The following is a 47800-nucleotide window of genomic DNA, read 5'->3' as shown; positions in this document are numbered from 1 at the left end:
GTGCCCGGGCTCGGGCTTCGCCGCGGCCTCGCCGGGCACAAGCCCGAGCCCCAACCCGAGCCCGAGCCTGAGCCCCAACCGGAGCCCGAGCCTGAACCCGAGAAGCCGTCGCTCGAGCCTGAGAGCAAGGCCAACGAGGGCATCGACCACGACGACCTGCTCGATCCGTGGCAGTAGAGACTCAGACGAAGGGGCTCTTGAACACGGGTCGCTTGGGCTTGTTGATGCCCATCTGCGCGTAGCTCTGGCGCAGGTAGACGACGGCGAGGGCGCCCGCGTCGACGGCCTCGCCGGCCCGCAGGGCGCTCACGGCCGCGCGCCACAGGCCGCGCGCCGTCGGCCCCGGGGTCACGGTGCTGCGCTCGCGCAGCGCGCTCGGGAGCTGCTCGGCGTAGGGTCCACAGCCGGGCCCGAGCGCGCGAAGATCGTCGGTCGGCGCCCAGGCCTCGACGAGCTCGGCGAGCTCGGTCACGCGCTCGTCGGTCTGGGCCTCGATCGTCTCGCCGACCTCGAACACGGCCCCGTAGACCTGCTCGCGCCGGGCGTCGAGCAGCGCGAGCACGCGGCCCTCGTGGTCGGCCGAGGCCGCGAGCGCGGCCAGGGTCGAGACCGGGACGATCGGCACGCCGAGGCCGATAGCGAGGCCCTTGGCCGTCGCGACCGCGACGCGCGATCCCGTGAAGGTGCCGGGCCCGCGCCCGCACGCGATCAAGCGAAGCTGCGCGGCGTCGATCCCAACCTCGTCGAGCGCACGACGAAGCCGGAGGCCGAGCCCGGCCGAGGTCTGGTTGGCCCGGTCTTCACGCGCGTCTTCGACGATCAGCTCGTCACTGGCGCCCCCGACCCGGCCGAGGGCCACGCAGGTCCGCGGGGCCGAGGTGTCGAGGCAGAGCATCCACTGTGGTGGTTCGCGCGCGTCCATGATTAGTCCATCCAAAAGCGCATGACGTCGTTGCGCAGCGCGATCAGCATCAGGAGCAAGACGACGACCAGGCCGATCGCGCTGGCGATCTCGCGCGCGCGCTGACCGAGGGGCTTGCGCCGGATCGCCTCGATCGTGAAGAACAGCAGGTGGCCGCCGTCGAGGATCGGGATCGGCAGCAGGTTCACGAACGCGAGGTTCAAGCTGATCAGCGCCATCAGCATGAGGAACTCGGTCGGGCCCTGCTCGGCCGCGGTCCCGGCGAACGCGAAGATGCCGACGACCGAGCTGAGGTCCTCGACGCCGCGCTGCAGCGTGATCATCTGGCGCAGCGCCGTCCACATCATCTCGAGCATGTAGACGGTCTCGCCCCACGACGCCCGCGTCGCGTAGGTGAAGCGTCCGCGGATCGGCTCGAGGTCGGGCGCGCGGCTGATGCCGTAGGGCTCGGCGCCGAGGTACAAGAAGGTGAACTTCGTCTTGTAGATGTCCTTGCGCGTGCGGATGTCTTGCTTGACGGTGAGCTCGCGCGGCTCGCCCCCGAGCGACTGGACCCGGAGCGTGACGGGCTTGTCTTGGGCACGATCGAGGATGTTGGCGACCGACTCCCACCGGGTCACGGCCTGGCCGTCGACCTCGAGCACGCGGTCGCCGGGCAGCAACCCGGCGCGCGCCGCGGGGGAGTCGTGGTCGACCGCGCGCACGAAGGTGTTGGCCGGCAACAGCCCCGTCGGCGAGCTCTCGCCCGGGCCCGCGCTCGGCCGCGCGCGGGTGTCTTGACGCGGCAACAGCTGGGCGTGGTTGCTCTCGAACCACAGCAGGGTCCCGAGCTGGAACGCGGTCGGGTTGGGCCGCAGGTAGGTCAGCCGGACCAGCGAGTCTGGCGGCTTGGCGATCAGGGTCTGGAGCTCCTCGACGGTCCGCACGGGCTCGCCGTCGATCGAGGTGATCACGTCCCCGGTCCGGAGCCCGCCCTCGTAGGCCGGCGAGCTCGGGTCGATGATGCCGATCTGCGGGGCATAAAAATGGGCGTAGACCCCGAGCAGCCCGCGGGGCTCGGGCACGCCGAGCGGGTTCTCGACGAAGGTCCGGCGCGGGGTCACGAAGCGCTCGACTCGCTTGCCCTGCTTCTCGATCTCGATGCGCAGCTCGACGTCGGGCGAGGCCGCGACCTTGGTCTGCATCTCCTTCCATGAGCGGACGTCGTCACCGTCGATCTCGACGATGCGATCTCCGGGCTCGAGGCCGGCGAGGGCCGCAGCCGAGCCGTCGAGCACGGTGCCGATGACCGGCGGCGGCTGGAGGGCGTGGGTCAAAAAGAAGAAAAAATACAGCAGGACCGGAACGACGAGGTTGGCGAAGGGCCCGGCGGCGAGGACGAAGTAGCGCGCCCACAGCGGCTTGTTGGACAGCGCTCGGTCACGATCCTGGTCCGGGACGTCCTCGTGCGGGTTTTGCCCGAGCAAGGTCACGTAGCCCCCTAGAGGGATCGGGGCCAGGCAGTACTCGGTCTCGCCGATCGTCCGGCGCAGCAGCGGCGGACCAAAGCCGATCGAGAACCGGCCGACTTTCACGTCGACGAGCTTGGCGGCGAGCAGGTGGCCAAGCTCGTGGATGAAGATCAGCGGGCCGATCAGGAGAATGAAGGCGAGGATCTTGGTCATCGGAACCGCGGAGACTGCGCAGGTGACCGGCGCAGGGATTGGTCAGACCTTCATAGTCGAAGGGTCGGCCGCGGGCCAAGGTGTGTCCAGGAGGTGCGCTCTGGCACCAGGAGCGAGGGATCCGCATGACCTGAGCAGTAGCGAGGACGGGTCCGCACGCGCTAGCATCCGACCCTTGGCGCGTTCAAAACAGCCAGGCCCGGCGCGGCTGACAGCGGCGGAGCTCGATGACCTCGAAGAGGAGATCGAGCTGCTCAAGGTCGCCTATGAGCGTTACTTCAACGGCGTCGATCGGGTCCCGCCGCGGCGCGAGCACGACCGCGTGAAGCTCCACCTGCGCAACATCCAGCGCTTGCGCGGCGGGTCCACGGTCATCCGCTTCCGCTCACAGAACCTCAAGGCGCGCCTGGTCACCTACGAGCACTACTGGACCCGGATCCTCCGGCAGATCGAAAAGGGCACGTTCAAGCGGGTGCTCGCCGAGGCCAAGCGCCGCGAGTACGATCTCCAAAAGAAGCGGGCCGAGGAGGACGGGGTGCCAGCGGCCCAGAGCGGGGTTCGAGTGATGGTCGATCGCGAAGCCGGGCAGAGCGGCATCCGGCCCAAGCTCGACGACGCGAGCGCCGCCGCGCGAGCGGTCTCGGCCCGGAGGCCCCCGTCGACGGGCGTCGACGCGAAGGAGGCGCGAGACCTGTTCAAGCAATTTGTCGCCGCCAAGCGGGCCGCTGGCGAGTCGGTCAACGGCCTCACCTATGGTCGGCTCATCGACAAGCTGGCGCGCGAGGTGCCCAAACTCAAAGAAAAACATGGCGATGGGATTCGGTTCGAGGTAGCGACCGTGGGCGGAAAAGTCCGTCTGCGCGCTCGCAAGCGACGCTCGGGCCAAGGGGCGTCCTGAGACGCCCCTCTGAATCCACCTCCACCCACCCCCGTCTGAGCCACCCGACACCCGGAAGACAGCCCTATGAAGCCCCCCGAATTGACCTCGGCCTTGTTCTTGACCCTGCCCATGATCTCCTTGCTGGCGCTCGCTGGCTGCGCCAAGAACCAGAGCGACGAGACCGAAAACCCCGACGCGGCCGCCGACGGCGAGAGCACGGCCGACGGAGCCGACGGAGCCGCCACCCAGAGCCGGGCCCGCGGCTCCACGGTGACCCGCAGCGCCGGGCGCCTCACCAAGGCCCGCCTGGTCACGTCAAAGAAGCCGCCTCGCGCGGTCGTCGACATCCCCGAGGGCGAGGAAGAGAGCGGGCCCAACGGTCTGTTCGCCGAGGCCTACTCCCTCACCGCCGTCGACGCCCTGCCAGATTTCACCAGCCTCGACGCCCCCGTCGAGTCGTTCGAGGTCGCCAACCTCGACATCGACGAGGACGACGTCAGCAACGGCTTCCCCGGCGCCACAGACCTCAGCGAGAACTACGCGCTGCGCTTCTCCGGGTCGCTCAACATCCTCGAGGAGGCCGAGTACGAGCTGTGCCTGCACAGCGACGACGGCTCGCAGCTGCTGCTCGAAGACACGCTCGTCGTCGACAACGACGGCGTCCACGACAGCCCCGTCGAGGCCTGCGAGCTCGTCTACCTCGCGCCCGGCGAGTACGCCCTGGAGGTCCGCTACTTCCAGGCCACGGGCCCGCTCCTGGCCATGCACTTCGCCTGGGCGATCAACGGCGGCGAGAAGGTCATCGTCCCGAGCGAGGTGCTGTTCAAGCCCGACTCTGCGGGCGTCTGAGCGGCGAGCGCTCAGTCCAGACACGAGAGATAGACGAGCTGCGGCGCGACCTGGTCGCGCCGCAGTAGCAATTGGCCGACACCGCTGATCTCGAAGTCGACGAGGTCGTCGAGCTCGAGGACGGTGCGCTCGGTCCAAAATGGCCACGCGCCAATGTCTGCGAGGGGCGCTGCGTGCAGGCCACCGCCCTCAACATCGATCATCGCGGCCTGATCGGGCAGCTGGACCAGCTGGCCGCGACCCCCGAGGGGGAGGAGCTCGGGATCCCGGAGCTGGACGTAGAACTCGCCGATCGTGTCGAAGCGCATCAGCGCGGCGTCGTCTTCGAGCAGCTCATTGCGGATGTGGAGCTGGGTCGAGTAGGGGTCCTGCCCGAGCGAGACTGGGCCGAGCGCGAGCGGGAGGCTGTGAATCCAGACCTCGCGAAAGGTCACGAGCCGCGCGCTGGGTCCGTTGCTGGTCATGCGCATGTCGAGCAGCGAGACGTCCGAGCTCATGACCGTGCCCGACAGCCCGAGCCCGCCCGTGAACGCGCGAACCTGGGTGAAGCCGACGGGGATCCGGGCGGCGTCAGGCAGCAGCGTGGACGTGCCGGGGCCGATCGCGGACAGGGAGTAGGCGAAGATCTCCGCGCACGCGGCCGGATCGTCGTAGGGCGCGCAGGGGTCGAAGCTCAGCTGCCAGCTGGTCAGGAAGTCGAGGGTCTCGCGCTCGAGCGCGAGCAGGTGGAGGTCGAGGGCTGGGGTGTCGCTGCAGTTGGGCAGCGCGAGGAGGTAGGGCTGACCTTCGATCACCAGCAGCGTGCGGCTGTGCTCGCTCGGGCACGCGCCGCCGTCGTCGTCATGAATCGGGAAATTGCCGAGCATGCCGTTGGTCGCGATCAACCCGAGCTCGGGCACGATCCGGCGCAGGACCACGACCTGACCCGAGCGGCTCAGGGCCCAGACCTCGCCGGGTTCAGAGCCGGCCCGCAGCTGGACGAGCTCGGGATCGGGCGACGACATCCCGAGCTCGATCCGCGCCGTCGGAGCCTCGCTCGCGCTGGCCGGGACGCGGACGAGCGCGAGCGCGGGGAGATCGAACTCGTTGATGAAGGTGATCATGCCCCAGCCCCCGGCCGAGCCCGGGCCGTCGCTGACGAAGCGGTGGAGGGGCCCGCCGAGCTCGAGGGTCTCGTGGATCACGCGGACACACTCGTCGCTCGGCTCGGCGATCGCGTCGAGGTCGAGGGGCGCGCGGGCGTCGTCGCAGCCGGCGATCAGCAGCGCGCAGGCCAGCAGCTGCCGGCTCCTCACCCCAGGACCTCTTCGATGATCTCTGCGCTGACCTCGGCGAGCAGCTCGAGGGCGTCGGCGTCGATGTTGAGCGCGGGCATCCAGTAGATCGTGTCGTGGAGCGGGCGCAGGAGCACGCCGCGAGCGAGGGCGGCCTCGCGCAGCGCGAGGCCGAGGCGACCGTCGGCGGGGCCGCGCGCGCGGTCGACGGTCAGCGCCGCGACGAGGCCGGCCTGGCGGCTCTCGATCACCTGCGGCTGGCGCTCGGCGACCCGCCGCCGCAGCGCGCTCATCTGCTCGATCCGCTCGGGCAGGCCCGCGAGCGTGCGCTCGGACTCGAACACGTCGAGGCTCGCGAGCCCGGCCGCGCAGGTGATCGGGTTGCCCGTGAAGGTGTGGCTGTGGGCGAAGCTGCGGCTCGGATCGCCCTTGAAGTCGTCCTCGAAGCCGGCCCGGATCAGGGTCGCGGCGAGGGGCAGGACCCCGCCCGACAGGCCCTTGCTGAGGCAGAGCAGATCGGGCGCGCGCTCGGCCCACGCGCTGGCGAAGAGCTCACCCGTGCGCCCGAACCCGACGGCGATCTCATCGGCGATCACGTGGATGTCGAGGCGGCGACAGGTGTCGACGAGGCGGCGGTAGAACCCGACGCCGTACATGTTCATGCGGCTGGCGCACTGGATCAGCGGCTCGACGACGAGCGCGCTGAGCTCGTGGGCGTGGGCCTCGAGCAGGGCCACGGCGCGATCGGCTTCGGGGGTGTCGGCGCCGAGCTCGGCCCGCGCGCCGCTCGGATCCAGATCGGCGTGGGCGTGATCGGGGACGCTCGGGACCGGGAGGTAGAGCGCGTCGTGGAGCAGGGCCGAGAAGGGCTCGCGCCAGTCGGCGCTGCCGCAGACCGAGAGCGCGCCGAGGGTCTCGCCGTGATAGCTGCGCTCGAGCGCGGCGAAGCGCCGACGCCCAGCCTCACCCCGGAGCACGCGGCTTTGGTAGCTGAGCTTGAGCGCGACCTCGACCGACGCCGAGCCGCAGTCGCTGTAGAACACCTTGCCGTAGCGGACGTGGGCGTCGGCGGGCGCGAGCGCGAGCAGCCGCTCGGCCAGCTCGACGGCCGGGGCGTGGGTGAAGCCCGCGAACATCACGTGGTCGAGCTGCGCGACCTGGCGCTGGATCGCCGCGACGATCTGGGGGTGGCCGTGGCCGTGGATCGAGGTCCACCACGAGCCGATGCCGTCGAGGATCTTGCGGCCGGACTCGTCGGTCAGCCACACGCCCCGGGCCGAGCGGATCGGCAGCGGCGGCGTGCGCTCGAGATCACCGAAGTGGGTCGCAGGGTGCCACAGCACCGCTTGGTCACGACGGCTCAGGGAGCTCACGGTTGGGCACGCTACCACGCCCGGCGGCGGAGCTCAGCGCGGCCCGTCGTCGCCTGGCTCGACGTCGTCGGGCTCGAACCCGCCGTCGTCGAACACGAGCGGGGCGCTGTCCTCGGACGGCGCGGGGGTCATCAGCGTCGGCTCGCTGGTTCCGGGCTCGGGCTCGGGCTCGGGCTCGGGCTCGTCACCGACGAGGCGCCGCAGGGCATGGACGAGGGGCAGGTTGTCGTCGGCGTCGCGCCAGCGCTCGACGACCTGGCGACGCTTGTCGGCCGCGGGCGCGGCCGCGAGCTGCTCGTCGTCGACCTGCGCGTCGACGAGGATCGCCCACGGATCGCCTGGCGCGACGGCCACGAGGTCCTCGGCGAGGCGCCGGGCGAGCTCGGGGTCGGGGCCCGCGTCGCCGCCGCTGAAGCACAGCGCGGCGTAGACGTCGAGCTGGCGCAGGTAGGTCTCGAAGGGCGGCAAGGTGTGGGTCACGACGCTCGCGTTGACGCCCCGGGCGAGACACTCGCCGCGGTTGATCGCCGCTTGCTGACTGATGATCGCGCGCTCGAGCGTGCTCATGGCCCGCTGATCGGCGCCGTCGTGGTGCGCCGCGAGCCACATGTTGTGGGTCAGCCCGGGCCCGACCGCGCCGCAGCGCTCGGGCGCGGTCTCGAATTCGAAGCGGTAGGCGTACCCGCACCAGGTGTCGAGCAGCTGCTGGCGCAGCGGGCTGCCGCCGGCGCTGGTCGCGTAGCGATCGATGATCGCGGCGGCGTCGCGGAGGCGCCCGGCGTCGAGCAGCAAGCGCACCCGCGGGCGCGGGTCGTAGTCGGCGACCTTCGCGGCCCACTCGGCGGCGCGGTCGAGCTCGCCGGTCAGGGCGTAGAACTGTGACGCCCGCGCGAGCACGATCGGGGCGTCGCCGCGCTCGGTCAGGAGGTCGTCGAGGAGGTTGCGGGCCTCGTCGAAGCGCCCGAGCGCGACCCGCAGCTCGAAGCGCGCGAGCTGCCAGCGGATCGCCAGCGCCGGGCCCTCGTGGAACTCGCGCGGCTCGTCGAGGCGACGGAGCACGTCCTCGGCCTGACGAAGCAGGGTCGGGCCCGGATCGCGGGCGGCCTCGATCCGGTGGACCAGGGACTCGCTGACCGCCAGCGGGAGCCAGGCCTCGGGCAGCTCGCTGGTCTGGCTCGGATCCAGCAGCGTCCACAGCTCGGGCGAGAGGCTGTAGCTCGCCGAGCACGCCCCCATCGCGAGGTCGCGCCAGCTCTCGCTGCCTTGCCACTGGTCGCCCTCGCTGTCCGAGGCGTAGCCGGCGGCCCGGCAGTGGACCCAGCGCTCGGCCTCGTCGCCGATCGTGTGCTCGAGGGTCGCGCGCCAGAACACTACGGCCGCCGAGGTGGGCGCGCGGAGCTCGAGCCGCTCGAGCTGCCGGACCGCGGACGCGTAGTCGCCGACGTCGAAGCTGCGCACGAAGGCGTCGACGTCGGCGGCGGCGATCGAGTCGGGCAGGCCCATGTCACGATAGCGGCGCTCTTCGGCCCCGCGCAGGGCGAAGCTCGCGACGCCGAGCGCGACCAGGACCAAGACCGCGGCGCTCAGCCAGCGCCAGCGCTTGGCCAGGGGCGAGACGAGGTTGGCCGCGGCGTCGGCCGAGATCGGGCGCTGCTCGGGATCCGCCGACATGCAGCGCGAGACCAGCAGCGCGAGGTTCCACGGCGTGTCCTTGCGCAGCTGTCGGACCGGCGTGGGCTTCTCTTCCTTGAGCTTGACCAGGAAGGCCTTGGCGTTGGGCGCCTCGATCGGCAGGCGCCCGCTGAGCATCTGGTAGAGCATCACGCCGAAGGAGTAGAGATCGCTCTGGACCGTGGCCGGGGCGCCCTCCCACAGCTCCGGGGCCATGTACGCCGGGCTGCCGAAGATCGTGCCCGCCTCGGTCCGGACCAGGGATCGGGCCTCGGCGGGGTTGGGCCGGATCCCCGGGGTCGGCGCGTCGAAGCCCGCGACGCCGAAGTCCATGACGATCGCCCCGCGGTGGGTCAGCATCACGTTGGCGGGCTTGAGGTCGCGATGGACGATGCCCGCGTCGTGGGCCGCCGCGAGGCCCGAGAGGATCTCGTAGCTGATCTCTCGGATCTCGCGCAGGGTCATCGGCGGATCGCCGAGATCCTCGAGCTCGGTCTCGCGCTCGCCGGGCTGGCGGCTGGCGTCGATCAGCTCTTCGAGGGTCTGGCCCTGGAGGAATTCCATCGAGAAGTAGGGCAGCCCGTCGGTCTCTCCGGTGTCGTAGATGCGCACGACGTTGGGGTGGGTGACCGAGTGGGCCAGCGCGACCTCTCGCAAGAAGCGGCGCACGGTCGCGCGGCTCTTGGCCATGTCACCGCGCAGGACCTTGAGCGCGACATGCTTCTTGAGCAGGCGATCGCTGGCGAGGAACACCTCGCCCATCGAGCCGCTGCCGAGTCGGCGCTCGAGCGTGTAGCGATCGTTGATGACCGCGCCCTCTTCCCACACGCCGACCTTGGTTGGCGCGCGATGCTGGCTGCGGCCGTCGGCGATCGACTCTGCGGCGGCGGCGACGTCTGCGCGGGGCGGCTTGCGGCCGGCCGGGGTGCTGAGCTCGGCGGTCTGATCGGGCGGGAACACGCGCCCATTGATGTTAGCAGGACCGTCGCAAAGCTCCGATCGCCGATCTGGCCGCCACCTTGCCCGCGAGCTGGCGGGTGAGATCGGCGGCCCCGGCGAGCGGATGGCGCCCGGGGTTTGCACGGGGGAATGCACCCTGTTGAAGGCGCGGGTTGCCCCGGGAGTCAAACGCCGCCAGAACCGCTATCGTAGCTCGCGTCCCGCCCGCGTGTTCGCGCTGCGCGGCGACGCCACCACCCCGGAGGTCCCATGCCTGTCTCGATGTTCCGCCTCGCCCGTCGTTCCTGTGTCCTTGGACTCCTCGCGGGCTTCACGAGCGCCGTCGGTCTCGGCTGCGTGTTCTATGTCGAGGATACCCAGTGCGGACCCAATGCCTACGACTACCGCGGCGCGTGCTACTGCGAAGAGGGCTACGATGGCGACGACCCCGCTGGGTCTGGTTGCGCGCCGGTCATGAGCGTTCGTGTGACCGACGACTGCGACGACGGCGACGACGTCGGCTGGAAGCTGTTCTCGGATAATCGTGACTGGACGTGGCCGTCGGGCACGGCGGTCTACGTGACCCCCGGCCTCGGCTACGATGGGCTCGAGACCATTATCTGTGACATCGACGAGTGGGTTTGTTTCGGCGCCGAGACCGATGGTGGGTTGGTCTACGGCGTCGGGCTCGACAACAGCGAGCCCTGTGACGACTGTTGCTACCCCTGCGAGAGCCGCGAGCTCGACCTCGGCTATCTGACCTGCAACTGATCACTTCGAGGATCGGGTCCGCGATCACTTCCGCGATCGGGATCTGCTCGCGCACGGACTGCGCCACGTGGTCCTGCGCGTACATAAACAGGATGTCGCGCTTGGCAGCCCCCCGATCTGGTGGCATAGTCCGCCCGCCGTCGCCACGGATGTGCACGGAGATTTGACCACACATGTTGGAGATCGCTCGACTACTCGAGAACGCCTTGGCGAACAATCGCTCGGGGCTGCGCAAGGCGGCCAAGCAGACGCTGGCCAAGGCACCGTTGACCACGACCGTGCGCGAGCTGCTCGCAAGCGAGGCTGGCGACGCGATGCGCGAGCTGACCTTGACCGACCTCGAGGAGGCGCTGATCGCTGCCGGAGCTGGGGCCAAGGTCGGCGCCAATGGGGCTGGTGGAGTCGGCGCCGGGGTCCGTCGGATCGCGCCCAAGCCCGCGACCTCTGCCGATAGCCAGAGCCGCGAAGAATTCATGTACCGCCGCATCCTGGAGGTGCTGTCGGACACGCCCGCGCTGACGATCGGCCAGCTCGCCAAGCGCATCGAGGTCGACACCACCGAGCTGCGCGGCTACCTGTCGTGGATGCGTCGGGTCGGCAAGGTCTCGAGCACTGGCCGGGCCCGCGCGACCCGCTACTCGCTCCCCGACGGCGTCGTCGCCGAGGGCTAGCACCCCGGGCTGCTAGCGCTCGGCGACTTGCCCGCTCGTGGCGCTTGCGGGATGCTGTCGGGACTGTGCCGGGACCGACATCGGATGCCGACTTGCTCGAGCAGGTCGCCGCGCTCAAGCACGACCTCGGCAAGTACGTGGCGTGGACCTCGGCGAACCTCGATGACGCGCTGTGGGACGGCCCCGTCGCCGACGAGCTGCTCGCCGCCTTGCGTGCCGACCTGCTCGAGACCCGCAAGCACGGCGAGCGGCGCGAGGCCGCCTGGGAGGTCTGGCGCGCGCACCACGATCAGCTCCCGCGCCCGCTCGAGCCCGAGCTCGAGGCCGTCGCCTGCGCCGTCGAGCTGCTCGAGGGCGTGGGTTCGGCGCTGACCCAGGGCGATCGTGAGACCATCGCGCGCGAGCGGACCAAGATCCGCTCGGCCCAGCAGAGCATCCGCTCGCAGCTGCGAAACCTCCATCGTCGCCTGTTGCGGGAGCGCTGATGTCGTCGATCCTGATCATCGACGACGAGGACAAGTACCTGGACCTGTGCCGGCGCTTCATGCCCGAGCACGAGTTCCTCGGGCCCGCGCGCAACCACCGGGAAGCGATGCAGATCCTGGCGCGTCTGCACCGGAGCATCGATCTCGTGCTGCTCGACGTGCACTTCGACATCCCCGACGACGACCTCTTGCCCGAGGACAAGTCGGGCTTGCTGGCCAAGGGGGATCCGCGCCGGACCTTTGAGCGCCTGCGTCGCTCGCAGGGCCTCCACATCCTCGATCGCCTCCGCCGCCGCTACCCCGATCTGCCGGTCATCGTGATGACCGCGCTCGACGATCTGCCGCTCGAGGCCGACGCCGAGCGGCTCCACGCCGAGGACTACACCTACCTCCTCGACGACGAGTACCTCGACGCGCGCGCGCTCAAGGTCCAGGTCGAGGGCATCCTCGTTCGCGCCGAGCGCAGCGCCGAGGACGACGGGCCCTTCTACTGGGGCACGGCCGTGGCGATGGCCGACCTTCGCCGACGCCTGGCGATCCTCGCCCGCGGTCAGCTGCCGATCATCATCCAGGGCGAGACCGGGACCGGCAAGAGCCTGCTCGCCCGCGAGTACATCCACCCTCACTCCCAGCGGACCGGCGCGTTCATGGCCGTCGACCTCTCGACGATCCCCGCGGAGCTGATGGCCGCGCACCTGTTTGGCGTGGTCAAGGGCGCGTACACGGGCGCGAGCAGCTCGCGCGAGGGCGTGCTGGCCCGGGCCCACGGCGGCACGCTCTTCCTCGACGAGATCGGCAACCTCTCGCTCGAGCTGCAAAAGTCGCTGCTGCTGGTCCTGCAAGAGGGCGGCTACCGCCCGGTCGGCTCGGTCGAGGAGCGCACCGCCGACGTCAAGCTGGTCGTCGCGACCAACGAGAACCTGGCCCAGATGGTCCGCAGCGGTCGGTTCCGCGAGGATCTGTTCATGCGCCTCAACCCGGCGACGGCCGTGACCTTGCCGAGCCTGCGCCAGCGTCGCGACGATTTTCAGCACCTGCTCGAGTTCTTCCTCGAGCGCGTGTGCCAAAGCGGCTACAACCGCGATCTGCTCGTGCAGTACGCCGAGCAGCGCGAGCTGTGGGTCCCGGCCGAGGACGAGCGCATGCGCGTGACCTTTGGCCGCAAGATCCCGAGCAAGCCCGACCCCCGGCGCATCCACCTGCTGCTGCATCAAAACAGCTACAACCTGCTCGAAGACTTCAACTGGCCCGGGAACTTCCGCCAGTTCGAGATGGTGCTCTCGAACCTCGTCACCTTCACGCTCGTCGAGCTCGTCGATCGCGTCGATCAGATCGAGCCCGAGGCCGGCGACCACGACGCGCGGCCCGACGTGATCGTGATCCAGCCCCGGACGATCCGCGACCTGCTCCGACCCTTCGCCGAGGCCGAGGCCGAGCTCGGGGACACCGGGTCCGAGGCCAGCGATGACCTCAGCGTCGACGGCGACGCCCTCGCCCTGCGCCTGCGGGTCGCCCCGGCCGAGTCGCTCAACGCGATCAGCTGCGAGGTCGAGCGCCAGTACCTCGCGCGCCTCTATCACCACTTCTCCGGCGATCTGTCCCGGGTCGCCGAATTCCTGCTCGGCGAGCCCGAGGCCGGGCGCAAGGTCCAGCTGCGCATGAACCAGCTCGGCATCAAGCTGCGCGAGCTCAAGCGCTCGCGCGCCGCGAACTGAGGTCGGCCGTGAACCACGTCGACGAGCGCGCGCGCAGGTGGGGGAGGGGCGTCGGCTCTGCGCTCGCGTTGTGGGTCCTGACGGTCATGGCCGTCACCGCGGTCGACGCCGCGCCGCCCCGCGACACCCTGCCGCCGCCCGAGACGACCGGTGGCGAGCTCCCCGGCGTCGACGACAGCGAGAGCGGCGATCCCGAGGTCGAGGTCGACCCGCTCACGCTCGAGCAGCAGCGCGAGGTCGAGTTCGCCGATCACCTCGGTCGCGCGAAGCGGGCGATGCAGCAGCGCCGCTGGTCCGAGGCGATCGACGAGTACTCGGCCGCGCTCGACATCCACGACGGCGATCCCGAGGCCCTGCGTGGCCGCGCCCACGTCCACAAGCGGGCCAACCCCCCGGGCCGCTGCCCGCGCCTGGCGATCGAGGATCTCACCCTGCTCGAGGTCTACGATCCCCGGGGCCTGTGGCTGTCCGAGCGCGAGAACGCGGTCGCGTGGATGGGCGAGTGCGAGAACGTCTACGCCAAGGAGCGCCTCGACATCGCCGAGGAGCTCGCCGGGCTCGACGTCGGCGCGCTCGGTCGCCCCGACGACATCCGCGTGACCGCGGCGCAGCTGCACGCGGCCGAGGCCGAGGTCGCGCGCGTCGAGCAGCAGCAGCATCGCCACCTCGCCGCCGCCGTCGCCCACCTCGACGCCTACCGCCAGGAGTGCCGGGCGCGCGAGGCCGTACCCAAGCTCGCGGCGCTCGAGCTCGAGGGCGCGCTCCATCGCCGGCTCGAGCAGCCGCAGGAGGCGGTCGCCGTCTACGAGCGGATCCTGGTCTTGCACCCCGACGAGCTCGAGGCCGCACGCGACGCCAAAAAGTGGATCGATGAGCTCCAGATCCAGCTCGCGGTCGCCGAGATCCAGGAGCTGCAAGGCGGCCGGCCGACGCCCGCGGCCGAGGCCGCCTACGACCGAGGCTTACGAGCCCTGCGTCGCCGCGATCTGGCCACCGCGCGCAGCGAGCTCGAGATCGCCGTCGGCGACTCGCCCTGGTACCCCCGCGCTCACTACTACCTCGGCGAGGTCTACGCGCGCAGCGAAGACTTCCCCGCCGCGATCGAGTCGTTCAAGCGGGCGATCGCGATGGAGCGCTACGACTACGCCACCCACATGGCGTTGGGCCTGCTCTACAAGAAGGAATTCTCCGGCGCCGAGGACGAGCAGGCGCGCACCCACCTCGACATGGCGCTGCGCCTGCGCCCGGATCTGCACGTGCTGCGCTTTCACCTCGGCGAGCTCTACGCCCGGTCCGACAAGGAGCAGGCGATCGAGCACTTCCGCGACTACCTCGAGTTCGCCGACGCCGACGAGCCCAAGCGCGAGGCCGCGCGCGAGGCGATCGCCGCGCTCCAGCGCGAGGTCGAGGAGGACGTGCCCTTCGTCCCGCCGCCGCTGCCCTCCGACGTCGGCCGCCTCGACCCCGAGCTCCACCGCCTGATCAGCGAGGCCTATGTGCTCGGCGCCGAGCACGGTGAGTGGGACCGGGCCGAGACCTTGCTCCTGCGCGCGCGCGAAAAATTTCCGCGCGAGACGGCGCTGCTCAACATGCTCGCCCAGGTCGTCTACGTCCAGGACGGTCGCCAGGGCCAGGCGCGGGTCTACTGGGACGAGAGCCTCGCGGTCGATCCCAACCAGATGGAGGTTCACGAGCGCCTCGGCCTGATGCTCGCCGACTCGAAAGAGGGCCGCTCGCACCTGCGGACCGCGGCCGAGCTCGGCTCGGTCATCGCTCGCTATCGCGTCGCCAAGCTGCTGTGGGACAACCTCGAGCTGTGGGCCGCGAGCGAGCAGCTCGACATCTACCTGCGCGAGGCCGGGCCCTACGACGTCTACTGGGACGCGGCCCAGGAGCTCCGCGGTCACATGGACGCGGTCTTCCTCAAGATCTACCTGGCGATGGGCGTGGGCTCGCTGATCTTGCTGTCGATCCCGCTGGCCCTGATCTGGCGGCGGGTCCGGGGCGCGTCACTGCCCCAGCTGCTGGAGCGCTCGCCGACCTGCTTCCCCGAGGTCGCCCGGATCCTGAGCCTGATCCGGCACGAGATCCTCAAGCACAACACCGCGTTCTTGTCGGACGTCGGCCGCGCGCTCGAGCTCGACGAGCCCGACGCCGAGGCCCGCGCGACCCTGCTCGCGCGGCGTCTGTTCGGTGACGACGTCGAGCCCGAACACGACCCGCACCGCGGCGAGCGGCGCGGGATCCACGGTCGCTTTCTCGGCTACGTCGCCGAGCTCGAGCAGGTCGCTCGCGCCCACGGCGTCACCCTCAACCTCAGGCGCAAAGATCCAACCTTCAAGGCCATGCTCCGGGCCTTCGATGACGTCGCGGCCAAGGCCAAGTGGCTCCGGCACCCCGGCGGCTTGCGGGCCAGCAAGAAGCTCGAGCTGGCCAAGGTCCTGCTCCGGGCCGGCGACGTGCTCGGGCGCCGGGCCTTCGACCGCCTCAGCGAGGTGATCCAGCGCCTGTGCATCGCGCGGGTCGACCCCGAGTTCATCGCCTCGGTCTACGAGCAGGTCGCAACCGAGGACAAGTTCGCGACCGTCCAGATCGCGCCGCTGTCGATCGAGGGGCAGGGCGAGCAGGTCCGCATCTTTCGCACCGACCTCCACGACATCCTCGCCAACGTGCTGCGCAACTCGCTGATGTCCTCGGCCATGTACGCCCAGCCGCCGATCGGCCTCGGGGTCGAGCTCGCAACCGAGATCGACGACATCACCGGGCTCTCGACCCTCGCGATCCGGATCAAGGACCACTCGCCCGAGCGGCTGACCAGCGAGATGCTGCGCGGGCGCTACGTCGAGCGCGGCATGGGCATCACCGCCGATCTGCTCTCGCGCTACGACGGCTCGATCGCCGTCGAGCCCGAGGCCGGGTGGGAGAAGGCCGTGGTCCTGCGCTTCTTCGCGCTCGACGAGGACGAAGATGAGGACGCGGCCACCGACGCGCCGGCCCGGGCCGACGAGGTCGGCGTCGGGCCAGCGACCGCGAGCCCGCTGGGAGCCTGACGAGGACCGTGATGGACAGCCAACAACGTCAAATTCGCGTGCTCGTCGTCGAAGACGGCGACGAATACATCACCAACCTCACGACCTTCGTGGCCGAGGGCATCGAGTACCGTCAGGCCAAGAGCGGCGGCCGGGCGTGCGAGATGATCGCCGCCGACGAGCCCGACGTGGTGTTCCTCGACATGCGCTTCGATCGGACGCCGATCGAGGAGCTGCTCGGCGACATGGTCCAGCTGACCGGGCGCTTCAACGGCGACATTCGCCGGGCGCGGCGCTTTCAGCAGGACAACCAGGGCCTGTTCATCCTCCGGGCGCTGCGCGACGCGGGCTGCCGCCGACCGGCGATCTTGTCTTACGACTTCGGCGCCGAGGACAAGCGCTTCCGGGCCCTCTCGGCCAGGGACCCCGGCCTCTACTACTGCCCCGACTACGCCGACGCCAAGACGATCCGCGAGACGATCCTGCGCGCGGTCGGGGCCGGCTGAGGGGGCTGCGGCCGGGCCACTGGCGATGGCCTCGCCCGCGACTTGGATCTACTGTGCGCTCGTGACCGCGTCGAACGTCGAGCCCGATCCCCACCCCGCGATCCGCGTGTGCATGATGCCCGCGGACACCAACGCCCACGGGACAATCTTTGGCGGCAAGATCCTCAGCCTCATCGATCAGGCCGGGGCGATCGGCGCCCACCGGCTCGGGATCGGCCGGGTCGTCACGGTCGCGATGCGCGAAGTCGTGTTCTCGCAGCCGGTCCGCGTCGGTGACATCGTCAGCTGTTACGCCGAGATCCTTCGGGTCGGCCGGACTTCGGTCACGGTCTGCGTGCGGGTCGTCGCCCATCGGCCGACCGACACCAAGCGCAGCGTCGAGGTCACCAAGGCCGAGGTCGTGTACGTGGCGATCGACGACGCCGGCCGCCCGGTCCCGATCGAGGCGTCGTCCGCGTCGTCGTCCTCGCTGTGACGACGAGCTCGCCGCCAGCTCGAGCCGCCAGCCAGCTTGACCCGGCGCTTCGCTCCGTTGCAGGGTTGGGCTGACGGAGATCCCCATGTCCAAGCTCTCGTACCTCGTCCTCGCCCTGTCCCTCGTGTCTTTCAACGCCGGCTGTGCCGAGCAAAAGGGTAGGAAGAAGGACGACAAGGCCGACAAGGGCGACAGGAAGGGCGACAGGAAGGGCGACAGGAAGGGCGCCGAGAAGGGCGCCGAGAAGGACGCCAAGAAGGACTAGCGTCGGTCGTGCGGCTGCCGCTGCGACACCCGCCGCTGCGCCGCGACGCGGTCTTGCGTCGGTGCCGTCACCTCGAGCTCTTGGCCGAGGCCGCGCGCGGGCTCCCGCTCGGGCCCGCGGCCGAGGCCCTGGTCGAGGCCCGCGGGCGCGGGCGCCACGGCAACGCGCTGCAGTGGCACTTCGGCCTCGACGCCCACGATTCGGTCCCCGTGCCCGACTGGGAGGGCCGCATCGAGATCAAGCTGATCAGCGTGTGGCAGCGCGCTGACGGGCGGCTCAAGTGTGATCGCATCAAGGTCTGCGAGGCCTCGGTCAACCCGTGGGCCAAGCTCGCCAACGTGCTGTTCGTGTTCGCCGATCGGCTCAGCCGCGTGGTCCTGGGCCACCGCTTCTTTCACCTCGCGGGCCCGAGCCGCACCCAGCTCGAGCGCGCCTGGGGCCTCGATCCCCACTTTGATCGTCCGGCCCTGATGATCGAGTCGCGCGACCGGGCCGAGGGCATGTCTCCGGCCTACTACCTCGCGGCCTGGTGGCTGGCGCAGGAGGGCCTGCTGCCGCCCGATCCCGTCGAGCTCGGCTATCGCTTCGACCCGAGCTGGTGGCGGTCGGTGCGGGCCGAGCATCGCGGGCGAGATCCCCTCGTCACCCTCGCCCGGACTGAACACGGTCAGCTGACACCCTGTCCTCGATGTCGCGGTCGACTTCGCGTCGATCTCGACCGGGTGTTCGAGCACGGCTGGGCTCCGGCGATCCACACCATGCCGCACGGTGAGGCCTGTGCCTTGCGCGGGCACGTGGTCATCGATCCGCGACGTCTGCCCGAGCCGGCCTGCGCGACGGATCAAGAGCAGTTCGAGGGCGTCGAGGGCCGGACGAGCGCGGCTCGACTCTGGCGCCTGGCCGATCGCGTGCCCGAGCCCGAGGACCACGCGCACTGAGGGCTTAAACACAGAGCCCAGGACGGGGACCAAACCGTCCTGGGCAAAATATCAGCACCGACCTATGGAAATTCGAGGCGCGGTTAGCGCGAAGCTAGATCAAGAAGTTAGATCAAGCAGAGCAGTTGGAGGCCAAAGAAGTAAGCGAAGGCGGCTAAGTGAAGGCGGCTAAGTGAAGGCGGCAAGCAAGTCAGCGGAGTAAGTTAGGTGTCTCGGGCGGCGGTAAAGCTCAGGTCAAATGGGTCAAGTTCAAGTGAAGTCGTAAGCTAGGCCTTCGAGGTTAGGTAAGGTCTCAGGCCAAGGAGCGTAAGAGCAAGCTGAGTAGGTCAGGTCAGGTCAAGTCAGGTCAGGGAAGGAAAAGGTCAAGTAGGTCAAGGACAGAGAGTCAGTAAGTCAGGCCGTACTCTCGAGACGCTCAACCCCTTGTGCATCATATGGGCCATCTCTCTAAGTGCTTGAAAATACTCATGAGCGATCGATCGCGCGGGCTTGGCTCCGTCGAGGCTTGGCCTAGGTATGACGCGGATGTCCGACAAAGCGGCGGACGGCGCGGGCGCACTCTGACATCCATGTCGCGGTCAGGGGTCCCGAGAGAGTTGCGGGTGTTGCGCATGTCCCATCCTGACCCAATGTGTCCGGTCTTCGGGTGAGAACATCGTTTAATGAGTTCTCAGTCGACTTCTCGGCAGGCGGGGCGCGCGTCCACTCACATGGGTGCCCAGTGTAGGCCCGGCCGCGTCCGTGATAGATGCGCGCGGCCAGCCTCCCGGGTAGCAATTGCTGCGTACGGGTTTGCGCGGTTGGGAAGGAAAGCGGTGGCAACGACACCTCCAGCGGACAAGACGCCAGTGCTCTCGGTCATCAAGTTTGGCGGTGAGGTCGTCGGGCGCGCCGAGCAGCTCGCCCATGTCCTGACTGACGTCGCGGCGCTGGTCGAAGAAGGCTGGCGCTTCGTGCTGTGCCACGGCGGGGGTCCCCAGGCGAGCGCCCTCGGTCGCGCCCTGGGTATCGAAGCTAAAAAGATCGCGGGTCAGCGGGTGACGGACGAGCGGACCTTGCGAGTGGTCTCGCAGGCGATCGCGGGCGAGGTCGGCTGTGCCGTGGTCGCCGGGGCCTGGGCGTCGGGCCTGGCCGCGGTCGGGCTCTCGGCCGGGGTTGTCCACGCCCGTCGTCGGCCGCCAGTCCCAGTTGGCGAGGACGGCGAGCTCGTGGACTACGGCCTGGTCGGAGACGTCACCAGGGTCGATCTGCGCGCGATCGAGGCCTGTTGGTCGGCCGGGCTGACCCCGGTGCTCTCACCGATCGGGGTCGGGTCGGAGGCCAAAGAGCCGCTGCTGTTCAACGTCAACGCCGACACCGTCGCGGCGGCGCTGGCCGCCGCGCTCGGGGCTGATCACCTGTTTGCGTTCACCTCGGTCCCGGGCGTCCTGCGCGATCGCGCCGATCCGAGCACGCGGATCCCGAGGCTGAGCGCCGCCGAGGCCCGAGCTGCGATCGCCGAGGGCACGATCCGCGGGGGCATGATCCCCAAGGTCGAGGAGGCGCTCGCGGCACTCGCGGGGGCCCGCGCGGCGCATATCCTCGCGCCCGAGCCCGGCGCCCTGGCGGACGAGGCCAGCGCGCCCGGCAGCCGGGGGACGGTTCTCATCGCCCCCGAGACCCGAGGCCGCACCCCCGCTGCGACGCGGGGGGCTGAGCCGTCCGCGGCCGGGCGTGATAAAGTCGAGGGCCCAGTGCAAGGAGACCCTCCTCTAGAGCCGACTTCGGCGGTCGCTCCGCAGTTGCTGGACTCGGCGCAAGACAGGCGATGACTGACGCGGACACGCTGTCGCTCCTCGTCTTCGTGCTGTGCCTCGGCGGGAGCATGTTCTTCTCGGGTAGCGAGACGGCGATCACCAGCTACGGTGATCGCCGAGCGCGCCGAGCCAAGGAAGAGGGGGGCCGCGAGGGCAAGCTGCTCGCCTGGTGGGTCGACCGCCCGGTGATGGTGCTGTCGACGATCCTGCTCGGCAACAACATCACCAACACCTTGATGGGCGCGACCGCGACGGCGCTGGCGATCCGCCACCTCGAGGGGACGGCGCGGGCCTCGTGGGCCGTCCCGCTCGCGGTCGTCATCACCACCGGGTTCTTGCTCTTGTTCGGCGAGATCGTGCCCAAGGCGCTCGGCAAGCTCTACAGCCGCCGGGTCACGCTCCCGGTGCTCACGGTCCTCAACGCCCTCGCGTGGCTCAGCTACCCGCTCGTGTGGTCGCTGTCGAAGGTGACTCGGCTGATCATCCGCAGGGTCTCGGACTCCGACGAGGACAGCGGCCACCGCGTGACCTCGGGCGAGATCGGCTACCTCGTCAAGGTCGCCGAGCGTGAAGGCACGATCCCGGCCGAGCAGGCCGAGCTCCTCCAGCAGGTGTTTCGCTTCGAAGAGAAGATCGTCCGCGACATCATGGTCCCCCTCGATCGTGTGGTTGGGGTCGACCTCGACTGGGAGGTCGAGAAGATCAAGCGGGTCGCCCACGCGACCGGCCACAGCCGGCTTCCGGTCTACGCGGGCAACCTCGACAACGTCCGTGGGATCCTCCACATCAAGCAGATCGTCGGGCTCGACGACGCGCCGCCGAGCAGCGAGAGCAGCAACTTCGAGCGGATCGAGAAGCTGCTGCGCCCGCCCTTCTTCGTCAGCGAGAGCCTGCTGATCCACGATCTGCTCCGCCGCTTCAAGGAGCAGCGCGTCCACCTCGCGATCGTCGTCGACGACGCGGGTGACACGGTCGGGGTCGTGACCCTCGAGGACGTGATCGAGCAGCTCGTCGGTCAGATCTTCGACGAGTCCGACCGCGCGCCGCTGTTTGCTCCGCTCGACAGCGGCGTCAAGTACCTCGACGGGCAGGCCAGCCTCCACACGGCCGAAGAGGCGCTCAACGTCGACTTCGAGGACATCGACGGGGTCGACAGCGTCGGCGATCTGCTCACGCGCCTCGCTGGGCAGATGCCGATCGCCGGGTCCGTGTTCGTGTGGGAGGGCGTGCGCTTCAAGATCCTGGCCGCCGACGCGACCCGGATCATCCGCGTCAGCGCCGAGCGTGTCGAGATCGAAGACGACGACAAAGAGAACTGAAGCCGCTGGGGCCTCGCGTCGAGGCGTGGCGTGGATCAGGACTTGGAGGTCGTCGTCCGCTTGGACCTGGTCTTCGTGATCTCGACGAGGGGCGGGACCCGGCTGGGCTGGTGGAGCAGGTCCGCGACGCTGACCTTCCCGAGCGACTCCTCCATCGCGGCGTAGCTCTGATCCAGCGCCTGATGCAGCGGACACAGGCTCGTGTGGGTCGACAGGCCCAGCGGGCAGTCGTGGATCCGCGGAATTGGCTCGACCGCGTTGACCACGTCGAGGATGCTGATTTCAGCAGGATCGTGGCTGAGCGTGTAGCCGCCGCCCGGACCGGGCCGCGAGTGCACGAGCCCCGCCGCGACCAGATCTTGAAGCACCTTGTGCAGGTATCGCCGGGGTACCCGGATGCAACTCGCCAGCCGCGCGGCCGGCTCGGTCTTCCCAGGTTCCCGCGCGAGCCACACCGTCGCTCGCAACGCATATTCCGCCGTTTTGGAGAGCATCTCTTGCGCCTTCGAAATCCTACACCTCGGAGTTGACATTTCCAGGGTCCTCCAATAGTACATGTGGACATGCAGGATTAGGCCTGCCGCACAAATGGGCCCTAGCGGCCGAAGGAGGGCGTTTTATGCAGTACAAAGGACTGTGGTTGGGGTTTATCCTGGTCGTCGTCGCATCGTTTGCGGTGCTCGGCTACTACGGCGTCGAGATCTACCGCCAGGCGCCGCCGGTCCCGGACCGGGTCGTCACCACCGACGGTGAGGTCCTGTTCACCGGCCAGGACATCAAGGACGGCCAGAACGTCTGGCAGTCGACCGGCGGTCAGCAGCTCGGCAGTATCTGGGGACACGGTGCCTACGTGGCCCCGGACTGGTCCGCCGACTGGCTCCACCGCGAGGGTCTGTTCTTGCTCCACGAGTGGGCCCGCGAGGGCTACGGCCGGCCCTTCGCCGAGCTCGAGCCGGATCAGCAAAACCTGCTCGAAGAGCGGCTCGAGCGCGAGCTGCGGGCCAACACCTTCGACCCGGACGCCGACCAGATCGTCGTGTCCGAGGCGCGCGCCCGGGCGATCGACGCCCTCTCACGCTACTACACGGCGATCTTCGGCGACGCGCAGGAGTTCCCGGCCGACCTTCAATTCCTCGCTGACGGCGGCATGTCTCCGCCCGAGCTCCGCGACGCCTATGCGATCGCAACCAATACGGTCAGCGACGTCGAGCGCCAGCGGCAGCTCCAGACCTTCTTTTTCTGGGCCGCGTGGGCCTGCACGACCGAGCGCCCCGGCGCCCCGGCGGGCGAGGGCGTCCTCGGCCGGACCGTCGAGCGCCCGACCTACACCAACAACTGGCCCGCGGAGCCGCTCATCGACAACGAGCCGAGCGCCCCGATCGTGGTCTGGTCGCTGTTGAGCGTGGTGTTGCTGATCGCGGGCATCGGCGGGCTCGTCTGGTATCACGCCGCCGCGCGGGGCCGCGAGGGCGACGATGCCCACGAGCCTCCGGCTCGCGACCCCTTGCTCTCGCTGTCGCCCACGCCCTCGATGCGCGCCACCTTCAAGTATTTTTGGGTCGTCACCGCGCTGTTCGTCGCGCAGGTCGGGCTCGGGGCCGTAACCGCGCACTATGGCGTCGAGGGCGAGGCCTTCTATGGCATCCCGCTCGCAAAGTGGCTGCCCTACGCCGTGACCCGGACCTGGCACACGCAGCTCGGCATCTTCTGGATCGCGACGGCCTGGCTCGCTACGGGCCTGTACATCGCCCCGGCGGTCTCCGGCTTCGAGCCCAGGGGCCAGCGCCTCGGCGTCAACCTCTTGTTCGTGTGCCTGCTGATCATCGTCGTCGGCTCGATGTTCGGGACCTGGTACGGCACCCGCCAGCAGATGGGCCTCGAGGCCAACTTCTGGTTCGGTCACCAGGGCTACGAGTACGTCGATCTCGGCCGCTTTTGGCAGCTGTTCCTGCTCGTCGGTCTGTTCTTGTGGCTGGGCCTGGTCCTGCGCGCGATCTGGCCGGCGTTTCGCCAGCCTGGCGAGCACAAGAGCTTGCTCGGCATGTTCCTGATCGCCTCCGCGGCCATCGGCCTGTTCTACGGCGCCGGGATCATGTGGGGCCGCCAGACCAACCTCGCGATCGCCGAGTACTGGCGCTGGTGGGTGGTGCACCTGTGGGTCGAGGGCTTCTTCGAGGTCTTCGCCACGGTGGTGATCGCGTTCTTGTTCACGCGGATGGGCTTGCTGCGGACCACGACGGCGACCGCTGCGGTGCTGTTCTCGGGCACCGTCTTCCTCACCGGCGGCATCCTCGGCACCTTTCATCACCTCTACTTTACGGGCACGCCGACGCCGGTCCTCGCGCTCGGGGCGACCTTCAGCGCCCTCGAGGTCGTGCCCCTGGTGCTGATCGGCTTCGAGGCCTACGAGAACATGAGCCTCACCAAGGCGCGGCCGTGGATCGCCGCCTACAAGTGGCCGATCTACTTCTTCGTCGCGGTCGCGTTTTGGAACCTCGTCGGCGCGGGTGTGTTCGGCTTCCTCATCAACCCGCCGATTGCCCTCTACTACATGCAGGGCCTCAATACGACGCCCGTGCACGGACACACGGCGCTGTTCGGCGTCTACGGCATGCTCGGCATCGGGCTCATGCTGTTTTGCCTCAAGGGCTTCGCGGCCCGGAGGCCCTGGAACACCAAGGCCCTGGCCGTCGCGTTCTGGTCGCTCAACATCGGCCTGGCGTTGATGGTCCTGCTCTCGCTCTTGCCGATCGGCCTCCTCCAGACCTGGGCGAGCGTCGAGCACGGCCTGTGGTACGCCCGCTCGGCCGAGTTCATGCAGACGAGCCACATGGAGGTGCTGCGTTGGCTGCGAGTCGTCGGCGACACGGTCTTCGCGGTCGGCATCCTCGCCCTCGGCTGGTTCGTGCTCGGCCTGAAGATCGGCAGGCCCAACGACGCAGCGGACGCCGAGTAGGACCGCCGTCCACGACGAGTGGCGCTCGCGCTGGCTGCCGAACCCGGCGGTCAGCGCGAGCGCTTTGAGAGCTCGGCTGCGGACGCGAGCTCAGACCGTGGGCAGGTCGTTGGTCAGGATGTGGCGATGGACGAGCTCGGCCCGCTCACCGAGCGAGGGACAGTTGGGGTTGGCCTTGTGCCGGGTCATCCGCTCGAGCGAGCGCGCGGACTCCAAGAAGGTCGCGACCACGGCCTGGCGGCGGCCGAACAGCGGGGTCGCGGCCTTGGCCAGGGTCTCGAGCTCGGACTCGGGCAGCTCGCCGTCGCGCAGGAGTTCGGGGTGGTGGTCGAGGAAGCGCGAGGCGATCTCGATCGTGCCGACCCGGGTGTACTCGCCGGTGTCCCAGTCGATGCGGCTGTAGGTCCAGTCGACCCCGCTCAGCGCGCGGATCTCGGCCTCGTCGCTGTGGGCTTCACCGACGCCGTGGAGATCGGGGGAGGGCAGGGCGTCGATGACCGAGCGCGGGATCTCGAGGGCCTTGGCGAGCTGGTAGACCTCGCCCTTGGCGAGCATGGCGATCGGGTTGGTGTCGACCTCGCCGTCGCCGCCCTTTTGGTAGAAGCGCAGCCAGCGATCCTCGCACTCGTTGCCGGTCCCGTGGCGGATGCCGCCGCCGCTGAGGCGGTTGAAGCCGCGCCCGACCGGGGCCCGAACGCAGGAGCGGATCGAGCCGAGGATCGTCGGATCCTTGCGAACGCGGGCGTCGATCTCGTCGGCGTCGTGGCCCACGGCGATCAGCGCGGCGCGCATCCCGTCGATGAGCTGGTCGAAGCTCTCGCTCAGGTCGATCTCGACCAGCGGCACGCCGCAGGCGTGGGCGGCCTCGCGCGCGCGGGCCCGCGAGTCGTCCGACGAGTGGATCGAGGAGTAGACCGTGGTGACCTTGTCGGGGCCGAGCGCGCGCGCGAGCAAGCCGAGGACCACGGCCGAGTCGACGCCGCCGCTCAGATCGAGCTCGGCGCGCTTGGTGCCGACCTGGTCGTGAAACCGGCGAATGGCGGATACGCGCTCTTCGACGAGCGCGGAGGGATCGAGGACGGGCATGGGGGGATCTCGCTTTCTCCTGGAGTCGGCCGACTCGGCGCTCCATTAGTGTTTAGGTTACACTAAGTCCGGGGCGGAGGGGAGCGCTCCCAGTCTGAATGGTAGCGCCGCCAACTCACGTCCCACGCAAATTCTTTTGACCCCCCCTGGGGGCTATTTTAGACCCCCCTGGGCACTTTCGACTTTGCCACGCACGGCCGCTGCGCGGCCGGTCGTTCGGTCGCTGCGCTCCCTCTCTCGGTGGGCTGGTATGAGCTTCGCCATGGCCTCCGTGGCCCCCTAGAAGGGGGCTATTTTAGACCCCCCTGGGCACTACTTTAGACCCCCCTGGGGACTTTAGACTTTGCCACGCACGGCCGCTGCGCGGCCGGTCGTTCGGTCGCTGCGCTCCCTCTCTCGGTGGGCTGGTATGAGCTTCGCCATGGGCTCCGTGGCCCCCTAGAAGGGGGCTCGTGTGTTTAGACCCCCCTGGGCACCTTCGACTTTGCCACGCACGGCCGCTGCGCGGCCGGTCGTTCGGTCGCTGCGCTCCCTCTCTCGGTGGGCTGGTATGAGCTTCGCCATGGGCTCCGTGGCCCCCTAGAAGGGGGCTCGTGTGTTTTGACCCCCCTGGGCACCTTCGACTTTGCCACGCACGGCCGCTGCGCGGCCGGTCGTTCGGTCGCTGCGCTCCCTCTCTCGGTGGGCTGGTATGAGCTTCGCCATGGCCTCCGTGGCCCCCTGGAAGGGGGCTCGTGTGTTTAGACCCCCCTGGGCACCTTCGACTTTGCCACGCACGGCCGCTGCGCTCCCTCTCTCGGTGGGCTGGTATGAGCTTCGCCATGGGCTCCGTGGCCCCCTAGAAGGGGGCTCGTGTGTTTAGACCCCCCTGGGGACTTTCGACTTTGCCACGCACGGCCGGTCGTTCGCTCTCATGTGTTGGGCTCGCCTGTCAGTCATCGCGGGGGACCTCCTCGATCTCCCAGCGCTCGAAGACCGCGGGCTGGTGCTCGATCTCGGCCACGAAGCGGCTCGGGCGCAGGAGCTTGGAGGGGCCGTCCCGGCCCTCCTCGATGGTCGGATAGAGCATGTAGAGCTCGTCGGCGGCGCGGGTGGCCGCGACGTAGAACAGGCGCCGCTCCTCCTCGAGCTCGCTCGCGCTGCGCAGCGACTGCGCGGTTGGAAACCGGCCCTCGGCCAGCCACAGCACGAACACGATCGGCCACTCGAGGCCCTTGGCCTGGTGGATCGTCGATAGGACCAGCTTGTCGTCGGGCTCCTCGCCAACGACGACGTTCTCGGCCGTCATGCCCTGGACCAGGGCGAGCTCGCTGAGGAACTCGCCGGCCTCGGGCCAGCGCTCGGCAAAGGTTGCGAGGTTGTCGAGGTCTTCCTTGCGGGCGTCGGCGTTGGTGAAGGTGCGGTCGGCGTAGTCGCGGTAGTGGTCGGCGACGATCAGGCGAATCGCGCGGCCGGGGCTGCGCTCGGCGCCGTCGCTGAGCTTCTCGAACAGCCCGGCGAGCTTGGCGAGGGCGTCCTTGGCCCGCCCGCGGGCGTGCTCGGCCTCGCGCGCGAGCAGCTCGGGGATGGTCGCCCCCGCGGGCGCCTGGGTCGCCGCGCCGGCGGCGGATAAGTCTGGCTGGTCTGGCTGGCCGTGGGCGTCGAGCTCGCCGGACAGGACCCCGGCGACGCGCTCGGCGGTGCGGTTGCCGACGCCGGGCCACAGCCGGAGCAAGCGCAGCCACGCGAGGGCGTCGCGGGGGTTCTCGCGCGCGCGCAGGTAGGCGACGACGTCCTTGATGTGGGCCTGCTCGAAGAAGCGCAGGCCCGAGCGCACGGCGAAGGGGATCCCGCGCCGGGTGAGCTCGACCTGAAGCTCGAGGGAGTGGGCGTGGTTGCGGTACAGGACCGCCATCTTGCGCAGGGGCAGGTTCTGGTCGTGGTGGAGCTCGAGCACGCGCTGGGCCACGAGCTCGGCCTGCTGCATGGTGTCGCGCAGGGGGATCAGCGCGGGCAGCATGCCCGGCGGGCGCACGGCCTGGAGCTGCTTGGGATGCTGGAGCCGGTTGACGGCGATCGAGCGGTTGGCGAGGGCGAGGATCTCTGGCGTCGAGCGATAGTTGATCGTCAGCGGCAGGACCTGGGCGTCGCGGTGGCGAATGCGAAAGTCGTGGATCTGGGCGAAGTCGGCCCCGCGAAACGAGTAGATCGACTGGGCGTCGTCGCCGACGCAGGTCAGGCTCTGGTGGACCTGGGCCATCTCGTCGATCAGCGCGCCCTGGAGGGCGTTGATGTCCTGGTACTCGTCGACGAGCAGGTGCTGCCAGCCGCTGCGCAGGCGCTCGGCGATCTCGCGGTGCTTGGGGTTGCGCAGGAGCTCGAGCCACAGCGCGAGGAGGTCGTCGAAGTCGACGCAGTTGAGCCTGCGCTTGCGCTCGGCGAAGTTGGCCACGACCTCCTTGATCGGCTCGAGCATGTCGAGGAACTTGAGGAAGCGGCGCTCGACGACCGAGCCGACCGTGGCCAGCATCCCCGTCGCCTGCGAGGCGATCTTGATCAGGATCTTGGCGTTGGGGAAGCGCTTGGTCGTCAGGACCGGCATCCCGAGCTCCTGGATGACCGAGGTCATGAGGTCGCGGGCGTCCTCGGGATCGAGGATGCCAAAGTCGCTGCCGAGCCCGAGGGCCTCGCCGTGGCGGCGCAAGATCCGGTTGCCGACGTGGTGGAAGGTCCCGGCCGCGCTCCGGCGCATGTCGATCCCGAGCAGGTTCTCGACCCGGCTGACCATCTCGCGCGCGGCCCGGTTGGTGAAGGTCACGAGCATGATGCGCTCGGGCGGGCAGCCCCCGGCGACGAGCCGCGCGACCCGGTAGGTCAGCGTCCGGGTCTTGCCGGTCCCGGCCCCGGCCAAAACCAGGATCTTGGCCGCGGGCGCCTCGACGACCGCGCGCTGCTGCGGGTTGAGCTCGCGCGTGAGGTCGAACTTCGGCTTGGGCGGCGAGGCGCTCTTGAGGACGTACTTGACCACCGTCGACGTGTGCTCGCTAGAGGTTGTTGGTCAGAAACTCGAAGATCCGGCGCTCCATGTACACGCGATCCTCGAGCTTGCGCGGCATGTGCCGCTCGTCGGGGTAGAGTTGGAGCTCGTAGACCTTGCCGGCGCCGATCAGCGCGTTGATCAGCCGCGCCGTGTGGCGGAAGTGGACGTTCTCGTCGATCAGCCCGTGGACGAGCAGGAGCTTGCCCTCGATGGCGTCGACGTGGGCCATCACGCTCGAGCGCGCGTAGCCCTCGGGGTTCTCCTGCGGCAGGCCCATGTAGCGCTCGGTGTAGTGGGTGTCGTAGCCGTCCCAGTGGGTCACCGGCGCGCCCGCGATGCCGACCGCGAAGGTCTTCGGCGCGCGGGCCAGGGCCATCGCGGCCATGTAGCCGCCGTAGCTCCAGCCGTAGATCGCCACGCGCTCGGGATCGCTCAGGCCCTGGGCGACCAGCCACTCGACGCCCGCGACCTGATCTTCGATCTCGACCTTGCCCATGTCGTGGCGCAGCGCGCCCTCGAACGCGAGCCCGCGCCGGGCCGCGCCGCGGTTGTCGAGCTTGAACACCAGGTAGCCGTGATCGCGGAGGTACTGCGCGCGCAGATCCACGGTCGCGCCCCACGATCGGTTGACGCGCTGGGCGTGGGGGCCGCCGTAGACGCTGATCACGGTCGGGTAGGGGCCCGGGCCGTGGACCGCGGGATCGGGCTGGTAGAGCGCGCCGTAGAGGGTGGTCTGGCCGTCGGCGGCGTCGAGCTCGACGAATTTGGGGGGCGCGAGCGCGAGCTTGGCGACCCGGGGGTCGACGTCCTCGGGGCTCGCCGGGTGCAGGGTCCGCAAGCGCGCGCCGTCGTCGAGCCGGTGGAGGGTGACGGTCGGCGGCGACTCGGGGCTCGAGTGCACGTCGACGTAGAAGCGGTGGTCACGGTCGATCGCGAGCCCGTGCATGCCCGGGGCCTCGGTCAGCTTGCGCAGGCCCTGGCCGTCGAAGCCGACCTCGTAGTAGTGGCGCTCGCGGGGGTCGTCCTTGGTCGCCGAGAACCACAGCTTCTGGCCGGCCTCGTCGATCTCGCTGATGCCCTCGACCATCCACTCGCCGGAGGTCAGCTGGGCGAGCTTGTGGCCGTCGGCGGCGTGGAGCGACAGGTGCATGAAGCCGGAGCTCTCCGAGGCCCAGATGAACCCGCCGACTTGCTCGGGGTGGGCCGCGGCCGTGGCCTCGTCGAGCTCGAGGGGCTTGAACATGTTGTGGAGGTTGATCCAGACGTCCGAGCGCTCTTGGATCAGGGTCTTGGCCGGGCCCTTGGCGCCCTCGAAGCACAGGAGGCGAAGCTCCTGCTGGCGGCGATCTTCGACCTGGACACACAGCGATCCGTCGGGCTTCCAGTCGACCCGGGCCAGGTAGATGTCGCGGGCGGGGTCTTGGGTCCAGGGGCCCCCGCGCTCGGTCCACTCGGGGACGTCGAGCTCGAGCCAGCGCACGGGCCCGCCCCGGCTCGGGACCACGCCCAGGCGAACCCGCGCGTTGTCGGCCCCCGCGAAGGGATAGCCGTGGTCTTCCTGGGCCGCGTCGCCGACCTCGTCCTTGCCTTGATGGACGATGCGGTAGCCCGGGATGTGGGTCTCGTCGACCTCGACGAAGGCCAGGGCCGAGCCATCGGGCGCCCACCAGTAGCCGCTGTGGCGGCCCATCTCTTCGGCCGCGATGTACTCGGGGAGGCCGCGGGTCTTGCCGGGCTCGACGCCCTTGGTCAGCTGCCTCGGCTCGCTGTCGGCCTGGTCGGGATCGGCGTCGACCACCCACAGCTCCGCGCCGCGCACGAACGCGACCTGGCGGCCGTCGGGTGACAGGGTCGGGTTGAGGGCCGGGCGCGGGTCGGCCTCGGTCTTGGCCACGACCCGACGCAGCTGGCCGTCGACACCATCTTGGACCCAGACCTCGCCGGTCAGCGGGATCAGCAGGCGATCGGCGAAGCGCGCCCACGCGTAGCTCGTCACGCCCAGCGCGCGCATGCGCTTGCGCTCGCGGGCGAGCTTCTCTTCAGGCGAGAGCTTGTCTTCGCTCACGCCTCCGTCGGGCGGCTCGACGACCCGGCGCAGCTCGCCGGACTCGGCCTCGGCCAGCTCGAGCGCGAACAGCTCGCGGCTGAGGCTGTCGTCGGCGCTGTCGAGCCAGGTCAGCCATCGGCCGTCGGGCGAGAAGCGCAGGGCGCCCGGGGTCGCGGTGCCAGGCAGCGGGTAAGTTGCGATGTCCTCGAGGGTGATCCGGCTTTGGCTGGCCATGGTCGGTGTCTCGGGCGTCGTGATCGTGTCGGTCGGCTCGGCCTTCGACCCGGGACCGGGATCGTCTTGCGCCGTTCGCGGGGTCTGCGGGCTGCAGCCTCCGACGAGGGCCAGGGTGAGGGCGACCACGGGCCCGCGCAATCGCCTCGAAGAGCGGGTCGGGCGGAGCGCGCAGCGAGCCATGGCGCAGATGGTCGCAACCGTGGTCCCGAGCGTCCAGGCCTCCCCGCGCTGGGCGTCTGGCCTGGCTTGCGGGCGCGCGTCTGCGCAGGTACAGCCCGGGCATGACCAGCTTGTGCGATCAGCTCACGCGTCCCGAGGTCAAGCCCCACGTCATCGACGGCTGCTGCGCGCTGATCGAGCGCCAGGTCGCGGGCAAGCGAGGCTTTGGCGGCGCAGCGGTCAAGGCGGGGTTCGCGGTCGTGACCCGGGTCAAGCCGGGCTTCATCCGCGAGGTCGTGACCAAGCTGCTGCCCGACTTCGCCGCATCACTCCAGCCGATCTACGACGAGAGCGTGGCCGAAGCGTCGGATGCGGCCGTCGCGGATGTGTTCGCGCGGCGGGTCGCCGAGGATCGCTCGCGCGCGGCCGAGGCCCTGCTCGGGGTTACAGATCGCAAGATCGACGGTGCCCGTCCCGGGGTCCGGCGCGCGTACCAGAAGCTGCGCCCCAATGCCCGTGAGAACGTCGAGGCGGCCTTGCCCGGGCTGATCGAAACGATTCAACCTCACTTGGTGGACCCGAGTTAGCCAAGCGAGTCCAGATCGCTTGCTGGACGGTCGCGGAGGGTGTGCGTACCATCCTCCGCAGCCATGTCCGGAGAAGCGGCCGCCAACGACTCTCAGACCGAACTCGAGCGCGAGCTCAAGCAGTTGATCGTCGACGCACTCAAGCTCGAGGACACTGCGCCCGAGGACATCGACAGCGCCGAGCCCCTCGTCGGCGACGGCTTGGGTCTCGACTCGATCGACATCCTCGAGCTGGCGATGGCGATCCATCGGCGCTTCGGGGTCAAGACCGGGTCGGACGACGACCAGAACCGCGAGGTCTACAACAACGTCCGCAGCCTCGCGGCCTTCATCCTCGACCAGAAGGCCAAGGCCGGATGACCCACGACGAGATCCTCGCGTACGTGAGCACGACCATCGCCGATCTGTTCGAACTCGATGCCCAACAGATTCGCGCCGAGTCGACGGTGTTCGAGGATCTCGATCTCGACAGCATCGACGCCCTCGATCTCGTGGCCAAGCTGCAACAGTTCACGGGCCGCCGCATCGAGGAAGATCGGATGCGCGGGGTTCGGACCGTTGGCGACATCGCTCGGATCGTCGCCGAGCAGCTCGCCGCGGCGGCGCCCGACGCATCCGCTGCTGGCTGAGCTGGAACCTGTCCATGACTGATCGCTACCCCGCACTGAGCCGGCACGGCGAGCCTCAGACCGTGACCGGGCACGCGCCGATTGTGGCCCCGAGCCTCGCGCCGACGGTCGCCCCGAGCCTCGCGCCGACGGTCGCCGGGCTCGCGCCGATTGTGGCCCCGAGCCTCGCGCGCAGCCCTGGCGTCTCGCCGATCCTCGCCCACCACGAGCCCGAGGCCGCGGTCGCGTTTGGTGGCGAGGGAGAGCGCAGCGCCGAGCGCCTGCGCAGCGACGTCGCGCGCGTCGCCGGGGTCTTGCCCGACACCGGCGACGACGACCCGCGCGAGATCCTCTGCGTCGCAACCGATCGCTACCACTTCGCGGTCGCGCTGCTGGCCGCGTGGCAGCGTGGCCATCGCGTGGCGCTGCCGCCCAACGCCCAGCCCGAGCTGCTGCGCGCGATGGCCGATGACCCGGCGATCTCCTTGGTCATCCACGACACCGACGAGATGACCGGGCTCGATCTGCGCCCGCTGCTCGCCGACGACATCCGCGCGACGCCGGCCGGGGCCCTCGAGCTCGCGCCGCTGCCGGCCCTGCGCAAGCTGGTTTCGGTCTGGACCTCGGGCAGCACGGGCGAGCATCAGCGCCACGCCAAGACCGCCGGGCAGCTGTTCGCCGAGGCCCTGACCCTGGCCGAGCACTTCGGCCTGGCCGAGCGGGGCAAGCGCGGCGCCGGGCGGGCGCGCGTGGTCGCGACCGTGCCCTCGCACCACATCTACGGGCTGCTGTTTTCGGTCCTGGTCCCGCTCGTCAGCGGCGGCTCGTTCTCGCGCGAGACGCCGCTCCACGCCGGGGTCGTCCGGGCCACGCTGATGCAGACCCCCGACGCGGTCCTGGTCAGCGTGCCAGCCCACCTCCGGGCGCTGCGGATCCTCGACCCGGGCGCGCTGCCGCCTCTGTCCCGGGTGTTCTCGTCCGGCGCGCCCTTGCCCCCGGACACGGCGAAGATGCTGAGCTCGCGCTTTGGGCTCACGGTCACCGAGGTGCTCGGCTCGACCGAGACCGGCGGGATCGCGTCGCGGCTCAGCGGCCCGGAGCTGCTCGAGTCCGACGACGCGGCGGTGCACGCCCGGGCCTGGTCCCCGCTGCCACATGTGCGGGTCAAGGTCGACGCGGACGGTCGGCTGCTCGTCGACTCGCCCTTCTTGCCGCCCGACGGGCCGCGCCCGTGGCCGACGGCCGACCGCGTGGAGATGGTCCAGATGGTTGGGGGCCTCGGCCATCCCGGCCCGCGCTTTCGTCACTTCGGTCGGGTCGACGGGGTCGTGAAGGTCGGCGGCAAGCGGGTCGCGCTGGCCGAGATCGAGCGTCGGCTCCACGCGATCGAGGGGGTCGAGGACGCCGCGGTCTCGGTCGTCGAGGTTGGCGGCGCGCGCGGGCAGGAGACCGTCGCGTTGGTCGTCGCGCCAGGGCTCTCGCCCGAGCACCTGCGCGGTGAGCTGCGACGCTGGCTCGACCCGGTCGTGATCCCTCGGCGCCTGCGCCTGGTCGACGCGCTCCCGCGCGAGCCCAACGGCAAGCTGACGCGGCGGCGGCTGCTCGAGATCATCGAGGGGCCCAGCGCCCGGATCGATGCGCTCGAGTGCCGGGCGATCGCCAGCGAAGGCGAGGGCCCGGGGCGCGTGGCCGAGTTCGAGGTCTACGTCCCGCGCGACCTCTACTGCCTCCGCGGGCACTTTCGCGGCGCGCCGATCGTCCCGGGCGTGGCCCAGCTCGAGCTCGCGCGGAGCGTGGCCCTGACCCAGTGGCCGGCCCTGGGGCAGCTGCGCGCGGTCCGACGGCTCAAGTACCTGCGCCCGGTCCGGCCCGGCGAGCGCCTGCGCCTCGTGCTCGACCATCGGGCCGAGGATCGCGTCGACTTTCGCCTGCTCGCGGGCGCCGAGCCCGTGTCGGTCGGCACGCTGAGCTTCACCGCGGGCTCCTAGGGCTGAGAGGCAGACCCTTGGCCTTCTCGCCCTGCGCCGTGATCCCGACCTACGACAACCCGGACACGGTCCGCGAGGTCGTCGAGTTGGTCCGCGAGCACGTCCCGGTCATCCTCGTCGACGACGGCAGCGACGCGCCCGGGCGCGCCGTCGTCGAGGCGATCGGCGCCGAGGGCCTCGCGCAGGTCCACCATCGCTCGCAAAACGGGGGCAAGGGCGCCGGGGTCACGACCGGCTTCGAGCTCGCGCGCGCGGCCGGCTACAGCCACGCGCTCCAGGTCGACGCCGACGGGCAGCACGCCCTCGAAGACATCCCTGCCTTTCTCGACGCCGCGCGCGCGCAGCCCGAGGCGCTGATCCTCGGCGCGCCGGTCTACGACGACAGCGCACCCACGGGCCGCCTCGTCGGCCGCCAGATCACCCGCTTTTGGACCAACATCGAGACCTATGGCCGGGTCATCGACGATCCGATGTGCGGCTTTCGGGTCTACCCGGTCGAGGCGGCGTGCGCGCTCGCGCCTCGGTGTGGTCAGCGCATGGACTTCGACATCGAGATCGCCGTGCGCCTGGTCTGGGCCGGGCTCCCGGTCGTCAACCTGCCGACCAAGGTGCGCTATCACGCGGACGGCGTGTCGCATTTTCACCTCGTCCGCGACAACCTCCGGATCTCGTGGATGCACAGCAAGCTGGTCCTATCCAGCTGGCTGCGCCTGTTGACGGGCCGATAGGGGACCGCTCGGGCTCTGCCCTTCAAGAGAGGCAAGGAGGGCACTGCCCGACCGCCGGGGAGGGGACCAGTGGACGGGGCGGGCTCGATGCACGATCGTCACGCCGTGGCCGAGCTCCCTCAGGCGTCGCCCCGTGAGGCTTCGGCGCCCGCGATTCCCGATGAGGAGGGCGAGGCGTGGCTGGCTCGGCGCGAGCGTGGCTCGAGGTTGGGGATCCGCGCGTTGTTGGTGGTCACCCGGGTGCTCGGCCGCCGCGGCGCGCGGGCGTTGCTGCGGCTGATCATGCTCTACTTCGTGCTCTTCGCTGGCGACGCGCGTCGGGCCTCGCGGGCCTTCCACGCGCGCGTCGGTCGACGGTCGAGCTTTTGGACCGCGTATCGCCACCTGCTGCGCTTCGCCGAGGTCGCCCTCGATCGCGTGTTCTTGGTCCGCGGCGAGCTCGACCACTTCGAGTTTGATCGCGAGGGCACGCAGCTGATGCGCGACGCGGTCGCCGAGGGTCGCGGGGCGATCTTGCTCGGCGCCCACTTCGGCAGCTTCGAGGCCATGCGCGCGGCCGGGCGCGACAGCTCCTTGCCGATCAACATCCTGGCCCACAACGACAACGCCCGCATGATCGCGGCGTTCTTGGACGAGGTCAGCGGCGGCCAGTCGAAGGTCCGGGTGATCGAGGTCGATCCGAGCGACAGAACCTACATCCTGAGCGTCAAGCAGCGCATCGACGAGGGCGAGCTGGTCGCGGTGCTCGGCGATCGCCTCGGCCTCAACGACCGGTTCACGACCGCAGAATTCTTCGGCGCGCCTGCCCGGTTCCCGAGCGGACCCTACATCATGGCTTCGGTTTTGCGCTGCCCGGTGTTCATGGTCTTTGGGACCTACGTGGCCCCGCGTCGCTACGTGCTGCGCTGTGAGCTGCTGGCCACGCAGGTCGAGCTGCCCCGCGCCGCCCGCGAGGAGGCGATCGCCGGCTACGCCCAGCAGTACGCCGCTCGACTCGAGCACTACGCGCGTGCGGCCCCCGACAACTGGTTCAACTTCTACGATTTTTGGAGGATGTCGGTAGATGACCAACAAGCACAGTCTCCCACGGCCTGAGGCAGAAGGCGCCAAAGGCAACCATCGCGCCCGAACCGTGATCATCGGCGCGGGTCCGATCGGGGCCGAAGACGTCCTGGCGATCGCGCGTGGTGGCGCCAGGGTCGAGCTCGCGGCCGACCTGCGGGCGCGGCTCGGGGTCGGGGCCCAGGCCCTCGCGGATCGTATCGGCGCGGGCGAGCGGGTCTACGGGGTCACGACCGGCTTCGGCGAGTCGTGCGTGACCGAGGTCCCCGACGCCCACGTGCCCGAGCTGCCCCTCAACTTGCTGCGCTTTCATGGCTGCGGGACCGGGCGGATCTTCGATGAGGTCGAGGCCGCGGCGATCGTCGTGGCCCGCATCGCCTCGCTCGCGGGCGGGTGGTCGGCCGTGCGCCCCGAGCTCGTCGAGCGCCTGTGCGTGCTGCTCAACCATCGCGCGCTGCCGCGGATCCCCGCCGAGGGGTCGGTCGGCGCGAGCGGAGATCTGACCCCGCTGAGCTACATCGCGGCGCTGCTCGTCGGCGAGCGCGAGTGCAGCTACGAGGGCCAGGTCCACAGCGCGTCCGCGGTCCTCGCCCGGCTCGAGCTCGAGCCCCTGCGGCTCGCGCCCAAGGAGAGCCTCGCGATCATGAACGGGACCTCGGTGATGACCGCGCTGATCTGCCTGGCGATCGCCCGGGCCGAGCGGCTCGGGCGGCTCAGCGCGACGATCACCGCCACGGCCAGCGACGCGATGGCCGGCAACCCCGCCCACTTCGACGCGCGCATCTACGCGGCCAAGCCCCACCCCGGCTCGATCCGCTACGCGGGCTGGGTCCGGGACCACCTCGAGTACACGCCCGGGCCCGCGTTCGAGGGCCGGATCCAAGATCGCTACTCGATCCGCTGCGCGCCGCAGATCGTCGGGGTCTTGCTCGACGCGCTGGCGTGGATGCGCGCGTGGACCCAGGTCGAGCTCAACGGCGCCAACGACAACCCGCTGATCGACCCGGACACGGGCGGCGCGCTCCACGGGGGCAATTTCTACGGCGGCCACGCCTGCTTCGTCGCCGACGCGCTCAAGAACGCCGTCGCCAACCTTGCCGACCTCCACGACCGCCAGCTCGCGCTGCTGTGCAGCAGCCACTCCAACGCCGGGCTCCCGGAGAACCTCAACGGCCGTCAAGGCCCAGACAGTGCGGCGCATCACGGGTTCAAGGCCATGCAGATCGCCGCGTCCGCGCTCACGGCCGAGGCCTTGAAGCTGACGATGCCCGCCAGCGTCTTCAGCCGCAGTACCGAATGCCACAACCAGGACAAGGTCAGCATGGGGACGATCGCGGCACGCGACGCGCTGCGGATCCTCGAGCTGACCGAGCAAGTGTTCGCAATTTTGGTCCTGGCGGTCGCGCAGGCCGTCGATCTGCGGGTCCGGGCTGGCGGCAGCTGTCGGGCGCAGAGCCTGGCCCTGCGCGACGCGGTCCGCGAGCGCGTCCCCTTCGTCGACGCGGATCGGCGTCAGGACGGCGACATCGCCGCGATCTTGGCCATGCTGCGCGCTGACGAGCTCCTGCCCCGACTCGACACCAACCAGGTCTGAGCCCCATGTCTCCAGCTTCTCCAGCTTCTCCAGCTTCTAAAGTTTCTCCGTTCGTCCGGGCCCTGCCCATGCTCGCGCTCCCGCTGCTCGTCACCTCGATCGGCGTCGGCGCGAGCCTGGCCCCGGCCCCGGCGATGGCCGCCGAGGCCGTGACCGTCGACGAGCTGCTCGCGGGCTTCGCCGCGATGCCGGGCCTCTACGCCGAGTTTCGCCAGGAGAGCCACTTTGGTCTGCTCGCGGAGCCGCTCGTCGACACGGGCACGCTCCACTTCGCCGACGGCAAGCTCGCGCGTCGGACCCTCGCGCCCACGCCCTCGGTCGTGGTCATGGACGCGCGCGGCATCGAGTACGGCGACGGGCACAAGCGCGAGCGGATCGAGCTCGACGGCAAGCCGGCCATCCGCCAGTTCGTCGACGCCTTCACCAACATCTTCGCGGGCAATCGCAAGGGCCTCGAGGCCCTCTATCGCATCGAGTTTCAGGCCGGGGAGGGGCGCAGCTGGACGCTGACGCTGGTCCCCAAGGTCGCGCCGATGGATCAGATCATCGCCAAGGTCGTCGTCACCGGGACCGAGCTCGAGCTCGCGAGCATGCGGGTCGTCGAGCGCAGCGGCGACGAGACGACCACCTCCTTCACCAAGGTCGACACCCGACGCAAGTACAGCAAGGCCGACAAGGCCGCGCTGTTCTCGGTCGAGTTTTGACCCCCGGTCCGCCGGGGTTGCGTAGTGTAGACTCCCGCGTCCGTGGCTCCGCGCGCAGACGATCGAGGGGCGCCGTCGCCGAGCTCGCGGCGCTGGCTGCCCGTGTTGATCGGCGCGCTCGTGCTTGGCCTGATGGGCGTGTTCGTCGGGCTGAAGCTCGAGCTGACGTCGGAGATCACCCACTTCCTCGCGGCGGGTGACGACGGGCGGCTGGTCAAGCTCAGCCGCCAGCTCGCCGAGTCCGAGCTGACCAAGACCACGATCCTGGTCGTCGACAGCCAAGACGGGGACCTCGAGGCCGCGATCGCGGCGGTCGACGAGCTCGCGGCCGCGCTCGCCGAGGACGAGGAGGTCGCGTGGGTCCGCGCGGGCTGGGACGACGACCAGAGCGCGGCGATCTACGAGCTCTACTTTCCACGCCGGATGTACTTCGTGGCCGGCAGCGACGCGGCGCTCGAGCGGTCGCTCGGTCCTGAGGGGCTCGACGACGCGGCCGAGGAGCTCAAGCGCCAGCTGCGGCTGCCGACGGCCGCGCTGATCAAGCAGATCGCGCCCGAGGATCCGCTGCTCGCCTACCCGGCGATCCTCGACCGCCTCGAGGCGGCGCGGGCCGGGCCGCTCGAGCTCGTCGACGGGCACTTCGTGAGCGGGGGCGAGGCGGCGGTCCTGATGTTCGGGACGGTGCACTCGCCCTTTCGCGCCGAGCACCAGGGCCCCGTGCAGGAGCTCATCCGCGAGCGCTTCGAGACCCTCGCGAGCGCGGCGCGGGCCGAGGGCCACGAGCTGCGCCTGCGCCAGAGCGGGGTCGGCCGCTTCGCGCTCCGGGCCGAGGCCCAGATCCGCGGCGACATCACGCGGATCTCGATCATCTCGACGATCGGCGTGATCGCGCTGTTCTTGGTCCTGTTTCGCAGCCCGCGGCTGGTCGCGCTCTCGCTCGTGCCGCTCGCGGCCGGGGTCCTGAGCGCGACGGCGATCAGCCTGCTCGCGTTCGGTCGGATCCACGGGCTGACCCTGGCGTTCGGGGCCTCGCTGATCGGGATCTGCATCGACTACCCGATCCACCTGTTCAACCACCACGTGCTCGAGCCAGCCTCCGACGGGGCAGGGGGCACCCTGCGCAGGATCCGTCCCGGCCTGTTGCTGGGCGCGCTCACGACCGTCGCGGGCTTCGTCGGGCTCGGCTGGACCTCGTTTCCGGGCGTGCGCGAGATCGCGTTGTTCGCCGCCGTCGGCATCGTCGCGGCGCTGGCCGCGACCTTGTGGCTGCTGCCGCCGCTGATGGCCGATCGACCCGAGCCCGTCGCGCTTCAGCGCAAGCTTGCGAGCGTCGCGGGCGGGCTCATCGACTGGCTGGCGGCCCACCGAGGGCTGCTCTACGTGGTCCCGGCCGCGTCGCTGATCGCGATCGGCGTGGCGATCCCGCGGGTCGAGTTCGTCGACGACGCCTCGGCCCTGACCGAGACCGACGCCGATCTGCTCGCCGAGGACGAGGAGGTCCGGGCCCTGGTCTCGCGGATGGACGCCGGGCGCATGGTCGTGTCGATCGGCGACGACGACGAGCAGGCCCTGCAAAAGAACGACGAGGTTCACGCCCGCCTGCTCGCGGCCCGCGACGCGGGCGAGCTCGAGGCCTTTCGCTCGGTTCACGATCTGCTCTGGTCGCGGGACCTGCAGCAGCGCAACCTCGCGGCCCTGAGCGAGGGCGCCGACGCGGGCGCCGGCTCGGCGGGCGGCTTCGCGGCGCGCCTCGACGCGGCCTTCGGCGCCCATGGCTTTCGCCCTGGCGTGTTCGCGCCCTTCGCCGCCGCGCTCGAGCGCACGCGGGCAGGGGAGGGCGCCGCGCCGCTCGACTACGAGACCCTCGCGGCCTCACCCCTGGCCGAAGCCGCGAGCTCGATGCGCGTCGAGCTCGACGGGCAGGTGGGGATCTTGACCCTCGTCCGGGGCGTCGAGGATCCCGAGCAGCTGCGCGCGCGCCTGGCCGATCTCGACGATGTCCACCTCTTCGATCAGCGCGCGCTGATGGCCGAGATCTACGCCAGCCACCGCGAGTCGACGATCGAGCTGGTCGGCGTCGGGCTGCTCGCGGTGTTCGCGATGATCTTCATTCGCTATCGCCGCCTTGGCCCGGCGCTGGCGGCCTTCTTGCCCGCTCTGCTCGGGGCCGGGACCGCCGTCGCGGCCCTGGTCCTGGCTGGCTTCGCCCTCAACTTGCTGCATGTCGTGTCGCTGCTGCTGGTCCTGAGCATGGGCGTCGACTACGGGGTGTTCTTGGCCGAGAGCCGCGAGCACCCGAGCGAGGTCGCGGCCACGATCTCGAGCCTGTTCGCCTGCTGCCTGTCGACGGTGCTGGCCTTTGGTCTCCTCGCGATGTCGAGCAACCCGGCCCTGAAGGCGATCGGGCTGACGACGGGGATCGGCGTCCTGGCCAGCTTGGTCCTGGCGCCGACGGCCCTGATCTTGTTTGGTGGTACGACGGCCCCGGCACGAAAGAGCGAGCACGCGTGAACCATCCACGACGACCTTCGATCACTCTGGCCGCAGGCCTCGGGCTGGCGCTGACGCTGACGCTGACGCTGCTCGGCTGCCACCGCGGTGGAGCGAGCGCCTCGGGTCACGAGCCGAGCGTCGAGCACCCCGGCCAACAAGCTGGCGCGGCGGGCATCGGCGCCGGCTACCCCGGCGAGCTGATCCCGACCGAGGAATTCCACGGCGAGTTCCTCGCCCGCCAGAAGCTCACGGGCACCTACGGCGAGCACGAGTTCGCGTTCGAGGCGATGTTGCAGCTGCGCGGGGGCACGCTGACGGTGCTCGGCCTGACGCCTTTTGGGACCAAGGCCTTCGTCCTGACCCAGACCGGGTCGGAGGTCGAGTTCGAGGCGCTGATCGATCGCGAGCTGCCCTTCCCACCCGAGTACATGCTCCAGGACATCCAGCGCGCCTGGCTGTGGCACGTGCGCTTGCCCTGGGCCGACGGCCCGCCCGGCGAGGACCCCGCCACGACCGAGGTCGCCGGCGAGCGGGTCACCGAGCAGTGGACCGCCAACGGCCTCGTCCGCCGCAGCTTCGCGCGCCTCGACGGTGAGCCCGCGGGGGAGATCCGTGTCGACTACATTGGCGGGCATCGCAGCGGCCGCCCCGCCAGGCGCGTGGTCCTCGAGAACGGCTGGTTCGGCTATCGCCTGGAGATCGAGACCCTCGACTGGCGGTCGCTCTAGCGATTGAATGCGCGGCAACTCACGCTGTCACATGCGCGCAGGCATGAGCCTTGCGGCACGCTGTTCATCCCACAACCTCGCTGTTACTTTCGCGCGTCAATCCATGCCCCCAGGCATCCCCATCACCGCGTACTCGGCCTGCAACGGTCTGGGTCAGACCACGGCCGAGGTGCTCGACGGTCTGTTCGCTGGACGTCGGGGGTTGAGCGAGGCCAAGCCGTGGCTGGGCGTCTCGACCTGGGTCGGCGAGGTCCCCGGCGAGCTGCCCGCGCTCGACCCTGCCTTGCGCGGGTTCGAGAGTCGTCAGGCTCGGATCTCGCAGCTGGTCACGGTGCCGCTGATCCCCGCCCTCGAGCGGGCCAAGCGACGCTGGGGCGCCGGGCGCATCGGGCTGATCCTGGGCACGAGCACCGCGGGCATCGCCGAGAGTGAGCGGGCCTGGGTCCACCACCGCGACCACGGCGAGCTGCCGCCGAACTTCGTGATCGAGCGTCAGCACGCCCTCTACGCCACCGTCGAGGTCATCCGGGCGCTGACGGGCCTGCGCGGGCCCGGCTACGTCGTCTCGACCGCCTGCTCGTCGAGCGGCAAGGTGTTCGCGTCGGCCCGTCGCCTGCTCGCGGCCGGGATCGTCGACGCGGTCCTCGTCGGCGGCGTCGACAGCCTGTGCAAGATGACGGTCCGCGGCTTCGCCAGCCTCGAGGTGCTCTCGCCCGATCCCTGCCGGCCCTTCTCGAGCGAGCGCCGCGGCATCAACATCGGCGAGGGCGCGGCGCTGCTGCTGCTCGAGCGCCCCGGCCCGGGCGTCGAGGGCCTTGGCGTCGAGCTGCTCGGCGTCGGCGAGAGCTCCGACGCCCACCACATGACCGCACCCCACCCCGAGGGCCTCGGCGCGCGCGCGGCGATGGAGCGGGCCCTGAGCGACGCGGGCGTGGCCCCCGAGGAGGTCGATCAGGTCAACGTCCACGGCACGGGCACGACCATGAACGACGAGACCGAGAGCAAGGCGATCCGCCAGCTGTTCCCGGACCGGGCCGGGCTGAGCGTGGTCGCAACCAAGGGCTACACGGGCCACATGCTCGGGGCCGCGGGCGCGACCGAGGCGGTGTTCGTGGCCGCCACGATCGAGCGCGCCGAGCTCCCGGCCAGCGTCGGCGTCGCGCCCCTCGATCCCACCCTCGAGGTCAGCGTCGAGCTCGAGCGGCGGACGCGGGCCACGCGGCGGGTGCTCAGCAACTCGCTGGCCTTCGGCGGGTCCAACGTCAGCGTGTTATTGGGGGCCAGCGAATGAGCGCCAGCTTGACCGAACCCCTCGCCGAGCTCGTCGAGTCGTCGGCCAACGACGAGGGGGCCGCGCCTGTGGCTCGCGTCGAGCTCCGCGCCTACCTGCGCGGGGTCGGGATGTGGACGCCCGCCCACGCCGACTTCGACGCCTGGGTCGCGGCCGGGATGCCGGAGGATCTCCACGTCGAGGATCCGGCGGGGGCGCCGTCGCGACCTCCGGCCAGCCTGCTCCACCCGCGCCTGCGCCGTCGGACCAGCACCCTCACGCGCGCGGCCGTGTCCGCGCTCGAGGCCGCGACCGGCCAGGGCGGCGCGGCCCTCGACGCCGTCCGCTTCGTGTTGGTCTCGAGCTTCGGAGAGATCGAGACCACCGTCGCCTTGCTCGCGCAGCTCGGCGAGCCCGAGGGCCCGATCTCGCCGACCAAATTTCACAACTCCGTCCACAACACCGCGACCGGCTACCTCTCGATCGCGAGCGGCAACCACCGCGAGGCCACGGCCCTCGCCGGGGGCCCCCACAACCTCGAGATCGGCCTGCTCGAGGCCCTCGCCGGGCTCGCCGAGGTCGGCGGCGACGTGGTCCTGATCTTCGCCGAGGAGCTGCTCCCCGCGCCCTTCACCCGGGCCGACGCCGATCCGACCTTCGCGGTCGCGCTGCACCTGTCGAGCGCGCCGCCGGATCCGAGCGAGCCCGCGCAGGCCCACAGCCTCGAGCTCGAGCTGTGCGTGGCCAACCGGCCGGCCAGGGTCGGCGAGGGCTCCGGCCCCGCGCCGGGCGAAGCCGGGCTCCCCTCGATGGTCCCGCCGCTGGTCGAGCTCCTGCGCGCGGTCGCGGTCGCGGGCTCCGGGGCGCTCGCGACCAAGCGGCCGATCCCGCTCGCGTCCACCCACGACCCCGCGCAGGCGTCCGAGTGGAGCGCGACCCTCACTTCAGTCTGAGCGCGAGGTTCGATGTGACAGGGCACGACCACGATCCTTCCCCAGGCTTCCCTCCGGTCGGGGAGCTCGTGCCCCACGAGGCGCCGATGATCCTCGTCGACGAGCTCGTCGAGTGGACGCCGAGCGCGGCCCTGGTCCGGGCCCGAGTCCGGGTGGGCGGGCCCTTCGTTCGGGCCGGGCGACTCCCCGCGACGATCCTGCTCGAGTACATGGCCCAGGCGATCGCCGTGGCCGAGGGCATGGGCGCCCGCGCCAGCGGTCGGGCAGGTGGGGGGTCAGAGGCCGGCGTGCTGCTCGGGACCCGCGAGCTCGAGCTCGAGGTCGAGGAGGTCGCGGTCGGCGAGACCCTCGACATAGCGATCGAGCAGAAATTCGCCGACATGAAGCTGGCCAGCTACGCCTGCGAGGTCCGCAGCGGGGCCCGGCGCCTCGCCGCGGCCACGGTCAACGTGATGGTCAGCGGCGCGGTGGAGGTCTCCGCGTGAGCGCCGAGGTCCGCAGCTGGGCCCTGGTCACGGGCGCGAGTCGGGGCATCGGGGCCGCGATCGCCGAGCAGCTCGCCGCCGCCGGTCACGGGATCCTGCTCAACTACCGCAGCAACCACGAGGCCGCCGAGCAGGTCCGGGCGCGGATCGTCGAGGCGGGCGGCGCCGTCGAGCTCCTGCCCTTCGACGTCGCCAACGCCGACGCGAGCGGGGCCGCGCTCGCCAGCGTGCTCGAGTCCGACAAGGTCATCAGCGTGGTCGTCAACAACGCGGGCGTCAGCGCCGACGCGCCCTTCCCCGCGCTCGAGCGCGAGGCCTGGGACAGCGTCCTGGGCCCGACCCTCGACGGCTTCTACAACGTCACGCGTCCGCTGGTCATGCCGATGGTCCGCCGCCGCCACGGTCGGATCATCAACATCAGCTCGGTCTCGGGCCTGATCGGCAACCGCGGCCAGGTCAACTACTCGGCGGCCAAGGCCGGGATCATCGGCGCGACCAAGGCCCTCGCGCGCGAGCTCGCCAAGCGCAAGATCACCGTCAACGCCGTCGCCCCCGGCCTGATCGAGACCGAGATGGCCGCCCACGCCCCGAGCAAGGACATGGTCAAGCTGATCCCGATGCGGCGGATGGGCACCGCGCAGGAGGTCGCCAAGCTCGTCCGCTTCCTCGCCAGCGACGACGCCGCCTACGTGACCGGTCAGGTGGTAGCGATCGACGGGGGCCTGACTTGAGCGCGGCCCGGGCGGACCACGAGCGCGTCGTCATCACGGGCATGGGCCTGTGCTCGCCGATCGGCAACGAACTCGACGAGGTCAGCGAGGCCCTGAAGCTCGGGCGCGGCGGGATCTGTGCGGTGCCCGAGTGGCCCGCGCGCTACTCGATGAAGACCGGCGTCGCGGGCCTGGTCGAGGGCGTCACGGCCAAGCTCTACCCCCGCCGCAAGGTCCGGACCATGGGCCGCGTGGCCTTGCTCTCGGCCTTCGCCAGCGAGCGGGCCGTGGCCCACGCCGGGCTCTCGCCCGATCGCCTCGCCGACGGGCAGGTCGGCCTGGCCTACGGCTCGACCCACGGCTCGTCGTCCGAGACCGAGGCCTACTGCCGCGAGGTGTTCGGCGCCAACAGCCTCGAGGGCATCTCCGGCAGCCAATTCCTCAAGTTCATGAGCCACACCTGCGCGGCCAACCTCGCCGAGTTCTTCGGCGTCCGCGGGCGCGTGCAGCCGACCTGTTCGGCCTGCACCAGCGCGAGCCAGGCGATCGGCACGGGCTACGAGTACATCCGCCAGGGCCACGCAGAGCTCATGCTCGTCGGCGGGGCCGAGGAGGCCCACTTCATCCCCGCGGGCATCTTCGACGTGATGTTCGCGGCCTCGAGCAAGTTCAACGCCGAGCCGGGCCTGACCCCGCGGCCCTTCGACGCCCGCCGCGACGGCGTGGTCATTGGCGAGGGCGCCGCGACCCTCGTGCTCGAGCGCTACGACCTCGCGCTCGCACGCGGCGCCACGATCCACGCCGAGCTCATCGGCTACGCGACCAACTGCGACGGAATTCACCTCACCAAGCCCTCGTGGGAGGGCATGGCCCGGTGCATGGCGCTCGGGCTCGCCGACGCCGGGATCGAGGCCGGCGCAGTCGACTACGTCAACGCCCACGGGACCGCGACCGAGCTCGGCGACATCGCCGAGTCCAAGGCCACGGCCAAGGTCCTCGGCGAGCGCACGCCCGTGTCGACCCAAAAGAGCTACACCGGCCACACCCTCGGCGCCTGCGGGGCGCTCGAGAGCGTGTTCTCGATCCTGATGATGCGCGAGGGCTTCATCGCGCCCAACCGCAACCTCGAGGCGGTCGACGAGCGCTGCGCGGAGCTCGACTACGTGCGCGGGGCGGCCCGCCAGGCTCAGCTCGACGTGGTCCTCAACAATAATTTTGCGTTTGGCGGCATCAACACCTCGCTGGTGTTTCGTCGCTGTTGAAAGCTCACCACGACCCCGAGCACGCCCCTGGCGTCCGATGCCTCTGTCGCCAAGAGCTCGCAGCCTGCCTCGACTCCGCCCCGTCGTCGTCGGTCCCGAACAGCACCCGCCAGCCCAAACGCTGCTACCATCCCGGCGCCATGGGCGACGACAAGGTCCACGACGTCATCATCGTTGGCGGCGGGCCCGCGGGCTCCTGCGCGGCCAACCTGCTCGCGGGTGAGGGCGCCGAGGTCGTCGTCCTCGAGCGCGAACGCTTCCCACGCTTTCACGTCGGCGAGTCGCTGCTGCCGACCGAGCTCGCGGTCCTCGAGCGCCTCGGCGTCGACCTCGACGCGGTCCCGTTCTTGCGCAAGCACGGGGCCGTGTTCATCGACGAGCGCAGCGGCCGAAGCTCGCGCTTCTCCTTCGACGAGGGCCTCCCGGGCACGCCCGACCACGCCCACCAGATCGATCGGGCGACCTTCGATCATGAGCTCCTGCGCGCCGCGGCCCGGGCGGGCGCGCGCGTCCGCGAGCGCCACGAGGTCGTCGATGTCGAGCTCGGCGCCGACGAGGTCCGGGTCCGCGTCCGGGCCCTCGCCGAGCCGGGCGGGGCGGAGGCGGCCGCCGAGTACGAGCTGCGCGGCCGCTACCTCGTTGACGCCACCGGCCACGACACCCTGCTCGCGCGCAGGTCCAGGTCTGTCGAGCCCTACCGCGGCTTCGGTCGCGCGGCCGCGTTTCGGCACTACCGCGGGCTCGCGCCCGAGATCAACGCCGAGCTCCACGAGCGCGGCGACGTCATCGTCAAGATCGTCGACGACGGCTGGATGTGGGTGATCCCGCTGATCACGGGCGACATGAGCGTCGGGCTGGTCAAGGCCAAGGGCAAGCTCGAGGCCGCGCTGCTCGAGCGCGAGATCGCCGAGTCGCCGCTGCTTCAGCGCCTGAGCGCCGGCGCGCAGCCGAGCCCGATCCGATTGATCGGCAACTTTAGCTATCGCAACACCACGCCCCAGGGGCCGCGCTTCGCCTGCATTGGCGACGCGGCCTGCTTTCTCGATCCGATCTTCTCGTCGGGCGTCGCGCTGGCCTTCGCGGGGGCCGAGCGCCTCGCCGATTTGCTCGGGCCCGCGCTGCGTGAGGGTCGCGAGGCCGAGGCCGAGCTCATGGTCCCCCTGCGCGAGCACATGGAACGGGCCTACGACGCGTTCCACCGGTTCATCCACCGCTTCTATCACACCCGGCTGGCCGACAACCTGCTCCTGGCCGAGGGCCACACCAGCCACAATTTCCGCGCGGGCGTGATCTCGATGCTCGCCGCCGACGTGTGGCGCGACGACAACCCGTTCCAGAACATGCTCCTGCGCGCGCGTCGAGTCTGAGCGCCGCGCCTCAGTCGTGCTCGAGCCAGGCGAGCTCGAAGGGGTGATCGGTCGGCAAGAAGACCACGCCGAGGAGATCGCGGGTCGCGACCGGGTGCGCGCCGACGGGCGCGCCGTCGCGGGTCCGGACGCTGCCGTCGAGGCCGATCGATCCGCAGCCAAAGGGCGAGCGCAGGAGCCCGTCCTCGTCGGGCAGCAGCGCCGCGAGCTCGGGG

39 protein-coding genes and 1 pseudogene are annotated in these 47800 nt (G+C 70.3%); 30 read left to right on the top strand and 10 right to left on the bottom strand.

From position 1 onward, the window contains the following. Positions 1 to 181 precede the first annotated feature (181 nt). Together tsaB and rseP are read right to left on the bottom strand one after the other, a co-directional pair. Positions 182 to 922, bottom strand: coding sequence for a tRNA (adenosine(37)-N6)-threonylcarbamoyltransferase complex dimerization subunit type 1 TsaB (gene tsaB / locus ENSA5_RS06825; protein ID WP_106390820.1), 741 nt, complete (start codon positions 920 to 922; stop codon positions 182 to 184). A 2-nt stretch (positions 923 to 924) separates the two neighbouring features. Then, the gene (gene rseP, locus ENSA5_RS06820) at positions 925 to 2586 is read right to left on the bottom strand and encodes an RIP metalloprotease RseP (protein WP_106390819.1); all 1662 of its coding nucleotides are present in this window, start codon (positions 2584 to 2586) and stop codon (positions 925 to 927) included. Between the two features lie 175 nt (positions 2587 to 2761). On the opposite strand from rseP, the gene ENSA5_RS06815 reads away from it, so the two are divergent. Then, the gene (locus tag ENSA5_RS06815) at positions 2762 to 3484 is read left to right on the top strand and encodes an MXAN_5187 C-terminal domain-containing protein (RefSeq protein WP_106390818.1); all 723 of its coding nucleotides are present in this window, start codon (positions 2762 to 2764) and stop codon (positions 3482 to 3484) included. Between the two features lie 66 nt (positions 3485 to 3550). Further along, positions 3551 to 4315: a PA14 domain-containing protein gene (locus ENSA5_RS06810; protein ID WP_106390817.1), complete on the top strand. Its 765-nt coding sequence runs from the start codon at positions 3551 to 3553 to the stop codon at positions 4313 to 4315. An 11-nt stretch (positions 4316 to 4326) separates the two neighbouring features. On the opposite strand, the gene ENSA5_RS06805 is transcribed toward ENSA5_RS06810, so the two are convergent. The 3 genes from ENSA5_RS06805 to ENSA5_RS06795 are packed head-to-tail and all read right to left on the bottom strand — an operon-like array spanning position 4327 to position 9593. Beyond that, entirely contained in the window at positions 4327 to 5610 is a 1284-nt protein-coding gene (locus ENSA5_RS06805; protein WP_106390816.1) for a hypothetical protein, read from the bottom strand. Next, positions 5607 to 6962 (bottom strand): adenosylmethionine--8-amino-7-oxononanoate transaminase, encoded by a 1356-nt coding sequence (gene bioA, locus ENSA5_RS06800; protein ID WP_181197453.1) that lies wholly within the window; start codon positions 6960 to 6962, stop codon positions 5607 to 5609. Before bioA ends, ENSA5_RS06805 begins: the two co-directional genes overlap by 4 nt. A 33-nt stretch (positions 6963 to 6995) precedes the next feature. Beyond that, a complete protein-coding gene (locus ENSA5_RS06795; protein ID WP_106390814.1) occupies positions 6996 to 9593 on the bottom strand; it encodes a serine/threonine-protein kinase in 2598 nt (865 codons plus the stop codon). Positions 9594 to 9854: 261 nt separating this feature from the next. Between ENSA5_RS06795 and ENSA5_RS06790 the strand changes: the two genes are divergently transcribed. The 11 genes from ENSA5_RS06790 (at position 9855) to ENSA5_RS06740 (ending at position 21542) form a co-directional block, all read left to right on the top strand. Next, positions 9855 to 10343 carry a hypothetical protein gene (locus tag ENSA5_RS06790; protein WP_146155403.1) on the top strand — a complete coding sequence of 163 codons (489 nt, stop codon included), beginning with the start codon at positions 9855 to 9857 and terminating at the stop codon, positions 10341 to 10343. Between the two features lie 173 nt (positions 10344 to 10516). Further along, positions 10517 to 11014, top strand: a complete 498-nt coding sequence (locus ENSA5_RS06785) for a hypothetical protein (protein ID WP_106390812.1) — start codon at positions 10517 to 10519, stop codon at positions 11012 to 11014. 92 nt (positions 11015 to 11106) lie between these two features. Then, positions 11107 to 11499 carry a hypothetical protein gene (locus ENSA5_RS06780; RefSeq protein ID WP_106390811.1) on the top strand — a complete coding sequence of 131 codons (393 nt, stop codon included), beginning with the start codon at positions 11107 to 11109 and terminating at the stop codon, positions 11497 to 11499. Next, positions 11499 to 13214, top strand: coding sequence for a sigma-54-dependent transcriptional regulator (locus ENSA5_RS06775; protein WP_106390810.1), 1716 nt, complete (start codon positions 11499 to 11501; stop codon positions 13212 to 13214). Before ENSA5_RS06780 ends, ENSA5_RS06775 begins: the two co-directional genes overlap by 1 nt. An 8-nt stretch (positions 13215 to 13222) precedes the next feature. After that, positions 13223 to 16264 carry a tetratricopeptide repeat protein gene (locus tag ENSA5_RS06770; protein WP_106390809.1) on the top strand — a complete coding sequence of 1014 codons (3042 nt, stop codon included), beginning with the start codon at positions 13223 to 13225 and terminating at the stop codon, positions 16262 to 16264. An 11-nt stretch (positions 16265 to 16275) separates the two neighbouring features. Next, the gene (locus ENSA5_RS06765; RefSeq protein ID WP_106390808.1) at positions 16276 to 16749 is read left to right on the top strand and encodes a response regulator; all 474 of its coding nucleotides are present in this window, start codon (positions 16276 to 16278) and stop codon (positions 16747 to 16749) included. A gap of 61 nt (positions 16750 to 16810) precedes the next feature. Beyond that, the gene (locus ENSA5_RS06760) at positions 16811 to 17224 is read left to right on the top strand and encodes an acyl-CoA thioesterase (protein ID WP_258182767.1); all 414 of its coding nucleotides are present in this window, start codon (positions 16811 to 16813) and stop codon (positions 17222 to 17224) included. A gap of 85 nt (positions 17225 to 17309) precedes the next feature. After that, a complete protein-coding gene (locus tag ENSA5_RS06755; RefSeq protein WP_106390806.1) occupies positions 17310 to 17489 on the top strand; it encodes a hypothetical protein in 180 nt (59 codons plus the stop codon). Between the two features lie 8 nt (positions 17490 to 17497). Next, the gene (locus tag ENSA5_RS06750) at positions 17498 to 18427 is read left to right on the top strand and encodes a hypothetical protein (protein WP_106390805.1); all 930 of its coding nucleotides are present in this window, start codon (positions 17498 to 17500) and stop codon (positions 18425 to 18427) included. A gap of 815 nt (positions 18428 to 19242) precedes the next feature. Next, on the top strand, positions 19243 to 20238 hold the full coding sequence (gene argB, locus ENSA5_RS06745; protein WP_258182766.1) for an acetylglutamate kinase: 996 nt from the start codon (positions 19243 to 19245) through the stop codon (positions 20236 to 20238). Then, positions 20235 to 21542 (top strand): hemolysin family protein, encoded by a 1308-nt coding sequence (locus ENSA5_RS06740; RefSeq protein ID WP_106390803.1) that lies wholly within the window; start codon positions 20235 to 20237, stop codon positions 21540 to 21542. Before argB ends, ENSA5_RS06740 begins: the two co-directional genes overlap by 4 nt. Positions 21543 to 21577: 35 nt before the next feature. Here ENSA5_RS06740 and ENSA5_RS06735 read toward each other — a convergent pair whose 3' ends face one another. Further along, entirely contained in the window at positions 21578 to 22036 is a 459-nt protein-coding gene (locus tag ENSA5_RS06735; RefSeq protein WP_106390802.1) for an RrF2 family transcriptional regulator, read from the bottom strand. A gap of 125 nt (positions 22037 to 22161) precedes the next feature. Between ENSA5_RS06735 and ENSA5_RS06730 the strand changes: the two genes are divergently transcribed. Then, positions 22162 to 24498 carry a nitric-oxide reductase large subunit gene (locus tag ENSA5_RS06730; protein WP_106390801.1) on the top strand — a complete coding sequence of 779 codons (2337 nt, stop codon included), beginning with the start codon at positions 22162 to 22164 and terminating at the stop codon, positions 24496 to 24498. Positions 24499 to 24588: 90 nt separating this feature from the next. Here the strand turns inward: ENSA5_RS06730 and nadE are convergent, their stop codons facing one another. The 3 genes from nadE to ENSA5_RS06715 all read right to left on the bottom strand — a co-directional run bounded on the left by nadE (position 24589) and on the right by ENSA5_RS06715 (position 31013). Next, entirely contained in the window at positions 24589 to 25584 is a 996-nt protein-coding gene (nadE, locus tag ENSA5_RS06725) for an NAD(+) synthase (RefSeq protein WP_106390800.1), read from the bottom strand. A 931-nt stretch (positions 25585 to 26515) separates the two neighbouring features. Continuing rightward, a complete protein-coding gene (locus ENSA5_RS06720) occupies positions 26516 to 28591 on the bottom strand; it encodes an ATP-dependent helicase (RefSeq protein ID WP_106390799.1) in 2076 nt (691 codons plus the stop codon). Positions 28592 to 28607: 16 nt separating this feature from the next. After that, positions 28608 to 31013 carry a S9 family peptidase gene (locus tag ENSA5_RS06715; protein ID WP_258182765.1) on the bottom strand — a complete coding sequence of 802 codons (2406 nt, stop codon included), beginning with the start codon at positions 31011 to 31013 and terminating at the stop codon, positions 28608 to 28610. A 155-nt stretch (positions 31014 to 31168) separates the two neighbouring features. On the opposite strand from ENSA5_RS06715, the gene ENSA5_RS06710 reads away from it, so the two are divergent. The 16 genes from ENSA5_RS06710 to ENSA5_RS06640 all read left to right on the top strand — a co-directional run bounded on the left by ENSA5_RS06710 (position 31169) and on the right by ENSA5_RS06640 (position 47585). Continuing rightward, a complete protein-coding gene (locus ENSA5_RS06710; RefSeq protein WP_106390797.1) occupies positions 31169 to 31633 on the top strand; it encodes a DUF6918 family protein in 465 nt (154 codons plus the stop codon). A 63-nt stretch (positions 31634 to 31696) separates the two neighbouring features. After that, on the top strand, positions 31697 to 31993 hold the full coding sequence (locus ENSA5_RS06705; RefSeq protein ID WP_106390796.1) for a phosphopantetheine-binding protein: 297 nt from the start codon (positions 31697 to 31699) through the stop codon (positions 31991 to 31993). Further along, positions 31990 to 32262 carry an acyl carrier protein gene (locus ENSA5_RS06700; RefSeq protein WP_106390795.1) on the top strand — a complete coding sequence of 91 codons (273 nt, stop codon included), beginning with the start codon at positions 31990 to 31992 and terminating at the stop codon, positions 32260 to 32262. Before ENSA5_RS06705 ends, ENSA5_RS06700 begins: the two co-directional genes overlap by 4 nt. 14 nt (positions 32263 to 32276) lie before the next feature. Continuing rightward, positions 32277 to 34229 carry an AMP-binding protein gene (locus tag ENSA5_RS06695; protein ID WP_106390794.1) on the top strand — a complete coding sequence of 651 codons (1953 nt, stop codon included), beginning with the start codon at positions 32277 to 32279 and terminating at the stop codon, positions 34227 to 34229. 17 nt (positions 34230 to 34246) lie between these two features. Beyond that, entirely contained in the window at positions 34247 to 34957 is a 711-nt protein-coding gene (locus tag ENSA5_RS37170; RefSeq protein WP_181197452.1) for a glycosyltransferase family 2 protein, read from the top strand. A 105-nt stretch (positions 34958 to 35062) separates the two neighbouring features. Continuing rightward, complete coding sequence (locus ENSA5_RS06685; RefSeq protein WP_181197451.1) at positions 35063 to 36052, top strand: lysophospholipid acyltransferase family protein; 990 nt, start codon at positions 35063 to 35065, stop codon at positions 36050 to 36052. Continuing rightward, positions 36021 to 37613, top strand: a complete 1593-nt coding sequence (locus ENSA5_RS06680; RefSeq protein ID WP_106390791.1) for an HAL/PAL/TAL family ammonia-lyase — start codon at positions 36021 to 36023, stop codon at positions 37611 to 37613. The genes ENSA5_RS06685 and ENSA5_RS06680 overlap by 32 nt, the downstream gene beginning before the upstream one ends. 68 nt (positions 37614 to 37681) lie before the next feature. Beyond that, positions 37682 to 38317: an outer membrane lipoprotein carrier protein LolA gene (locus ENSA5_RS06675; protein WP_181197450.1), complete on the top strand. Its 636-nt coding sequence runs from the start codon at positions 37682 to 37684 to the stop codon at positions 38315 to 38317. A 42-nt stretch (positions 38318 to 38359) separates the two neighbouring features. Then, entirely contained in the window at positions 38360 to 40828 is a 2469-nt protein-coding gene (locus ENSA5_RS35680) for an MMPL family transporter (protein WP_146155400.1), read from the top strand. Continuing rightward, on the top strand, positions 40825 to 41538 hold the full coding sequence (locus tag ENSA5_RS37165) for a DUF3261 domain-containing protein (RefSeq protein WP_181197449.1): 714 nt from the start codon (positions 40825 to 40827) through the stop codon (positions 41536 to 41538). Before ENSA5_RS35680 ends, ENSA5_RS37165 begins: the two co-directional genes overlap by 4 nt. Positions 41539 to 41641: 103 nt before the next feature. After that, complete coding sequence (locus tag ENSA5_RS06665; RefSeq protein ID WP_181197448.1) at positions 41642 to 42829, top strand: beta-ketoacyl-ACP synthase; 1188 nt, start codon at positions 41642 to 41644, stop codon at positions 42827 to 42829. A gap of 8 nt (positions 42830 to 42837) precedes the next feature. Continuing rightward, positions 42838 to 43761 carry a beta-ketoacyl synthase chain length factor gene (locus ENSA5_RS06660; RefSeq protein ID WP_181197447.1) on the top strand — a complete coding sequence of 308 codons (924 nt, stop codon included), beginning with the start codon at positions 42838 to 42840 and terminating at the stop codon, positions 43759 to 43761. Between the two features lie 14 nt (positions 43762 to 43775). Continuing rightward, positions 43776 to 44246, top strand: a complete 471-nt coding sequence (locus ENSA5_RS06655) for a hotdog family protein (RefSeq protein WP_146155398.1) — start codon at positions 43776 to 43778, stop codon at positions 44244 to 44246. Next, complete coding sequence (gene fabG / locus ENSA5_RS06650; RefSeq protein WP_106390786.1) at positions 44243 to 44977, top strand: 3-oxoacyl-ACP reductase FabG; 735 nt, start codon at positions 44243 to 44245, stop codon at positions 44975 to 44977. The genes ENSA5_RS06655 and fabG overlap by 4 nt, the downstream gene beginning before the upstream one ends. Beyond that, positions 44974 to 46218, top strand: a complete 1245-nt coding sequence (locus tag ENSA5_RS06645) for a beta-ketoacyl-ACP synthase (protein ID WP_258182764.1) — start codon at positions 44974 to 44976, stop codon at positions 46216 to 46218. The genes fabG and ENSA5_RS06645 overlap by 4 nt, the downstream gene beginning before the upstream one ends. Positions 46219 to 46358: 140 nt before the next feature. Next, complete coding sequence (locus ENSA5_RS06640; RefSeq protein WP_146155397.1) at positions 46359 to 47585, top strand: NAD(P)/FAD-dependent oxidoreductase; 1227 nt, start codon at positions 46359 to 46361, stop codon at positions 47583 to 47585. 10 nt (positions 47586 to 47595) lie between these two features. On the opposite strand, the pseudogene ENSA5_RS37160 reads toward ENSA5_RS06640, so the two are convergent. Continuing rightward, positions 47596 to 47800, bottom strand: a pseudogene (locus ENSA5_RS37160) (hypothetical protein); the annotation flags it as partial.

Origin of the sequence: Enhygromyxa salina (genome assembly GCF_002994615.1) — a bacterium.
GTDB lineage: Bacteria > Myxococcota_A > Polyangia > Nannocystales > Nannocystaceae > Plesiocystis > Plesiocystis salina_A.
The sequence above is the reverse complement of the archived record's forward strand: the minus strand, read 5'-3'. Positions and strand labels throughout refer to the sequence as shown.

What these genes read in the sequence shown, in the direction of transcription:
- tsaB (WP_106390820.1), bottom strand. Translation starts at nt 922, where the DNA reads ATGGACGCGCGCGAACCACCACAGTGGATGCTCTGCCTCGACACCTCG.
- rseP (WP_106390819.1), bottom strand. Translation starts at nt 2,586, where the DNA reads ATGACCAAGATCCTCGCCTTCATTCTCCTGATCGGCCCGCTGATCTTC.
- ENSA5_RS06810 (WP_106390817.1), top strand. Translation starts at nt 3,551, where the DNA reads ATGAAGCCCCCCGAATTGACCTCGGCCTTGTTCTTGACCCTGCCCATG.
- ENSA5_RS06790 (WP_146155403.1), top strand. Translation starts at nt 9,855, where the DNA reads ATGTTCCGCCTCGCCCGTCGTTCCTGTGTCCTTGGACTCCTCGCGGGC.
- ENSA5_RS06785 (WP_106390812.1), top strand. Translation starts at nt 10,517, where the DNA reads ATGTTGGAGATCGCTCGACTACTCGAGAACGCCTTGGCGAACAATCGC.
- ENSA5_RS06775 (WP_106390810.1), top strand. Translation starts at nt 11,499, where the DNA reads ATGTCGTCGATCCTGATCATCGACGACGAGGACAAGTACCTGGACCTG.
- ENSA5_RS06765 (WP_106390808.1), top strand. Translation starts at nt 16,276, where the DNA reads ATGGACAGCCAACAACGTCAAATTCGCGTGCTCGTCGTCGAAGACGGC.
- ENSA5_RS06755 (WP_106390806.1), top strand. Translation starts at nt 17,310, where the DNA reads ATGTCCAAGCTCTCGTACCTCGTCCTCGCCCTGTCCCTCGTGTCTTTC.
- ENSA5_RS06740 (WP_106390803.1), top strand. Translation starts at nt 20,235, where the DNA reads ATGACTGACGCGGACACGCTGTCGCTCCTCGTCTTCGTGCTGTGCCTC.
- ENSA5_RS06735 (WP_106390802.1), bottom strand. Translation starts at nt 22,036, where the DNA reads ATGCTCTCCAAAACGGCGGAATATGCGTTGCGAGCGACGGTGTGGCTC.
- ENSA5_RS06730 (WP_106390801.1), top strand. Translation starts at nt 22,162, where the DNA reads ATGCAGTACAAAGGACTGTGGTTGGGGTTTATCCTGGTCGTCGTCGCA.
- nadE (WP_106390800.1), bottom strand. Translation starts at nt 25,584, where the DNA reads ATGCCCGTCCTCGATCCCTCCGCGCTCGTCGAAGAGCGCGTATCCGCC.
- ENSA5_RS06710 (WP_106390797.1), top strand. Translation starts at nt 31,169, where the DNA reads ATGACCAGCTTGTGCGATCAGCTCACGCGTCCCGAGGTCAAGCCCCAC.
- ENSA5_RS06705 (WP_106390796.1), top strand. Translation starts at nt 31,697, where the DNA reads ATGTCCGGAGAAGCGGCCGCCAACGACTCTCAGACCGAACTCGAGCGC.
- ENSA5_RS06700 (WP_106390795.1), top strand. Translation starts at nt 31,990, where the DNA reads ATGACCCACGACGAGATCCTCGCGTACGTGAGCACGACCATCGCCGAT.
- ENSA5_RS06695 (WP_106390794.1), top strand. Translation starts at nt 32,277, where the DNA reads ATGACTGATCGCTACCCCGCACTGAGCCGGCACGGCGAGCCTCAGACC.
- ENSA5_RS06680 (WP_106390791.1), top strand. Translation starts at nt 36,021, where the DNA reads ATGACCAACAAGCACAGTCTCCCACGGCCTGAGGCAGAAGGCGCCAAA.
- ENSA5_RS06675 (WP_181197450.1), top strand. Translation starts at nt 37,682, where the DNA reads ATGCTCGCGCTCCCGCTGCTCGTCACCTCGATCGGCGTCGGCGCGAGC.
- ENSA5_RS06665 (WP_181197448.1), top strand. Translation starts at nt 41,642, where the DNA reads ATGCCCCCAGGCATCCCCATCACCGCGTACTCGGCCTGCAACGGTCTG.
- ENSA5_RS06640 (WP_146155397.1), top strand. Translation starts at nt 46,359, where the DNA reads ATGGGCGACGACAAGGTCCACGACGTCATCATCGTTGGCGGCGGGCCC.